This is a genomic window from Floridaenema fluviatile BLCC-F154 (assembly GCF_041929135.1).
Taxonomy (GTDB): Bacteria; Cyanobacteriota; Cyanobacteriia; order Cyanobacteriales; family Aerosakkonemataceae; genus Floridanema; species Floridanema fluviatile.
On record NZ_JBHFNS010000055.1, the window covers coordinates 57672 to 112326 of the forward strand.

Sequence of the window (54655 nt, forward strand, 5' to 3'; positions counted from 1 at the left end):
AAAGCTTTAGAAGATCAAGGTGAAGAAGTAATGAGACAGATTGATAAAGTTGCTGATGACGTTGAATATAGACATCACCGAACGATTCTAGCTCAGGCTTACGGGAAATTTGTTGAAGCAGTTAATTGGCTTCGAGATACAGTGAATTTAACTCATACACATACTAAAACTGCTTCTTTTGTTGGTATACAGGGAAAGCTGGTTGACGCTCTAGCAGATTATAAAAATCCTAAAATTTACCAACATAATAGTGCCGTTGGAAGACTACGCAGGCTGGAATGTTCTTGGGCAATTTACCAAACCATTACAACGATATATCAACTGCAAGGTGAGTCTGATATAGTAAGCGATCGCCTTTCTAGCCTCCAACGCCAAATTCGTGAAGAACTTGTCCATTTAATTAACCTTTGCGAATCTCAAGAAGAGTTAGATTTTATATTTCCAGAAATCGCCCGAATTCATAATCATGATTTAGCAGCTTTAAAACTTTGGCAAGAGCAAGTTGATTTGATGCGAAGCTTGTCTCCTGAAGATTTAAAAGAATTAGAAAACGCTTGCTCTGAAAAATTACTAACTGCTAACAACCAAAAACAAGAAATAACAGCTTTAGCAGAACCTCCCGAACTATTACTCTACAATGAATTACGGGAAAAATCTCATTTCCTATCTCTACGCGATCAACTTCGCTTCGTAATTCAACCAGAATCAAGAAAAGAGCATGAATCTTACATTAGCCAACAAGCTAAAAACTCTAATTATCAAGGTTTAGCTCCTTCAAATTGGCAGGAAGTAACAGATTTAACTGTTGCTAATCTCTACTGGTACTTCAAAAAACCTAAACCATCTTTTACGTAAAAATTTTCCTATTACTTAACCCAATCTACAATTCTTTTGCTAGTCGGATTTATCCAGACTTTAGCTATTAGCCTGGGAATTGATTCCCCGGCGGGTTTTTAACTGCGATCCAACCTAAAATCTCGATTCGCCCGACAAATTTCCAAAAATTGTTCATCAGTTAGCTGCGCCACTGGCGGAATATTCAAAATTACAGCATTCATTAGCTAACAATCCTTAAATTGCTAAACTTATGGCTTTGATTACTTTCTGCCTTTCACTTTCTCCAAAACCCTCTAAACTGTCACCTTTAACACCGAAGTTTCATCCAAAACTTGCTTACCTTCACTAACTAAATACTCAAAAAATGTTCGCGCCACAACTGACAATTGTTTCCCCGATGGATACACCACATACCAATGTCTTTCAATCGGAAAATTCTGGACATCCAAAATAGTTAATTGACTAGTTCCCCCCTCTAAAGCTAAAGTATGACTTGATAAAACAGATATACCCAAACCGCCTGCTATAGCTTGTTTAATCGCCTCATTACTTCCCAGTTCTAACTTAACTTTTAAACCCAAACCTTCCTTTTCAAACATTTTTTGCACAGCTTGGCGCGTACCAGAACCAGGTTCTCGCATAATAAAAGGTTCATTAGCGATCGCTTCCAAGCTAATATTCTTCTCATTAGCTAAATGATGATTTCTCGGTGCCAAAACCACCAAAGGATTTTCCAAAAACGGTTGCACCTTCATATCCAAATTATCCGGTACTTGGCTCAGAATATACAAATCATCTTGATTCTGAGAAAACCTTTCCATGAGAATTTCATGATTAGTCACTTGCAGCGACACCTCAATCCCCGGATAACGCTGGCAAAAAGGGCCCAACAAACGAGGTACAACATACTTAGCAGTTGTCACCACCGCTAACCGTAACAGACCTTGTTTTACCCCCTTCAAGTCTGCCACCGTCATTTCAAATTGGGCAATGCGATCGAAAATTTCCCGACAAGTCGCCAGTAACTCTCTTCCCGCCTCCGTCAAATACAAACGTTTACCCACCTGCTCAAACAGCGGTAAACCAACCGACTTAGACAGCTGTTTTACCTGCATAGAAACAGTAGGTTGAGTTAAAAACAACTCTTCAGCGGCGCGAGTAAAACTGCCATGACGAGCCGCCGCTTCAAATACTTTCAGCTGATGAAGTGTGGTATGCTTCAATGACCACTCTCCTAAAAAAAGGCAAACTATAGATTATAGTCTATCATAATTATCAGTGACAATGACTTTTCATTATGTAAAGTTCCAGTTATGATGAATTCACCGGCAAGAGCGTAAGACATCTTCCACAAGGCGTTGCACAACATGGACATGAAACTCTGCGGGCTGCCTGAACTTATAATCCCAAGTGCTTGGCTTACACCAAACACGGATAAGTTTTCCCACAAGAATCATGCTTCAGATGTGCATCGCTTTTATTTCTTGCCTCATTCGATTTCTTCCTGGACGGGAATAGGTAATTTAGCTAAATCAGGTAATTGCAGCAACTCTTTCTCTGTCTCTTTAACGGCTACAGGTAACATTACAGGTTGAGGTTGTTCGATCCAGCAGCTTGCTACAGGCAAAGTTTGTTCCAAATCATCCAAAGGTCGCGGAATCACCATCACAGCATTTAATTCGCCGATCCGTTCCGCCTCGTACATTCCAGCTTCCACAGCCATAGCTACGTTAGCCACTGTACCCCGGATGATTGCCGTACACAACCCTGCACCTATTTTCTCATAAGATGCCAATTGAACATCAGCAGCTTTGAGCATGGCATCACAAGCACCTACCATCGCCGGAAAACCTCTAGTTTCCAGTAAACCGATCGCCTGATTACTCAAACGGCTGTAACCGTTAGCTTCCGAAAGCTGGGATAAACGATGACCGATCGGCAGCACCACCTCTAAATTAGGTAAAGGTCTAGGAATTACCAATTTAGAGAGAAACTGACCAAACTTTTCGGCAGTCTCAGCCCCAGCCTCCACAGCCAAACGGACATCAGAAATCCTACCTCGGACGATCGCAGTACAATGACCACTACCAATCTTCTCGTAACCTACTAAAGCTACCCCGGCAGACTTCAGCATCATATCCGCGCAGCCCACAATAGCAGGAAAACTGCCCGTTGATACCAGCCCTAAAGCCATATCTCGGAAATCCTCTGGTCCGTTCGCTCCCTGAAATCGCATTTTTACCTCCCTCTAGTTGCTAGTCGCCAGCCGTTAATCGTGAGAAATTCAAAGACCAACACCTAAAAACTAACAACTATTCAGCCTTCCCGTCCTGATTTGGTGGCTTCAATGATTGATTATGGGGAAAAAGTGTCAACAGTAGCCGATTCAGATGAAGTTGTCCGTAAACTTGCACTGAGGCATTAGTTGGGACTTCCACTTCCAGCTGAGTTGGTTGCGGTTGCGGTTCGCTAGTAGTTTCAGAAACCTGAGATCGATCGTCAGTTTTTTCCGGTTCTAGCGGTTCACTTTCTACACTTAAGTCGTGATTTTCTGGAGTAGGCTTAGGCGTAACAGATGGTTCAGGTTGAGGCGGGATTTTAACCTCTGGCGTAACTTCTTTTGAAGCCACTGCTACCGAAGCAGTCACATCCAGAATTGGGCGACTTTTATCCCCAATTAAAGAATTAGGAGAGATCGCCTGCTTAGGCTCGATCGAACTATACAAAACAGTCGTACCTGAGCCCACACAAGCATTTGCCCCAATCTTACCCGCACCAACGACCAACACACCCGCACCTAAAACGGCTCCCGACTCAACTTCTAAACTGCCCTCTCGAGCGTGAATAATCGTCCCCATCCCGATACAAACACCAGCAGCAATCACAATCCGGCTATTTGGTTCTGCTGCTAGTAAAACCCCAGGTCCGATAACTGCACTCTCGTCGATCGTTACATCGCCACTAACGTAAGATTGCGGATTACAGAGCGGTTGCAGTGGCGGCGAATACATTAGAAATTAAACCTCTTCAGCTTATATAAGGCAGAGGAGCAGAGGTGCAAGGGGGCAGAGGTGCAGGGGAGAATTAATTATCTCCTAGTCCCCAGTCCCCAGTCCCCAGTCCCCAGTCCCCAAATTACGGCTTTTGGATAATTTGTTCCAACACGCGCCGCTTCGCCTTAGAATCAATGCCAATCAACCGCACGTATTCGCCTTGATGTTCGCTGAGGCAAGCTTCTATTGCTGCGAGTACTTCCCGTTCGCTACCTGATTGAATGGGAGCACAACTTTGCCAAGAAGTAGTGCGGAAACGTCGCTGATCGGCATATTCCATCCCGATCCGATTTCCTTGTGCCAGCAGATTTCTCACTTGTTCCACCACATCCCGATCTAAGTGAGAACTTGTCACCGTGCTAGCTGTAGCAGTTGTGCCGTTCGAGTAGTTGCTTCTACTCGCTACAGCTTTTGATGTTTGAGCAGGTGCCTTGCCATTGGGACGTTGAATAATCATTTCCAATACGCGCCGCTTCGCTTTTGGATCGATACCGATTAAGCGCACGTATTCTCCCGCGTGACTCTCGATACAGCCTTCTAATGCTGAGACTACTTCCGCTTCTCTGTTACTGTCGATCGGAGAGCAACTATGCCAAGAACTAGTACGGAAGCGTCGTTCATCTGCGTGTTCCGTACCAATCCGGTATCCTTGAGCTAACAGATTACGGACGCGATCGACCACTTCAGTCCCCAACTGAGAACTAGAAGCCGTTCCATAGCTACTGCTGGACGCAGTTGAAGATCTAAACGAAGTAGACTTACTTACTTGGGGCGCTTTGCCATTAGGACGTTGAATAATTGTTTCTACTACCCGTCGCTTCGCCTTCGGGTCAATCCCAATTAAGCGAACATATTCCCCAGCATACTCATCTAAAGTTGATTCTAAAGCCGAAATTACTTCCGATTCCCGATTCGCTGGAATCGAAGCACCGCTAGTCCAAGAACTGGTACGGAAACGCCGTTCATCTGCGTGTTCCGTACCAATGCGATAGCCTTGAGCTAGCATTTGGCGCACTTGTTCGTGGACATCTGAACTTAAACGCATACTATTCACCTGACCGTTGCCGTTACTAGATCCATTACTTGCTTGTGAGTCAACTTGTTCGTTCCGCAGATTAGCCATACAAGCTATATCTGCCGCACAGCGATATGCCGTCCGCAAAGCTTCGTTGATTCCGACCACATGATGAGCAAATTCCATGTCTGATGCTTGCACGTCGGGTAAGCGATCGGCCTGTTGTTGATTAGTAATCACCGCCCCCGAAGGAATATATTTCCCTGGTGGAACTTCCACATCCTGAATCAAAGCGTGCATCATCACAATGCAGCCATGCCCCACCCTAGCGTTAAACACCGTGGAGCGAAAGCCAATAAAACAATCATCTCCCACATAAGCCGGGCCGTGAATCAAAGCCATGTGAGCAATGGAACAGTTCTTCCCAATCCATACCGAGTAGCTTTTTTGGTCATCTCCAACTACTCGACCTTGCTCTAAACCATGAATTACCACCCCATCCTGAATATTGGTACTATCTCCAATGTAAAAAGGAGTACCTTCATCTGCCCGGATCGAAGTGTGGGGAGCAATTAAAACATTGGCACCAATATGTACATCTCCAATAATGTTAGAAAATGAATGTACATAAGCCGTTTCATGTATTTTTGGCTCAGCCAAGCTTCGCGACCAAGGAGTTGGTGGGGCAGCAACGCTGCGGACTACCATAATGGGAATACCTCTGAACTGAAGAACGAACATCATCCGTTAGTCGTTAGTTGTTAGTTATTTTTCTCACTAACCCCTAACCACTAACCAATGACAAATGTTTAATGAAAGATAGTTAACCAATCACCGAACTAACGGTCTTGGTCTTTTTTGCTGTAAACCAGGCGATTGTCCATACTTACAGTGTCAATAATCGCCACTACCAAAGCATCTATTGGGCGAGCCTCATTACCCGAAGCGATGCGGGCAGCACTACCTCGGCTCACAAGTACCCACTCATCCAGCCCAGCCCCCACAATATCTGCTCCTACCTCGTAGCCCGGAAGTAGCTTTCCTTCCTCATCTACAAACTGCAATAAGAGTAACTTGGCTCCCCGCAGAGAAGGGTCTTTTTGGGTACTGACAACTGTGCCACGAACTTTGGCTATTTGCATTTTCTATGGTCTGTTATATGGGCGAATGCCGCTCACGCTTTCCCGGAACTGTTCTACTGCTTCGGTGTAACGAATCGGTAATACATATTCTAAGTTTTCATGGGGACGAGCAATGATGTGAGTCGATAAAACTTGACCGCCATTTACCCGCTTGACGGAATCTACACCCGCCGCAACGGAAGCTTGGACTTCCGAAACGTCACCTCGGACGATTACTGTTACCCGACCACTACCGATCTTTTCATAACCTACTAAAGTCACACGGGCGGCTTTAACCATTGCGTCTGCTGCTTCCACAACGGCGGGAAAACCCAGTGTTTCAATCATTCCTACTGCAATTGCCATTGGTTTATTCCTTAAGTTAAATAATCTTTACTTGCAAACAATCTGAAGTGAAATTTGAAATCAGTTAGTGCAGCACGGCAGAAATCACTATGTGAGTTGAACAGGTGTGAAAAAAGTTCGATCGACTTTTTTCCTTCTCCCTTCTACCCTCTGCCTTCTGCCTTCTGCTTTCTAAGAACACTAAGTTCGGAACTGTTCTACTGCTTCGGTGTAACGAATCGGTAAAACATATTCCAAGTTTTCGTGAGGACGAGCAATGATGTGAGTGGAAACTACTTCACCTCCATTCACCCGTTTTGCTGCTTCTATCCCAGCTGAGACGGAGGCTTGCACTTCCGAAACGTCACCACGCACGATTACTGTCACTCTGGCGCTACCGATTTTTTCATAACCCACTAATGTAACACGGGCGGCTTTAACCATAGCGTCTGCTGCTTCCACGACAGCTGGAAAGCCTTTCGTTTCAATCATTCCCACAGCAATTGGCATTTCTATCTCCTACCGGATGAGCGTAAGTACTCCTGTGATGGCAGTACTGAATAATTTTTTCACGGGAATTGCTATTCTTTCCCTAGCTAAAGTAAATCTTTTCTTTAGCATTTCCAATATTAAGAATAGAGAAGTATGGTACCCTTGACAATATTAATTAAAATGATATTTATTAATCGGTTATATTAAAAAAGCTTAACATTTATCTCAGGGATGGGAACTAGTCAACCTAAATTCAAGGCATAAATGCCTTTTCATCCATATCAGGAAAAACTACTTGTGTCAATCATAACTACATAAATGGTTTTGTTTCATTTAAATAAGTTTTTGCGATACCAGGGATAAATATTATTTTTAGGACTCAGGCTAGTGGTTTTGCTAGATTTCAGCTTGAGTAAAACCTACTTTAGGCTGGTGAGAGCCATAACTTTAATGGATAATATTAAAAAAATTTAAAGGACTATTTTCAGATGACTCAGTTTCTCCTAGAAACAAGTTGGTGGGTGCCGATATATGGACTAATCGGGTCGGTATTGACTATACCTTGGTCAACTGGGATGGTTCGACGCACGGGCCCTCGACCAGCTGCTTACTTTAATTTACTGATGACTGTGCTGGCTTTTGTGCATGGTTCGGTGGTCTTTCGGCTAACTTGGAACCGGGAACCAATGACGATCGTACTTCATTGGTTTCAAGCCGCAGATTTGGATTTATCCCTCGCCTTAGAAATTTCTTCGGTGACTGTTGGGGCAATGGAGTTAATCACGGGTTTGAGTTTCCTAGCACAGTTGTTTGCTTTGGGATATTTGGAAAAAGACTGGGCAATGGGGCGTTTCTTTGCGCTGATGGGCTTTTTTGAAGCGGCAATGAGTGGGTTAGCCATTAGTAATTCCCTGTTTCTCAGTTATGCTTTGTTGGAAATTCTCACTCTTTCTACCTATTTGCTGGTGGGTTTTTGGTATGCCCAGCCTTTGGTAGTGACAGCAGCCAGAGATGCTTTTTTGACTAAGCGGGTGGGCGATGTGCTGCTGCTAATGGGTGTGGTGGCATTGGCAACGATGGCTGGAAGTTTAGATTTTCCTGATTTGTATGACTGGGCGGAAACGGTAAATTTAAATCCGGTGGTGGCTAGTTTACTCGGTTTAGCTTTGATTGCTGGCCCTACAGGTAAGTGTGCTCAGTTCCCGCTGCATTTGTGGTTGGATGAGGCGATGGAAGGGCCAAATCCAGCTTCGATTTTGCGAAATTCGGTGGTGGTGGCTTGTGGGGCTTATGTTTTGATTAAGCTTCAGCCGATTTTGAATGTTTCGCCTGTGGCTTTAGATGCTTTGATTGTGATTGGGGCGGTAACTGCGGTAGGCGCTTCTTTGGTGGCAATGGCGCAAATTGATATTAAGCGGGCTTTGTCTCATTCGACTAGTGCTTATTTGGGTTTGGTTTTTGTGGCTGTGGGCACGCAGTGGACTGGTTTTGCTTTGATGTTGTTGTTTGCTCATGCGATCGCCAAGGCTTTATTATTCATGAGCATTGGTGCAATTATTGTCACTACGAATAATCAAAATCTCTTGGAAATGGGAGGTTTGGGGCCGAAAATGCCCGCTACAACTACTGCTTTTGTAGTAGGTACTGCGGGTTTAGTGGGACTATTACCTTTAGGTGGTTTTTGGGCTTTGCGTTTGGGAATGGACGATCTGTGGACAGAAAGACCATTTTTAGTCATAGTTTTGTTGTTAGTTAATTGCTTAAGTGCTGTTAATTTAACTCGGGTTTTTCGTTTAGTATTTTTAGGCAAAACTCAAGCAAAAACTCGCCGGGCTCCAGAGGTTCCTTGGCAAATGGCAGTGCCAATGGTTTCTTTGAGTATTGTGACTTTGTTAGTTCCCGTGATGATGCAGCGGTTGTCTCTGCTACCTGGTTGGGAATATTTGAATCAAACTGCTTTGTTACTTTTGTGTTTGTCGGGGTTAGTTGGTATTGTTTTGGGAGGAGTTATTAACCTGCAAAGAACTTGGTCTAGATCGACTAAATCTTCTTTACGATTTGTCCAAGATTTGTTTGCTTACGATTTTTATGTAGACAAACTTTATCGCTTGACTGTGGTATTTGCTGTTAGCCAACTTTCGCGGTTGAGTAATGCGATCGATCGCTATGTAATTGATGGTTTGGTTAACTTGGTTGGTTTAGCCACAGTTTTTAGCGGGGAAAGTCTGAAATACAGTATTTCTGGGAAATCCCAATTTTACTTGCTCACTATCTTAGTTGGAGTTAGCTTTTTCGGTTTCTTAATGATTTGGCTGTTCGATCAGGCAACATTTAGAGAAATCTTAGAAAAAGTAATGCTGGCGTTAAATGGATAAATTTAGTCATGGGTCATTTATCATTGGAAATTGAATTTACTCATCGAATTACTTTTTCAGCTACTAATGACTAATGACCAATGACAAATAATAAACCAAGGAGAAAAACAGGATAAATGCTTAGTGCCTTAATTTGGGTGCCAGTATTAGGTGCCGCTATCATCGCTTTTCTGCCGGGAAATATCGCAGCAAAACTTACACGCCAAGTTAGTTTGGCAATCAGTTTGGCAGCTTTTATTTGGTCATTAGTAATAGCAGTTCAGTTTAGTCCAGAAAATAATGCTCGGCAGTTTATCGAGTTTTTACCTTGGATTGATAGCTTAGGACTTACCTATAGTTTAGGTGTTGATGGGTTGTCTTTGCCTTTGCTAGTTCTAAATGGTTTATTGACTTGTATTGCTATTTATAGCACTGATGAAAAAATTACCAGACCGAGATTTTATTACTCTTTGGTGTTGTTGTTAAGTGCTGGGGTAAGTGGGGCTTTCTTAGCTCAAGATTTGCTGCTATTTTTCTTGTTCTATGAAATAGAATTAGTTCCTCTTTATTTCTTAATTGCGATTTGGGGAGGGGCGCGAAGAGGTTATGCAGCAATTAAGTTTTTGCTTTATACAACTGTTTCAGGAATTTTACTATTAGCGGCGTTTTTGGGTGTAGTTTGGTTTAGTGGTTCTACGAGTTTTGCTTATGAACCTTTACTGACTCATGATTTACCTTTAGGAACTCAACTGTTACTTTTGGGGGCGATTTTAGTCGCTTTTGGCATTAAGATTCCTCTGGTTCCTTTGCATACTTGGCTACCTGATGCTCACGTAGAAGCTTCGACTCCTATTTCTGTTTTATTAGCAGGTGTATTGTTGAAGTTGGGAACTTATGGTTTGCTAAGGTTTGGGTTAGGTTTGTTCCCAGAAGCTTGGCAAAGTTTAGCGCCGAGTTTGGCGATTTGGGCGGTAGTTAGCGTGCTTTATGGGGCGTTTACGGCGATCGCGCAAACTGATATGAAAAAGATGGTAGCTTATAGTTCGATCGCACACATGGGCTATATTCTTTTAGCTAGCGCCGCTGCTACACCTTTAAGTTTGTTGGGTTGTTTATACCAAATGATTAGTCACGGTTTAATCTCGGCTTTGCTATTTCTTGTTGTCGGTGTAGTTTACAAGAAAGCGGGAACTCGTGATATTAATTTGCTTTGTGGTTTATTGAATCCAGAAAGAGGTTTACCGATCGTTGGTAGCTTAATGATTCTTGGGGTAATGGCGAGTGCGGGGATTCCGGGAATGTTAGGTTTTATTTCAGAGTTTTTGATTTTTCGTGGTAGTTTTGAGTCATTTCCAATTGAAACTTTGCTTTCGATGATTGGGACGGGTTTAACTTCGGTTTATTTCTTACTTTTGGTGAACCGAGTATTTTTTGGTCGCCTTTCGGAAAAGGTTTTAGACTTACCTCAAGTACAATGGTCTGAGAGAATACCTGCTGCTATTTTGGCAGGAATTATTATTCTGTTTGGAATTGTACCAAGTTGGTTAGGTCGTTGGACAGAAGCCAGTACTACGGCGATGATTAGTCCGCAACCTGCGATCGCAAAAGTTATTCCTTCTGTCAGTTTTTCAAAAAGCAAACTTCCTTAAAAATGAAGGAAGTAAGAGAGAGAAGTCAGAAGGCTTATTTCGGCTTTCTCTCCTTTGTTTGTTTAATAAAAATATCTTTTAAATATTCAGGAGTTAAACATGAAAACTACCAGTGTAAAAACTAAAATCCATCCATTAACAGCCTACATAGATCGGTTGAAATCGGGTGATGCTTTATTGGTAGATACACCGGAAAATGTATTGGAAGTTGTCGGGATTCTCAAGAGTTATGGTGTAGTGTTAGATGCTTATCAAAAAAATCTTATTTACATTGCAGAAAATCAATTTTTAGTACTTTTTCCCTTTTTTAAATACTTCGATGGCGACATCAATTTCAGTAAATTATTGCGGCATTGGTGGCATGACAGAATAAATTTTGAATATGCCGAATATTGTATGAAAACGATGATGTGGCATGGTGGAGGAGGGTTAGATAAATATTTAGATACTCCCGAATTTGAAGAAAGGGCAAGAAGGGCAATAGAAGCAAAGATTAAAACTAATTTGCCGATTCGATTAGTCGATCGCTTATTCCCCGAATTCTTACTAGAACAAGTGCGCCAACAAGCTTATTACAGCGCCTTGGGGCAATTTTGGTACGTAATGGCAGAGATTTTTCTCACCATGTCCGATCTTTACGATCGAGGTAAAATTACCAGCATTCCCGAAGTAGTAGATCACATTTTAAAAGGTTTAGTAGCCTCAGCAAATAAACCAATTACCTACGCAGTTACTATTGACAAACAAGTATACGAAATTATTCCGAAATCGGTAGGTTTAACCTTCTTGATGGATACAGCAGTTCCTTATGTAGAAGCCGTTTTCTTTCGGGGAACACCTTTTCCGGGAACTGTTTCTTATAATGCCCAAGCTTATCAAATTTCCCCAGATCAAAGTAGATTTGAATATGGGGCTTTATATGCCGATCCTTTACCCATTGGCGGCGCAGGAATACCGCCAACTTTGTTAATGCAAGATATGCGGCATTTTCTCCCAGATTACTTGCATGAAGTTTACCAAAAAACCAAGCGGAAAGAAGACGATCTGCGAGTACAAATTTGTATCACTTTCCAAAAATCAATGTTTTGTGTCACCACAGCAGCAATTTTAGGTTTGGCACCTTATCCTCTAGATACAACCGATATCACAGAACAAAAAGCGAATCAAAAATATTTAGAAAGTTGGATGGATCGATTTTTAACCTCTCGTTTAATGGTGGCTAATAGCGATCCAAAAGCCTCTTTATACAACCCGAAATAATCTAGTCCGTTGTAAACACTTCAGTGTTTCAATGTTTCAATTAAAAGTAGGGTTATCCCTTTCTAATTCTTGGAAATATTTAACTGTTTTCACCTTCAATTCCAAAGTTGCATCTTCATCACAAACAATGATGCTGCGAGGGTGTAATTGTAATGCGGAAACAGTCCAAAAATGATTTACGCCTTGTTCGATCGCGTGGTGAAGGGCGATCGCTTTATGATAACCTTGAACTAAAATCATCACTTCAAAAGCGTCTAAAATCGTCCCTACACCCACCGTCAAAGCAGATTTCGGTACTTGGTTGATATCTTGACCAAAAAATCGCGCATTTGCCAACAAAGTGCTGTAAGTCAAAGTTTTTAAACGAGTGCGAGATTCTAAAGAAGAACCAGGTTCATTAAAAGCAATATGTCCATCTTCACCCATTCCCCCAATAAATAATTCAATCCCACCAAATGCTTTAATATTATCCTCATAACTTTGACATTCTGCGGGAATATCTTCAGCATTTCCGTTAAGAATATGAATGTTTCCTCTAGGAATATCAATATGATTAAAAAAGTTTTGATACATATAATAGTGGTAACTTTGGGGATGATCTTCCGGTAAACCAACATATTCGTCCATGTTAAAAGTCACCACATTTTGAAAACTCAAATCCCCTTGGCGGTGAAATTCAATTAACTTTTGGTACATTTTTAAAGGTGTACTTCCTGTAGGTAAACCAAGGACAAAAGGTTTATCTGCTGTAGGTTGAAATTTATTGATGCGTTGTTTTACATAATTTGCTGACCAATTAGCCACACCTTCGGGAGATTCACAAATAATTAATTGCATTGTTAATTACCTAATTACATCTGTGTTTATCTACCCAGATCCCCGACTTCTTCAAGAAGTAAGGGATCTAGATTCAGCTTAATTAATTTTCTTTCTTTCTTTCTTGACTGGGTTTTTCTTCTGTTGCTGGAGGTGTTTCTTTTTTCGATTCTTCTTTTGATGTTTCAGGTGTGGGAGTTGGTTGAATTTCTGGTTGTTTCCATTCGGATAATGGACGATTTACCGCACTTTGAAAGTTGATTGGTACTAACAGGATATCTAAGGGTTTTGTTAATTGTGTGGGTGGATCGGATAAGGCGTACAAAGCTGTATTGTTATAGTTGAGATTACCCAAGATTAGTTGATGTTTTTTACCGTTATTTAAACTGATTTCTACAGTTGCTAAGGGTTTATCTAAACCATCTTCTATGCGAGGATCGGCGATTATACGATCGCCTTTTCCCGTAGCTAATTCATTGAGTAAAAAGGCGACGTAAGCCTCATTTGCTGGAGTTTCAGTTAATAATTTTAGTCCACCTTTTGCATCAGGCATTAATTCCCAAAAAGCTAAGGCTAAATCTTCGGGAAGTTCAGTTTGTTGGCGAGATCTTCTCCTTCTCGGTGTTTCTGATGATTCCGATGTTTTCGTTTCTGTATCTTTGGTTTCTGATGATTCTGGTGTTTTAGTTTCCGCTATTTGATACTTTTCTAGTAATTTTACTGTCCACTTAGGCGAGTTAGAATTACTACTTGCTTGCGGTTTTACTCGATCGAACTGTAGTTTATATTCTTTGGTTTTTAAAACTACACTTTGGACATCTTTTTCTTCAAAAGAAAAGACGCGATTTTCCCGGAGTTTTGCTGCTTCTCTTCTGGGTTTACCTTCGACTTCCCAAATATAAACTATTCCGCCAAACATTAAGGCAATTAACATCAAAATTAAAGTAGATTTTTGAAATTTCATTCTACATTCTATCTCCTGATTTTTGACTGCATTCAAGTTATTTGATTAAGCCAAATTCCCTAAAACTAACGTCGCCGCCACCAGAGAAAACCAGCTGTTACTAAACCCAGAAATGGCACAATAATTATGGACAACCAAGCTAATAAACTGGCTTGTAAAACTGTCATGTTAATCCGGCGATTTTTTTGTTCTTTGGGACTAATGGAAAGTAGTCGATCGTCCTGTTGACTCAACCAACTAATTGAGTTTACAAATACATCTCCGTTGATTTGCTGGGAGAACAAACCATTAGTGGCAAAATCAGTATTTCCTAATACCACCATGCGAGTTTCTTGAGTTTGTTTATCTGATTTATTTTCTTGATTTGGAGTTGGAGATGCTTGAGGTGTTGTTGTTTCTATTGGTCGAGTTAAAGCAATTCCTAAAATTAATGGTCCTTGTCGATCGCTTTCGGCATTAAATTCTATTTGATCTGGGTTACTTTCGGCCCAAGTTTGTTCGGAAGTTAACAGTAAAGGTGTTGTTTTTACATTTTCGATAACTTTGACTACATCGATCGCTCTAGCCGAGGGATAAAATGAATAACGATTTTGAAAATCTTGGGTAATTGGGTGATTACCATAACTACTAACTAAAACAGCTGTTGGTCCCAAACCTCTAACTTGAAACTCGGAAGCATTAACGACTATGCGATCGTCAATGCCAATTCCCCAATCTTGTAAAATTGGTTCTAAACCCTTAATATCACTTTTTTGGTCAACCGTTATTAGTAAATTTCCGCCGCGTTTTTGATACTCTTTTATAGCCGTTACTTCTTCCTCAAAAAGTGCTTGTTGCGGCGCAGCTATTACCACTAAATTAGCATCTTTGGGAATTTCTTTAGTTTCGGCTAACTTTAAAGGTTCAACTTGAAAACTTTTATCTTTTAAAGTTTGTGCCGCCTCCGATAAACCACCTTCAGTAGTTTCTAAAGACCTTTCTCCATGACCTTGTAAAAAGTATGCTTTGGCAGTGCGATCGCTGGTAAATTGTTGAATAGCATCACTGATTGTTTGTTCGGAAAGCGGTTCAGTTTCTCTGACTTTTTGTAAAAACTTTCGTCGATCGCCAAATTCTAAATAAACCTCACCTAACTCTTGAGCACCAAACTTTTTCGCCAGTCCTGGGTTAGTATTCGGATCGACATATTCAAAATTAAAATTACCTCCTTGACGGCGATAATTTTCCAACAATTCTTTATCTTGAGGATACTGAATTCTGTCAAAAATCCACACCTTAAGAGGTTTATTCAAATTTCTGACTAATTGTTGGCTTGCTGGTGATAAAGTAAATAAATTATTTTCTGTTAAATCTAACCGATAATCGTAGCGAGTTCCCAAAAAGTTAATTAACCCCAAAATTACCACAAATGCTAACATAGCAAATGCCGCATTAGTTCCGGCTTGGGTGGAACGTTTACCCCAAAATGCTTGGGTTGGCGAAGTTAAATCGTTGCCTCCTTGCAATATTAACCAAATGCCAATCAGCACAATTCCAGTAATTATTAATCCTAAACTTATGGGTTCCCAATTGCCAATTACTGCCATTGCCGACAAACCCATAAATAGCAGGAATAACCCCACCAGCAAAAGGTATTTGGTATATTTCTTACTAAATTTGAAGGTTTTCATTTGCTGCTAATTTTGGTAAATTGGATAATTTTTTAGGATCTTTGGAAACGGAATGTATCTACTGACTGAGCAGTTAAGAATATTCCTAATATGATGTAACTAGCAAATAAAATTAAGCTACTACTATCAAAAATTCCTTGCACTAAAATACTAAAATGTTTCAACAAAGATAAATGAGTTAAAGCTGCACCAACTGGCCCACTGATACTTTTACCAATTAAGTCTAAAATCCACAATGACATAATCAAGACAAAGGTAAAAACTGCGGCTAATAAAGTACTATCTGTCAGGGAAGAAATGAACATTCCCAAGGATAAAACGCTGGCAGCAAGTAAAATTAATGCCAAAAATCCCATGAATGGTACAATTGGTTGAACTGGGGGAGTGGCGCTGCTAAAAGCGATCGCCTCATACAACCACAAAGGCGAAATCATAAAAATAAAAAATGTCAGTGCTCCTAACAATTTTCCCACCGCTACCGACCAATTAGTAATTGGCGAAGTTGCCAACAATTCCAAAGTTCCCCGTTTGCGTTCTTCCGCATAAAGACCCATCGAAAGCATCGGTAACACAAACAAAGCTAGGGAACTCATAACATTCCCCAAAAATAACTGTTGAAAAGTGTAAGTTATATCCACAGGCGGCGCATTTGCTGCCAATTGTTGATCGCGAAAAGCAACTTGAGCAATTAAACCTTGTTGGGGATCGAGGAGAATATAAACAAAGAATAGCCCAGAAATAATCCAGAACACACAGGCGATCGCGTATGCCAAAGGAGAAGCAAAATAACTTTGCAATTCTCGGCGATAAATAGCCATAATATTCGCAAAAATCACCTGCATTTTAAGCTTCCTCCTCCTCTTTTTCCGCCTCTTCCCTCACCATTTCTGAATCAGCAACTTCGGTTTTTTCCAACTCTAATTCATTGACTTGATTTGATGGAGCAAAATCAGCAACCTCTGCCTGATTTTCTGACTCTAATTCACTAACTAAAGATGGCTCATCTACTGGATTTTCCAACTCTGGATTTTCTCCGATTTCGCTTTCAACTTCCGTGCTACTAATTTTCTCAGTAGTCGTTAATTTCAAGAAAACTTCTTCCAAACTGGCACGAGTTCGACGCATTTCATACAAACCCAAACCAGACCCAACTAAAGCCGCTGCAATTTCCTTGCCAATTTCCTCTCCTGGTTCTGAAACTACGCGATAAAGACCGTGATTTTCTGGTAAAAACATTCCGCTACTTACTGGCAAAGATTCTACCAAACTTACTCCCGAAAGCAAGCGCAACCTTTGTAAAACTTCTTCAGAATCTCCGGCAATTTCCAACTCGTAACCCGTACCGCCAACTAAATTCGCCTCTAAATTTTCCGGTGTATTAGTAGCGACAATTTGACCGCGATTAATAATAGTGACTCGGCTGCAAGTCATACTCACTTCCGGCAAAATGTGAGTAGAAAGAATAATCGTGTGACTACCAGCCAAACTTTTAATTAAATTCCGCATTTCGATAATTTGTCGCGGATCTAAACCCACAGTTGGTTCATCTAAAATTAAAGCAGGTGGGTCATGAACGATCGCTTGAGCAATCCCCACTCGCTGGCGAAAACCCTTAGAAAGCTTGCGAATTAAAACCTTACGTTTTTCCTCAATATTGCACCGTTTCAGGGCTGAATTTACTTTATCAGCGCGATCGCCCGCCGGAACACCCTTAATCCGCGACACAAAATAAAGAAACCCCTCCACCGTCATATCAGGATACAGCGGCGGCAACTCCGGCAAATAACCAATCCTTTGCCGCACCGCCATCGAATCCTCATGAACATCATACCCAGCAATCCTTGCCGTCCCACTCGTCGCAGGTAAATATCCCGCCAAAATCCGCATTGTAGTGGTTTTTCCGGCTCCATTTGGCCCCAAAAACCCCACAATTTCTCCCGGTTCTACCGCAAAAGAGACATCCTGGATAGCTGGGGATGAGCCATAGATTTTGGTCAAATTCTCCACTTCAATCATTTAACCTTACTCCAGGAAGTTGCCAATCCCGTTTACACTAACTATCGTTTGCACAAACCAAATTAAACTAAAAACGGCTTGAGCATTGTACAACGATCGCATATCCTCCTTGACAAACTTTAAGGCGATTCTGTGGCAGGCAAATGGCAATTATATGTCAATTACTTGACATTGTTGCCACTGAAACTTAAAACAGTTATCACCTTAATCAAAAGAAGGAACCACCGAAAAACCTATTCTACAAGATTAGGCTGGATACTTTAGGGTGCAACTGATTCTCAACCCCGATTCATTTTTTAACCAAACCTAACTAATAGCTAATGAGCGAACAAGGCAAAAGCTCTATAAGAATTAACAATGACGCAGCAGCAAGAGTAGCAGCTTGGCTGTTAGCTAACTACTATTTTGACTTAAGGGGCTACGAACCCTGTGAGCTAGTGGAAAGCTGGCTGAACCATTACCCAGGTAATTGGTTACGTCTAGCGGTAATTGAAGCACTTTACCAAGGACGCTACAAAGCGGTTTCTGTGGAGCAAATATTAAATATTTGGCACAGGCGCAACCAAGCCCTTTATCATTTCAACTATGAATTTGAAAGCTTAATTTGCAGCAAATTGCCCTCAGAACTGACACAAATGTTTTCGTCGGGTGTCAGCAACACCGCTGCTTCTGTGACATCATCCCCGGAACCTCAATCTACCAATTCTGATTCCGACTTGGAAACAACAGAAAAATCTGCCCCTATTTCCCATCCTTTTCAGGCTTTTGCCCAATCTTCCTCATCTTCAGGAACACTAAATCTCTCGCCCCCAGAAACCCAGGAAGATCAACTTGATTTACCTACGACTGCGACTGAACCCCCGCAGACAAGTGATTTGGACGAACAGTACCAAACCACAACCGAAGCTACTTCTACTAGTCAAGAATTTACTGATGATGATTCTAGTTATAGCGATCGCACCACCCAAACCTACCCCTTCCCCGACTTATTCACCAAACTCAAAGCCCTAGCCCTCCAGCACCAAGCACTCATTAACCAGCAACACCCAGAAATATGAGCAGAGGGGCAGGGGGGCAGGGGGGCAGAGGAGCAAGAAAACTTATTAACTCAAAACTCAAAACTAAAACTCAAAACTTCCCCAGTCCCCAGTCCCCCAGTCCCCCAGTCCCCCAGTCCCCCAGTCCCCCAGTCCCCCTGTTAACTCTTCGCTTCCGCTGCATTAGCAGCAGCGGGGGCACTTGTACCGCCTAAGCGAATTTCCGAGCAAAAAGAAGCCATGCTGAAGCCGCCGAAGCGTTTTAAAATGCTAGTGCGAAGGCGTAAGTTAGGGCTAGCAAACCAAATACGTTCTTCAGAATACATAGTTTCATACTCGGTAATCAGCGTCATTGCGCCATCACTACCCATAACGTAGCGCCCAGCAACTCCGGCTTTTTCCGCATAACCGACATCGCGCAATAATTTGCCCTCACCTGGTTTATCGGGGTCGGGAATTGGTACTAACACAGAGGAACCAGCGTGTTTTTCTTCATCCCACTCCATTGTGCCGTCCCAACTGACTCTCGCACCACCCCAAGTTAAATTAGGGTCGATTTCATACTGTTTGCAAAGTTCGAGCACTTCTGGATCGTCCGCTGGTAGCATTTCAATTCTGATGTCTGATTTGCCACTTTCTGATTGTTTGAATGCCAAATGGTGACTGGTGCGCTGAGAAAACCACTTACCCGCACTCATTTCAAAGAATTCTTTAATGTCCATGAATCAAATTAACTTGCGCTTTTTTACCTGGTAATGTTAATCTTAAGCGATTTGTTGGGCGAAAATTTCACAGAAAACAGGGAATAGGGGACTGGGGACTGGGGACTGGGGACTGGGGACTGGGGAAGTTTTGAGTTTTAGTTTTGATTTAAAGAGTTCTCTTGCACCCCTACCCCTCTACCCCTCTGCCTTTCTAGGCTAACTGTTGCAAAGAAAGAGTTGCAGCTTGAGAAACTTGGGAGTTAGGGTCTTTTTCCAGATATTTTAGTGCGGGAATACTCTTAGGATGGGGAAGATGACCTAATGCTTCGGCTAATCTTTGCCTTACCAGCCAATCTGGAGATTGAGCAAATTCCAAGATTTGTTCGACTGCTTGTGTGGCTTTGATTTCTCCTAAAGCTGCGATCGCTGCCTGTTGCAATACCACTTCTTCAGATTCTAGTGCCTGAACTAAAATTTCGTAAGCCCGCGGATCTTTCAGGTTTCCCAGCGAAACTGCGGCACTAAAACGCACTAACCAATCTGTGTCTTCGTAAAAAGCACGGGAAAGCGGTTCAAATGCTCTTAGGTCTTCTAAATAACCTAACGCACCCGCGGCATCGGCACGAATTCCGTAGTCGGGATCGGTTTCCAGTAATTTTACTAGGATCGGATAACATTCTTCAGTTTGCTTTATGCCTAGTGCAAATACTGCCATTGAGCGAATTTGCAGATTTTCATCGTCCAAAACTTTTTTAATTAAGGGTACGGCTTCGATCGCTGGTATATCCCGCAAAGACGCTAAAGCCAGCATTCGATCGCGGGAAGAATCACTATCAAGCTGAGCCGAAATTTCTTCTAGTCTAGAATTACTCATGTTTCTGAAATTCTTCTTTACATTTTGTAATATAACTTATTTATCACATGACTTATGCTATGAACCAACAGAGAGTTAGCAGTGAGAAACTGAGAAATGGCGATCTTAGTTTTACCGATCGGGCAATTTCAGCAAAAATAAGGATCATTTCAGGTTCAAGACGTTAAATTTAGCAATACAGTTTTGAATTAGCCAAAATCCTTAATTTAGCTTTTCAGATCGCCTAAATCTATTTCCTAATTAAAATAAACATAAGGAGTAAGAGTAGCAACCAGCCTTTAGTGTTTTTCAGGGAAACTACGATTGACAATTGTAAAGTCAGTGCCTGGTGAATAGACGTAAAGAGGGAAATGTTAATATTTCTAATATTGTTAGGTCTATTCTGATTTGATGGCACTCCTTAGATGAGGATAATCTAAGTCAGAGGACAAAGTATTTAGATATGGAATCAGAAGGAATTAATAGCTTATATGAACATCGCTTCGATCGACCAGTAGATCAAGCACAAGCAACCTTACCCATTCTATGGGCGGAACAAATGCAGCCCCAAGCAGAAATGGATCTTAACTTCCGTGCCTCACTACTAACTCATATCAATTGTGCCATTATTGCTACAAATTCTGCTGGTAGCATTACCTATTGGAACCGCTATGCAGAAATCTTATATCAATGGACAGCCTTAGAAGCCAAGGGGAAAAACTTATATGAATTGATGTTAGCAGAAGGAGTGGAGCAGCAAGCACAAGAAATAATCGAACAATTATTAAGAGTTGGTTGTTGGAAAGGGGAACTTTTTGCCAAAAAACAAGATGGTAGTAAATTTTGGGTAGAGGTAACTATTTCCCCAATTAAGGATCAAAAAGGCGAAGTTAAAGGCTTTGTGGGAGTTTTCAGTGATGCCACAGAACGTCATCAAGTAAAAGAGGCATTGCGACAAAGTGAAACTACTACCGAAATTCTATTTCATGCGATCCCTGATGCCATGTTTTGTATTCACAAAGATGGCACAATTTTAGATTTTAAAACTGCTAAAAAGGTGGCGGAAGAATTGTCTGCAAGCGGTATAGTAGGCAAAAATATCTCCGAAATTCTGCCAGAGAAATTTTATAAACAGGCGATATATAACATTAAAGAAGCTCTGGCTACAGGAGAAATTAAATTATTTGAATATGCGCTGGTTAGAAAAGGCAATAATTGCGATTTTGAGGCGCGAATTATTAAAAGTAGAGATGATGAAGTTTTGGCAATTATTCGGGATATTACAGAACGCAAAGCTGCTAATGAACAGTTAGCAAAAAGTGAGGATCGTTACCGCATTGTCTCTGAGTTAATTTCCGATTTCGCTTACGCTGCGAAGATAGATAGGTACAGTAATTTTAAAATTGATTGGATGACAGGGGCAGTGAGTCGGATTACAGGATATAGTTGTCAGGAAATGGCAAATCAGGGAGGATGGCAAAGTTTTATTCATCCCGAAGATTTGCCCAGGTATGTAGCAAAGATTCAAAATTTGCTGTGTTGGCAATCAGATATCAGTGAATATCGAATTATTACTAAAGAAGCGGAAATTCGTTGGTTGCGCGATTATAGACAACCAGTTTATTGTGATGATGAAGCGCGATCGCTAGTGATTTACGGTGCAGCCCAAGATATTACCGAACGGAAACAAGCAGAGGAAGCATTACGCCAACAAACAGAAAGAGAAAGACTGCTGGGAATGATTCATGAGAGAATTCGCCAGTCTTTGAAAATAGATGAAATTTTAGGGCAAGCAGTAGGGGAAGTTCGCAGCTTTTTGCAAGTAGAAAGAGTCACTATTTACCAGGTGGATGCCAATGGAGATGGGCAATTTGTTGTAGAATCAGCTGGCGAAAATTGTTCATCAATAATCGGTTTACCCTTCAAAGATGAATGTTTTAAAACGAAGTATGCGGAGAAATATCGTCAAGGATATGTCTCGGCTACTGATGATGTTTACCAAGCGAATCTTTCTCCTTGCCACATAAAAATGTTAGAGGAGTTAAATATTCGTGCTAATTTAATTGTCCCGATCGTATTTAACAATAAATTATGGGGCTTGTTATGCGCTCATCATTGTACAGAAGCTAGACATTGGCAACCATTTGAAATCGAATCTTTGCAACAGTTGGCGGTGAAAATCGCGATCGCGATCGAACAATCAGAACTCTATCAACAAATCAAAACCCTGAACGAAGAACTAGAATTACAAGTCCAAGAACGCACCGCCGAATTACAAAAAGCTTTAGAAATTGAAGCGTCTTTAAAGCGAATTACGGATAAAGTTCGCGATAGCTTAGATGAAAATCAAATCTTACAAACAGCAGTCAGAGAATTAGCGATTGGACTGGGCATGAATTCCTGCAATGCTTCTGTATATGATTTAGAAAAGGGCACATCTACCATTTGTTTTGAGCACGTAATTTGTGGCCCACAATACAAAGGAAGAGTAGCACAAATGGCTAATTTTCCTGAATTATACCACAATCAGTTATTGCAAAAACAGTACTTCCAATTTTGTTCAATTCCGATCAATCCTGAGAGAGGACGAGTGGCAATGTTAGCTTGTCCAATAGTAGATAATCAAGGAGTATTGGGAGATTTATGGTTAGTTAATCACCATGATTATGGTTTTAGCGACTTAGAAATACGCTTGGTACAACAAGTAGCAAATCAATGTGCGATCGCCATTCGCCAAGCCAGACTTTACCAAGCAGCCCAAAGCCAAGTCGAAGAATTAGCCAAACTAAATCAACTCAAAGACGACTTTTTAAGCACAGTTTCCCATGAATTGCGAACCCCAATGGCGAACATGAAAATGGCAATTCAAATGCTGAAAATTGCCCCACCAGGCGATCGCCAACAACGTTACTTACAAATTTTGCAATCAGAATGTAACCGGGAAACCGAACTAATTAATGATTTATTAGACTTGCAAAGATTAGAAGCCGCATCCTATCCAATTTCCTTAGAAGAAGCGATTAATATTCCCGAATGGCTACCAGGAATTGTCGAACCATTTATGAGTCGTACCCAGGAAAGAGGTCAAATTTTGCAAACAAAAATGGCATCTGACTTACCGCCATTAATTACCGATCGCGCAGGCTTAGCCAGAATAGTCGCCGAACTCCTAAATAACGCTTGCAAATACACAACTTCTGGCGGCAAAATCCTCCTAAATATTGAGCAAGAACAGGTAAATATTAATTTAACAACAGAATCAGAAACCGACCAAGAATGTATAGAATTTCCCATAACTGAAACTTCTGTTACAGAAATTATTTCCTTTACTGTAACCAACCAAGCAGAAATTCCCGCCGAAGAATTACCCAACGTCTTTAAAAAGTTTTATCGAGTACCAAAAACCGATCTTTGGAAACAAGGCGGAACGGGATTAGGACTTGCTTTAGTGAAAAAATTAGTAGAACAAATGGATGGAAATATTGACGTAGAAAGTAAAGCAGGATGGACGACTTTCTACGTCAAACTACCAATTAGATAGTTCGTAGTAGAGTATTGTGAAAACGATTAAACTCGATACAACGAACCGAAATTTTAATCTCTATTCCCTAACTTTCTCTCTCTAAGTTTCAGCAAAATTTCAGCATGAACTTCGCGAGTAATTGGGTAAAAATAAGTTAAAATTAACCCAAAAATTAAAGCGATCGTAGGTAAAGGACCGATCGCAAATCGAATCGCAAACAAAACTGAATCCGGTTGAATGGGTGGAGGATTATTAGCTATTGGTTTGAGATATCCCGCCCAATCTAAACTTTTTAAAACTAAGAAAACTGCGATCGCCAAACAAACCTTTTGCAACAACACCACAAAACTATAATAAATTCCCTCTCGACGTTGCCCAGTTTTTAATTCATCCAATTCAATCACATCAGGTAACATAGACCAAGGAATTAAATAAGCAGTAGAAACCCCAAAACCAGCCATTACTGCTAACACAAACATTAAAGTTACTTGATCGGGTTGGAGGAAAAATAAACCAGCTTGGGCAATAATCCATAAACCCATGCCCATAAAATAAACGCCTCTTTTCCCGACTCGTTTACTAACAGCACTCCACACATATAACATTGCCAAAGCAGTTCCTTGAACAGCGAGAATTACTTGGGCGGTAACAGCATCAGGCAACCGCATCCAAGAAACTACAAAATAAGGAATAATTGCCGCTGTTAATTGCACACCTAACCAAGAACAAAGATAAATACCAATTACATATAAAAACGGTACATTAGTTAAAACTACTTTTAATTGTTGCCACAAAGGTACAGTAACAGCTTCTTCAACTTCTGGATGTTGGGAAGCTACAGCAAAAACCCGATCGCGAACTCCCCAAACACACAAATAAATTGGGATTACCGAAATGATGGCACAAACCAAACCAACAATTAAAAATTGCTGAACGCGATCGTTAGGAAATAACGCCGCAATAATTGCCACAATAATAACTGAAACAATACTGCCCCCGATCGAAAAACCAAAGCGAAAACTATTTAACTGAGTGCGTTCATCATAATCCAAAGTTAACTCAGGAGTTAACGCTGTATAAGGTAGATTAACTACTGTATAAAACGCATTAAACACAATCGAAACTATTACGTAATACCAAAACAGCGCCCACTGATTCCCACCATTATTCCAACCAAAAGGCACAATCCACTGTAAAAAGAACCCAATCCCAAACGGAATTGCCCCATAAATCATCCAAGGCAAACGCCTACCCCATCTTGACTGAGTTCTATCACTAAGTACCCCCACAATTGGATCGTTAATCGCATCCCAAATTTTACCAACTAACAACACCCAACCCGCCAAACCAGGATTTAAACCAGCCACATCAGTTAAAAAATAGGCAGTATAAAATACCCCAATATTAGCCGTAATCGCCGCACCCATATCACCCGCACCAAAAGCAAGCTTAGTACTGAGATTTAGCTTTTCATTATCAGGCGTATCATTGGTAAAATTATCAGATGGGTTGTGCATCACTTAATGGCTCTAAACAGCTAAACTTTGGCAGATTTAAAAGTATGGCAAAAAGCGATTCAATTCGTCAAGTCAAGCACACTTAAGTTATTTGTATTATTGTAGATTGTAGGGTACGTTACCTTCCCGCTAACAGACCATCCCTAATATTTATCGTTATTGCTGAAAATGCTGAAAAAAGGTAGATTATTGCGCTTCAGAGTTAATATTTTACTATCTCAAACAATACCGAATGCAGAATAATTGTTAACTTAAAAATAAATTTTTAGGTATGTTATCCCGATTTGGACAATCGCTAATTTGAATTATGGATTTTGAGGTATGTCATTGCCATTAGATTATAACTCTAGGGTCGTTCAACCCAGTCAATTGCGGATGCTTTTGGAAACTGCGCTGGATGCGATCGCACTCATTGACGATCGAGGATACTATCTAGATGTCAACTCTGCGGCTTGTGAATTATTTGGACTAAACAGAGATAAACTGCTGGAACGCTGTATTTCTGAGTTTGTCGAATCGGGATTTGATTTCCCAACAACAAGGCAAGAATTGCAACAACAGGAAAAAGTGCGGGGTGAGTTCCACTTGCTGCGGAGTGATGGAGAAATTCGGGTAGTGGAATATGCAGCAACAGCAAACTTTTTGCCTCAATGCCATCTCTTCGTAATGCGAGACATGACATCATGTAAACAAGCAGAAGCACAAATCGAGCAACTTTCCCGCCAACTCGCACAAGCCCAAGCTCAACTACAAGAGGCAGGAATTGAGCCTGTAAGCGTAGCTACCCCCGCAGAAAGTCATCGCCTAGAGCAAATTGCCCGCCACATTCCCGGAGTTATTTATCAGTTTCGGATGCGTCCCGATGGGACAACCTATTTTTCCTACGCCAGTGAGGGCTTGCGAACGATTTATGGCTTTAGCCCAGAAGAATTGCAGGAGGATGCCTCGAAGATTTTTACAGTTGTTCATCCTGAAGATTTAGATCGCGTCACTCAATCTATTCTTGAATCTGCCAAAAACCTCACCCCTTGGTATTGCGAACATCGAGTTTCTTTCCCCGATGGGCGGATGCTGTGGTTAATTGGTCATTCTACACCCCAGCGACAACCCGATGGTAGTACCCTTTGGCATGGCTATATTCGCGATATCACAGACCGTAAGCGTACTGAAGCTTACAATCAACGTCTGCTTGCCATTCTAGAAAGCACGTCAGATTTGATCGGAATTGCTGATTTGACAGGTAAAACTGTTTATCTTAATCGAGCTTGGCGGAATTTGCTTAATATTAATGATGCAGCGATCGCCAATTTGGAAGTATTTAACCTTCATCCCAAGTCCGCTTTAGATATTATATTAAATCAGGGTTTGCCCGAAGCGGCACATTCTGGAAGTTGGCAGGGCGAGACAGCAATCCTCACTCCCACAGGAGATGAAATCCCTGTTTCTCAAGTAATAGTAGCTCACAAATCAACAGATGGAGAAGTGGAATACTTCTCTACAATTATCCGCGATATTACAGAGAGCAAAGCCACAGAAATTGCACTGCGAAATTCGCTCAAAGAATTATCGGATATTAAATTTGCTTTAGATCAAGCTGCGATCGTAGCCATCACTGATGAGCAAGGAATTATTAAATATGCCAACAATAACTTTTGCCAAATCTCTAAATATTCTAGGGAAGAACTTATTGGTCAAGATCATCGCCTGATCAAATCCAATTATCATCCTCCAGAGTTCTTTCAAAATCTTTGGCAAACAATTTCATCCGGCAAAGTCTGGCAAGGAGAAATCAAGAATAAAGCTAAGGATGGCAGCTGTTATTGGGTAAATACAACCATCGTGCCTTTGCTCAATGAACATGATAAACCAACTCAGTATTTAGCAATTAGATTTGATATCACATCACAGAAAGAAGCAGAAGCTAAGTTAATTGAAACTACCCAATTACAAGAAGCAATTTTAAATGGCACTAACTACACTATGATTTCGACCGATCCTAATGGTATTATCAAAACGATTAATGCTGCTGGTCAAGAAGTTTTGGGATATTCATCAGCAGAATTAGTAGACAAAGTTACACCAGCAATTATTCATGATTTAGAAGAAGTTAAACAACGTGCGATCGAACTAAGCGCCGAACTCGGTAAACCAATTGAACCAGGATTTGAAGTATTTGTGGCTAAGGCACGTTTGGGAATAATTGATGAAAATGAATGGTCTTACATTCGCAAAGATGGTTCTCGCTTTCCCGTGCAACTTTCTGTCACTGCTTTACGAGATCCAGAAGGAACAATTACCGGATTTTTAGGGATAGGAAATGATATTACCCAGCGCCAACAAGCCGAAGCTCAATTGAAAGAAATATCTCAGCGTTTATCATTAGCACTCAAGTCTGGGAAAATTGGCTGTTGGGAATGGAATTTCGTAGATAATACGCTGGTTTGGGACGATCGAATGTATGAGTTATATGGCGTAAGCAAAAAGTCTGAAACCAGATTAGCTTATGATATTTGGGCAACAGGGTTACATCCTGAAGATCGCGAAACTTCAGAAAAATTAATTCAGCAGGCAGCTTTGGGAAAAGCAGAATTTAATGTAGAATTTCGTGTCGTTCATCCTGATGATAGTATTCATTATATTAAAGCATTCGGTTTAGTTCAGCGGGATGCAGAAGGCAATGCTGAAAAGATGATTGGAGTTAACTTTGATATTACCGATCGCAAACGTCAAGAACAAGCTCTCCGCTTAATTGTTGAAGGTACAGCCGCAAAAACAGGCGAAGGATTCTTTAAAAGTTGCGTTCAATATATCGCCCAAGTATTAGATGTACGTTATGCTTTTATTGCCGAATTTGTTAAAGGAGAAAAATTGCTTGCTAAAACTTTAGCATTTTGGGCAGGAGACGACATTGGCGATAATTTTACTTACAATTTAGTCGGAGCTCCCTGTGAAAATATTTATGTTCAAGGTGACTTGTGCTTATATCCGAATTCTGTGCGATCGCTATTTCCCAAAGATCTAGATTTAGTCACTTTACAAGCCGAAAGTTATGCTGGTTTACCCATTATAGACGCTGCTGGTAATCGGTTAGGATTGCTAGCAGTTTTAGACAATAAACCGATGGTACAAGACATCACAATGCAGTCAGCTATATTGAAGATTTTCGCCACTCGTGCAGGTGCAGAATTAGAACGCATTAAAGCCGAAGAAGCTCTCCGACAAAAAACCGCAGAATTAGAAACAACTTTGAACAAATTGCAAACTACCCAAACCCGATTAATTCAAGCCGAAAAAATGTCAAGTTTGGGGGAATTAGTAGCTGGAATTGCCCATGAAATTAATAACCCCGTGAGTTTTATTTATAGCAATATTCAACCTGCTACTGATTATTCCAATAACTTAATTGAGCTAATTCAACTTTACCAAGAATATTATCCTAGCCCACCGCCAGCAATTTCTAGTTTTATTGAAGACATCGAGTTTGATTATCTAGTTAGTGACTTTTCTAAATTACTAATGTCGATGAAATCTGGAGCTACACGCATTAGAGACATTGTGAAATCTCTACGGACATTTTCCCGTCTTGATGAAGCTGATTTCAAAGAAATCGATATTCATGAAAATATTGAAAGTACCTTAGTAATTTTACAAAATAAATTGAACGGTCGAGCCGGAAATCCAGAAATTATTATTAATAAAAATTATGGTAAATTACCTTTGGTTGAATGTTTTGGAGGCTTATTAAATCAGGTATTTATGAATTTGTTGATGAATGCGATCGATGCGATCGAACAACAACGACAAAGCCTATCACCTAAAGAAAAATTAGATTATATTGGTATAATTACAATTACAACTTCTATTACTCCTAAAAATCAAGTGCTAATCTCCATTCATGATAATGGTTGCGGCATGAACTCCCAAGTCAAAGAAAAGATATTTAATCCCTTTTTTACCACTAAACCTGTCGGTAAAGGCACAGGAATGGGTTTAGCAATTAGCTATCAAATTGTCACAGAGAATCATCAAGGTCATTTGCGATGTTTTTCCACAGTTGGAAAGGGAACTGAGTTTCAGATTGAATTGCCAATTCGGGAACAGCGATAATGTTTAGAGCTACTAAATTAACCCTCTTTATGCCAAATCCGGTTTAAATACTCCCGCTATTCTTTAGTCCGCGTAGGCGGACTTTGTTTGTGTAGTAGCGTTCGCGTAGCGTGTGCGTAGCACGTATTTCAATCGCCCAATCATAAAGGTAATAGCTGACCCAAATTAGCATAACTGGTAAGGTGCGTTAGAATGACTAAAAAACTATCGCAACTTTACAGGCAAACTCGGATTTGCTGGATTTAGGTTTTCTACAAGTTTGCGAAGGAGAAAACGCGAATGGGATTAATTAGTTTTTTGCGAAATCTTGCTAGTCAGCTTGGGGAATTTTTGGGGAATAATCAAGCGGGAAATGGCGATAATTCAGAAATTGGAGAAAGGGAAGATTATCTCAAGTTTATTCTGGAATTATTGCAAGCAGAAGAAGAAAGCAATAGCGATGTAGCGGTAATTTACCCGATGTTAGCGCAACGGCAACATCTCCTCAATGCGCGGTTTGCCGAAATTTTACCGCAAGTAGCTGAAAGTTTAATTGCTGACAAAAATCCAAAACGAATAAACTCAATACTCGGAAATATTGAAAATTTAAGTATTGATATTCAAAACTTCCCTTTGGGGCAGAGAGCGAATAATATTGAAATTGCTATTACAGGTTATCAAATAGTTTTAAGTCACCGAGAACCGAGAAGCGAAGAATGGGCACAGACGCAAAATAATCTGGCAACTGCTTACTTTGACAGAATCAGGGGAGACAGGGCAGAAAATCTGGAGAGTGCGATCGAATTTTACACCAATGCCCTCACAGTCTACACCCGTGAAGCTTTTCCCCAAGATTGGGCAATGACGCAAAATAATCTGGCAAATGCTTACTCTGACAGAATCAGGGGAGACAGGGCAGATAATCTGGAGAATGCGATCGAATTTTACACCAATGCCCTCACAGTCTACACCCCTGAAGCTTTTCCCCAAGAATGGGCATTAACTCAAGAAAATCTTGCCTACGCTTACATTGACCTTAAAAATAACATTGCAGCAATTGAACATTTTAAATCTGCTTTAGAAGTTTTGACTCCAGGCACATTTCCTTTAAGCTGTCTCAAAGCAGGAGAAAACCTTGGCAACCTCGCTTTTGAACTCCAAGACTGGGAAAACGCCATTTACGGATATGAAAACGCCATATCTGCCGTCGAACAAAGTCGGGAGTGGGCGACATCCCAACGCCGCAAACGAGAAATCCTCGAAAACGCCCTGAACATTTACGAAAAAATGGTGCAAAGCTGCATCAATGCCCAACGCTACGAAACCGCCCTCCTCACCATCGAACGCAGCAAATCTCGCACCCTAATCGAACTCCTCGACAACGCCAACCTTTACCCCCAAAACGCCACCGACAACCAAAAACAACGCCTCGACCAACTCCGCCGCCAAATCTTCCGAGTTCAACAAGAACTAGACAGCAACGAATCTCCAACAGAAACCGAAACAGACACCAACAGCAAAACTCAGGGACGAAATATTTCCCCCACAGCATCTTCCCCATCACCCATTTCTAACCTAGAAACCCAACTAAAAACCCTGCAACAGCAACTCTCAGAACTAGTAACAGAAATCAACGACCCCACTTTCACCGACACCCAAAAAGTCATCCCCCAACTACCCGACTTTACCCAACTACTCGACCCCCAAACCGCCCTCATCCAGTGGTACCTTCCCCCAAATCCCAAACCACCACTTAGTACCGTACCGATTATTTGGATGCTTCTTCAAGAATACAATTGCATGGCTGGTATCCTATTTTTACGCCCTAAATCCGGCTTTTATACCTTTATAGTTACCACCTCAGCAGAAGATCCCCCTAAATCCCCCTTAACAAGGGGGACTTTGAAAAATCCTGTCCCCCCCTTATTAAGGGGGGTTAGGGGGGATCAAACCCAAATCGAACCAGCAGAAGATCCCCCTAAATCCCCCTTAACAAGGGGGACTTTGAAAGATCCTGTCCCCCCCTTATTAAGGGGGGTTAGGGGGGATCAAACCCAAATCCAACCCCTTTACTTTCCCCCCGAAAACCGCCAACAACTCGACACCGACATCGCCACCTACCTCAGCGACTACCGCCAAAAAACCTGGGGCGACACCCTCAGCAGTCGCCTCATCACCCTCGCCACCTCACTCCACCTCAACGAAATCCTCGACAAAATCCCCGAAACAATCGAAAAACTAATCCTCATTCCCCACTGCGACTTACACCTCTTACCACTTCACGCATTAAAAGGCAAAAGACAGAAAGCAGACAACACAGAAAAAACCGGATATCTCATCGATTTATTTACCAACGGCATACAATACGCCCCCAGTTGCCAAATTTTGCAACGCCTCCACCAACGCCAACGCCAATCTCCCCCAAAAACACCCCTGTTCGCCATCCAAAACCCCACCGAAGACCTACGTTACACAGAAATCGAAGTCGAAACAATTTCCCGCAAGTTCAACCCCGACACCCACATCCTCAGAAATGAACAAGCAACCAAAAACGCCTTTAACTCCCCAAAAAACTTAGCCCAACTAAGTACAGCTTACTACGCCCACTTCTCCTGTCACGGCAGTTTCAACCCCCAAAATCCTCTCAACTCTGCCCTAATTTTAGCCAGAGAAATCGCCACCCCAAACTTACCCGAAAACCGAGAAACCACCGAAGATCAACACAGATATATTACCATCCGCGATGGTCGTCGCTTTGATACCATCACCCAAGGATTAACCCTAAAAGAAATCTTCGCCAATCTCAAATTACCAATTTGTCGCCTCGTCACCCTTTCCGCCTGCGAAACGGGATTAGTAAATCGACTTTCCACCGATGAATATATCGGATTACCCAGTGGTTTTCTCTATGCAGGCGCAATAAACGTCGTCAGCAGTTTATGGTCAGTCGGCGATTTTTCCACCGCATTTTTAATGGTTCGTTTCTATCAAGAATTAGATAAAATCTCTAACGTCACCATTGCTTTACAAGCTGCCCAAAAATGGCTAAAAAGCGTTTCCCGCCAAGACTTCTTAATCTGGTTGGAAAATGAAGTTAAAATGGATCGAGATCAAGTGACTAACTTGAAAAATTTCATCCGTTACTCTTTCCCCAACCCTGAACCCTTTGCCGAACCGCAATACTGGGCTGCTTTTTGTGCCATTGGTCTATAAATTATGACTTTTTCAACAACACAAATCCCGACCGATACCTGGGTTAACGCTAGTTGGTCTGACTATCTCCAAACCATTAACCATCCCGACTATCAAACCGCAAAAACTTACTATTATAAAAGCCGATACAGAATCGAAATGTCTCCTGTCACCAACGAACACGCCAGCGATCATAGTATTATCATTTTCGCCGTTTGTCTCTATGCCACTTTAACAGGAATTCCCCTAAATGGCAAAGATAACTGCACCTATCGCCACCCAGAACTTCAAGAAGCCCAACCGGATTTTTCCTGCTACATTGGTGACAATGCCCAAGCAATTAGTTGGGGAACGGGTATCATTAATTTAGCCGATTTTCCCCCGCCAGATTTAGTGATTGAAATTGCCCGCAGTTCTATTTCTGATGACAAAGGCGAAAAACGCCTGCTGTATGAAGATTTACAAGTTAAGGAATACTGGATAGTTGATGTCAATACTACCCAAATTTTAGCTTTTGCAATTCATCAACAAGGTAGCGAAAGGATTAAGGAATCCCAAGTTTTACCAGGTTTAAAATTTTCTGTATTAGAATCAGCATTAAGCCAAAGTCGCACCAAAACCCAAACCGAAGTTTGCGCTTGGCTATTAACTCAATTTCAAGGTTAAATAAGGTGCGTCAAAAGTAAAATTTAATGGTGATAGTCGGAAGTTTTTGTTTGACGCACCCTACTAATAATTTCAATAGTGAGAAGTTAGAAAAATGGAAACTTTTTTTGAGTCATCGCAAATAGTTCTCGATTTCTGTACTTTATTAAAAGTCGAACAAGCAAAGGAAAACAGCGAGTTATTTGATGCAACAGTGTGGCAAGCTTTAACTAAGTTAGATCAACTTTTAGATACTGTCAGCAAACCTCCTGAAATTGCCGATGTAATTCTAGATTGGTGCGAAGAATATCCGAACATTAATCAAGTATTCAAAAATACAGATTGGGCTAAAGTTCGTTGTGATATGGATGATGAATGTGAGACAGATGATCAAGCAAATACAGACAACCCGCCTGTAGATATTCTGGAAAATAAATACGAAATCCAAAGGATAATTAAGGATAATCAACCTAATAACCCAGCAAACAATTCGCCATCTTAACCACAATGTCCGATCAAGCTGATCCAGTTTATTACGCCCTAAATGTTAATTTCTTCGCCTTCACTCTGCAATCTGGCACAGATTTAGATTCGTCAACCGCAATTAACGAACCACCGCAAAACTTTAAAGATAAATATGAAAAGTTACTCAAAAATAACTATGACCAAATATTTGACTTTGATCGTAACCCATTCCCAGAATTTCGGCAAAAGTTCCCCGATTCAAATAAATATGAATTGCTAAATGCCAAGAAATCAGGTAAGCAATCTTTCAGTTTTTCCAGTCAAGAAAAAAACCAAAATCCTCTCAATCCTAAACCTTTATATCGTCTTTTGCTATATCCCCAAAAGATTAGCGATAGCTATGCTTTGTTAATTAACATTTTCCGTCCTGAAGATCCCGGTTTTGATACTGTAAACTTAAATGAAATTCCCTTATTTAATCCCAATAAATGCCTAACTTTAGCAGATGACAAAAATTTTATCGGTCAAACTTTCTTCATTACTGCTTATTTGAGTATCGCCAAACCCGATAAACCGGAAAAATTAAGATCTCATGCTGAAAAGTTGCTGAAACAGTTACTCGGTGACACTTATCCTGATTTTTATGAAGCTGATGAATTTTTGGATGGTTACATTTTAGAGTTTAGTAGACCAAGAAGTTTGCAAACTCGCGTTCTGGTGCTGTTCTATTTTAGTAATACGACCTCAGAACAACTACGAAAAATCTATTTTGATTTACCAGAACTGTTTTTATATTATCATAAAATCACTCATGTTTTCCAAATGAGTCGGCAATATTACCAGAAACTTGATGATTTAATTCAATCACAAATTACTAGCAAGTCGCAATTACCAGATTCGCTTGATTTAGAGCTTTTAAAAACCAATTTAAAAGAACTCTTGAAAACTGCGCCGCAATATACTTTGCAATTTCGCACGCTAGAGAATGCGGGAAATACGATTAGTATTCATCGGCAAAACTATCAGCGGACTTGGCAACGTTTACAAGGGGAAGTTAATAATGATTTGGCAGTGTTCGATCGCTTTTTACAAAGGGAAAGCCAAATTTTTGAATTGCAAATTCAAGCGGATTTAAATTATTCTAAACCTGGTGCTCAGTTGTTAGACCAAGCTATTGCTAGTATACGCGGTTTGGTGGAGATTGAGCAGGCAGAGCGCGATCGTACTTTGCAAAACACCATCCAATCAGTAGGCTTTGGCATCGGTGTAGCCGGAGTTGTCGCCAGTAGCGCCCCTTATTTAATCCCCCAAGAACCTCGTTCTGTAAACACTTTCTTCCTAGTTGTTTTCCTCTGCCTTTTAGCAGGCTTAACCGTCTGGGGAATCATGAACTGGAAAAACTTAATAACAAGAATTTCATCAATTAGCAATCAGAAAAATCAAGCTACCTTACCGACTTCTCAAAATCAACCAGTGCAAATGATTTCCTCACAAAAAGAACCACAACAAAAATGAATCAATTTTCGCCATTATCCAGCTGCTTGAGTGATTCTACAAAGCTTTTCCGACCCACCATTGACGACTGACTCAGCGCCGTTTCACCTGCTTCACCTAAAGCCATATCTTCCAATTTTGTCAGCCGTTCCATCAACTGCTTATAGGTATCGAAGGACATGATCACATAGCTAGGTTGCGATTGTTTGGTAAGTAAAACTGGCTCTAAAGTAGCTTGATCCAATACTTCCTCTTGTTGATTACGGGCTTCTGTCAGAGAATAACTACGCATAATGAACAGTTAATTTTGGCTTTTTGGTATATTATCTCTATTTTAGGCATAATTGATGGAAAGGTAAAATATAATTTTACTATTGGCGATCGCACAAAAAAACGATTAAAGTCGATGGGTTTCTCAGCCGCGAAGAAATTTATGAAGATTAATCATGAGGTGAGATACAACCGAGTTTTATTCATACTAAATTATTAATCCTTATTTAAACGAAAAGTGTCGTATCATTCTTTATGTCCGATCTTTACGTTTCCTGGTCAGATTACAACACGAATATCGAAAAGTTGGCTGTAAAAATCGTGGTATAAATGCCGTTGGGCAGACGGTGTTAGAAAATGCTTGTTGACTCGTTCTGACGGGGATTGGCGTTAGCTAGTCTAGTTAAGTGGGGATGAAACAAGAATCTCCCGTTACATTCGTAGGATTAACGGCGAGAGTGTCAAAGTAAGCAAAAAAATTATTGAATCAGAGTCTAAAAGCTAGATGAAAAAATCATCTTCCCCTCTCAATGCCATTTGGCTGTTCCTAATTGTTTCCGCGACCGTGGTAGCAGCATATAACGGTAATATGGGGGCGTTAACAGAAGCGTCATTTAAAGCAGCTGAAAGTGCGGTAACACTCGCCATAGGATTAATTGGAGCAATGGCCTTGTGGTTAGGCATTATGAAAGTAGCTGAATCCGCAGGTATGATGCGATTTATTGCCCGCTTGATTCGTCCAGTGATGAGCCGACTGTTTCCCGAAATTCCCGTCAATCACCCTGCTATGTCCGCTATGGTGATGAATATGGCAGCAAACGCCCTGGGACTGGGAAATGCTGCTACACCAATGGGTTTAAAAGCAATGGCAGAACTAAATAAACTCAATCCCAATCCGGGAACGGCTACAACTGCCATGTGTTTATTTTTAGCCATTAATACCTCATCGGTGACACTGTTACCCCTGGGTGTAATTACTGTACGAGCCAGTGCTGGGGCTAGCAATCCAGCAGCCATTATCTTACCCTCAATTCTTGCTACTATTGCCTCTACAGCAGTTGCCATTATTGCCAGTAAACTGCTAGCCAGAAAAGAATCTTCTCACCTAACTCAGTTGAAATATGAATCAGACCATACCAATTTAGATACCGAAACTGCATCTGATGAAGTTCCAGAATCAGAGTTAATCCCTCCCGGTCTGATTGGTAATATCATATTCAGCGGTTTAATTGTGGCATTTTTAGCAGCTATCTTTTACCGCCTAACAATTAGAGGATTTCCTTATCTGTTTAGCATGACTTTTTTAAGTAATCTTTCTAATTGGTTGCTACCGATTTTGATTTGTTTGTTTCTGTTATTTGGTTACTTTCGGGGTGTGAAGGTTTACGAAGTTCTCACAGAAGGAGCAAAAGAAGGCTTTGAAATTGCTATTCGGATTATTCCATTTTTAGTGGCAATTTTTGTGGCTATTGGGATGTTTCGTGCTAGTGGTGCCCTGGATATCTTAACAACAATTCTCGCCCCTATTACCTCACTTATTACCTTGCCACCGGAAGCTCTACCAATGGCATTAATTCGTCCCTTATCCGGTAGTGGTTCATTTGGGTTGATGTCAGAAATTGTTAAAAATGACCCAGACAGTTTTCTGTCTTTCCTAGTTTCGACAATGCAAGGATCAACGGAAACCACTTTTTATATCATGGCAGTTTACTTTGGCAGTATCGGCATTGTGCGTACAGGTTTCACCCTTACAGCGGCTCTTTGTGCTGATGCGGCTGGGATGTTGGCATCTTTAGCTATTTGTCGGCTGATGTTTTAAAACAGGGAAAAGGGAGAGAGCAGTAAGAATAAAGTCTCCAACTGCCTTTCTTAATATGTTTCAAGAAGGATTTAAGAGGATGTTTTAAAAGTCCTATCCTTGGTAGCAAAACCTTTTTTTTACTCCCCCTAAATCATCCTTAAAAAGGGGTAATTTAAGAACTTTTACCCCTGCTTTTTCAATATACAATCATCAAATCATCAAAAGTAAGTGCCTTAGCCACAGGTGCAGATATTCTCTATTCTGATGAAAACAGAATTTATTCGTTAGTAACGAAAGATGTCGTATCATTCTCTAATATCCAGACATCACCTCTACTATGTCCGATCTTTACGTTTCCTGGTCAGATTACAACACTAATATCGAACAGTTGGCTGTAAAAATCTATCAGTCTAACTGGAAATTTAACCAAATAGTCTGTCTTGCTAGGGGTGGATTGCGAATTGGGGATACTCTTTCGCGTATTTATCGTTTACCCCTAGCGATTTTAGCGGCTTCTTCTTATGGTGGCGAAGATAATCGAGTGCGTGGTGCTTTAACTTTTTCTAATCACATTACGATGACTACTTCAGAATTAGGTAGTCATATTTTGTTAGTTGATGATTTGGTTGATTCTGGAGTGACTTTAGAACAGAGTGTGATTTGGCTGAAGGAAAATTTTAGCGAGCAAGTTAAAGAAGTTCGCACGGCTGTACTTTGGTATAAGGATTGCTCTGTGATTGCACCCGATTATTATGTGGCTTATTTGCCAGATAATCCTTGGATACATCAGCCATTTGAGCGTTACGAAAATATCGATTTGGCTCAGTTAGCTGCTAATTATGATGCTGATTCAAGTTCCAAAGAGCCAGAGCCACAAAGGTAAGGTAAAGAAAAGTCCTGTTGAGCCAACTGCGATTCCGGTTACGGCTAGTTCGCGATCGAGATTGTAAGCTTCAGCTAAAATCAAAGTGGCAAAAGCTGGGGGCATGGACATTTGTAACACCAAAACAAGCCGGGGAGAGCCAGTCATCCCCAGCATTGTGAGACCGATGCCCAAAACTAGAGGGACTAACAGCATTTTAATGCACAAACTAACAGAAATTTGTGCCAATCCTTGCAAAGAAGTTAGTTGACTTAACCGCATCCCGATGAGTACCAAGGACGAACCTACCACTGTCCAAGCAATGTTTTGTAGACTGATTTCTACAACATCGGGTAGCGGTACTTTTTGGAAAGCAAGTCCCAATCCTAAACTCCACAAAGCGGGATTTTTTATTAAGGTAATTGTCACTTGTTTGTAACTAGTAACTCCCATGCCAAAACGCGCAGCTAAGGCGACACCAAAGCCGTAAGTTCCTAGCGTGCTGCCTAAAAGGTCGTAAAATAATGCCCAACCAAAGTATTGTTGTCCTATTAAAGTCAGCGTGACCGGATAACCTAAATAACCTGTATTTCCTACCATTGATGCTAAGATAAAGCTGCCTTGGTTTGGTTTATTTTCGACATTTTCCGGCAATTTTCCTTGTAGTTGATTAATTTTTAACCAAGTCCAAGCAAGCCCTGCTCCTAGCAAAATTGCTGTCCATGATACTAATGGCGCAATCCAGATTGGCCCAGATAAATTGGCACGGCGCAAAAAGCCTAAAATACCCAGTGGTACGCCAATCCAAAACAGAAATTTTCCTAAATAAATGGGTGATTTTTTCGGAAGTATGCGTCCGAGAAGCCATCCTAATAACACTCCTCCTGAAAGGGGAATATATAGTTCCAAAAGTTTAATTCCTGGGTCGATCATCTTGAGTTGCCAGTTAACTACCTCCAGATTTTAAAATTGAATATTAATGATGAGTGCTAGGAATTGTTTCTCTGGGTCTGTGGCTGTTTTGTTAATTACTTTTTGCATAAATAAATTAATTAATATGGCGATCGATAAACTAATATTGCTTAACTTGGTAATTGTCATAAATTAAGGTTTATCAATACGATAAAATTTATCTATTAATTGTGTCATAATTTACAGTTATGTTATTTTTAGATGTAGTTTTGTTTAACAATGCCAGAACTAAGGTGATTTAGGTTTAAAAATCGTACATTAACTAGTTTAAGGTAAGTTTAATGACAAAAACCATTCTAATTGCAGATGATGAATTGCCATTAAGATTGTTAGTACGCACTACCTTAGAAGATGAGAATTATAAAATTTATGAAGCAGAAGATGGCAAAGAAGCACTAGAACTTGCAGAAAGAGTTAATCCTGACTTATTTTTGCTAGATAATATGATGCCAGAAATTGATGGAATTACGGTTTGTAAAGAACTGAGAGCTAATCCCAAATTTAGCGATCGCCCGATTATTATGTTAACCGCCAGAACCCAGCAGCGGGATATCGAAATCGGTAAAGCAGCTGGAGTAAACCATTATTTGACCAAGCCATTTAGTCCCCTGGAATTAATTAATTTAGTTGAGGAAATCCTCTTATGAACGACTTTTTACAATCGACCATTCATCAGGTGCTAAAACCGTGTAATGGAATTAAAAGACAACTAACGGCGGCTAATTCTCAATTAATTAAATATGCTCAAGACTTAAACATTTTGCATAAATCAGAAAAAGAAAATATGCAAAAGTTAGGAGCAACCAACTTACAATTACAAGCTTACGCTAAAGATTTAAAAATTGCTTTAACCACCAGTAAACAAACAGCAGAGCAATTGGAGAATGCTTATTGTGACATGGTGTTTCGCTTAGGTCTTGCTTCTAAATATAAAGATGAAGAAACCGGAAATCATATTCAACGTCTTAGCCGTTACTCTCAATTAATGGCGATAAATTTGGGGTGGAAAAAAGCAGATGCAGAAATGCTAGCCAAAGCTGCAACTATGCACGACATTGGTAAAATTGGCATACCTGATGCAATTTTGTTAAAACCTGGATCGTTAAATGCTGAAGAAAGGGAAGTGATGATGCTTCATCCTAAAATTGGTGCTAGCCTGTTAGAAGGTTCTGATTCCATTTTATTAAAAATGGGTAAAGATATTGCCCTAAATCATCATGAAAGATGGGACGGAACTGGTTATCCGCAAGGATTAAAAGCGGAAGAGATCCCGTTAGTTGGTAGAATTGTGATGGTGGCTGATGTGTATGACGCACTACGCAGTAAACGTCCTTATAAACCTGCTTTCGATCATGAAAAAACTTTAAATATCATGCTTAAAGGTGATGGACGCACTCAACCAGAACATTTCGATCCACAGCTTTTGGAGTTATTCGGCGATCTGCATCAGAAATTTGCGGCAATTTGCGATCGCTTTTCTGATGAATAAACAACCAAATTAACTAATCAATCCTGACTCATAATACTACAAATCATCCTTAAGATAGATCCAAACTTAACCTACTAATTGTTCTCCTAAAATTAGGCACAATATTACCTGAATATTTGCCGAAAACTGGCAAAAATATATTTATTAAAACAGTGTTTCAACATCTTTCTTACTTTTGGTACAACAAACGATTACCTTATAAAGGTGCTGCGGTAATTTCGATTCCAGTAGCCTGTTTAGTCACATCATTAATGGTTTTTGCTTATGTACAACAGCAGGTTAATGAAGCACAATACTGGGTAGAGCAGACTTACGAAGTTCGCAAAAAAACTGATACAATTTTCCGCTTATTATTGAACTCTGAAACTGCTGTTCGTGGTTACGCTTTAACTAGACAACAAAAATTTTTAGAACCATACAAAAAGTCTCTTCCCCAAATTTCCGGTGCAGTTGAGGAATTAGGAAAATTAGTGAATGGTAATCCTAGTCAAGTAAAAAGATATCAGCTGTTAAAAAACCTAATTAATCAGAGAAAAGCTGTTTTGAATAATAATTTAAAATTGTTAACAAGTACAGTCAAAGCTGAGAATTCCGCAGTCGTATTAACAAGTTTTACTCGCGGAAAATACCTGATGGATACTATCCGCGAAGAGTTAGCTAAATTCAATGCGGTAGAAGAAAAACTACTGTTAGAACGACAAGAAAAATTAGACAATTTACAACACTTAGCAACAATGGTAATTTGGGTTGCTGGGATTATTGGTGTAGCTGGTGGATTAACGGCAAATTACCTCTATAGTTTGGGAATTGTTAATCGAGTTAAGCAATTACAAGACAATGCCAAACGGCTAGCAGAAGAAGAACCATTGATTGCTTTTATCCCTGGTAAAGATGAGATTAGCCAACTAGATAAAGCGTTGCATTCTACAGCAGAACAAATTGCCCAAAGAGAAACTCTATTGCGGGAAGCTAATCTGTTAGTTGCGGAAGCTGCTAAGAGAGAAAAAGCCTTGATTGAAAATTCTTTAGATGTGATTTGCTCAGTGAATTCTCAGGGTGAATTTGTCGAAGTTAGCCCTGCTTGTAGTAAATTATGGGGATATAAATCAGACGAATTAATTGGTCGTAATTTTAGTCAATTACTAGCACCAGAATATCAAGAAAAAACTCAAGAAACTTTGATTGAAGTCATTTCTGGTAAAGAAGCTATAGGTTTAGAAAATTGTTGTCAACGCCAAGATGGTACCCTTATAGATATGGTTTGGTCTGCTGTTTGGTCAGACACAGAACAACTAATTTTTTGTGTGGGTCGCGATAATACAGAAAGGAAAGAAATTGAACGCTTAAAAGATGAGTTTATTTCCACGGTTAATCATGAATTGCGAACACCTTTAACTAGTTTACGTGGGTTTAGCGAATTATTATTAAAACGAGAGTACCCAGTAGAAAAACAACGACAATATTTGAAAATTATTTATGATGAAAGTAAACGATTAAATAACTTAATTGATGATTTTTTAGATATTCAACGCATGGAATCAGGGAAGCAAAATTACTTCTTTGAACCTTTGAATATTACGAGTTTAATTAAAGAAACTGTAGCTTTATTTTCTCATAATACTAATCAACACAAGCTGAATATTTCCGCACCTTTGTTTGTAACTCCTGTGAAGGGAGATAGCGATCGCATTCGTCAAGTTCTCTCCAACCTAATTTCTAACGCTATCAAGTACTCTCCCAATGGTGGAGAAGTAAATATTTCAGTTACAGAACAAGATACCGAAGTAATTGTTAGTGTAGCCGATCGAGGTATGGGCATACCTCCAGAAGCCCAAGAAAAATTATTTACTAAATTTTACCGTGTGGATAATGCTAGTACAAGAAAAATTGGCGGTACAGGATTAGGATTAGCAATTGTTAAAGAAATTGTTGAGACTCACGGAGGACTGATTTGGTTAGAAAGTGAAGTAAGTGAAGGTAGCAAATTTTACTTTTCCTTACCAAAAGCCGTACAAAAATCCATCAGTCTTGATTCGGAAGAAAAAACGATAATTGACGTTTTGATCTTAGAAGATGATACCGCATTTTCTCAACTATTGAAAGACAGCTTAGAAGAAATCAATTTTAGTGTTGTATCATCCGCATTTGCCGAACAGGGATTGCAGATCTTACGAGAAAATTTACCTCGCTTAATATTTTTAGATATTCTTTTACCTGGGAAAATGGATGGCTGGGATTTTTTAATTGCCATTAAAAGCAGTCGCCATTTAATCTCTGTACCTGTATGGATTCTGACGATTACTGAGCCAAATATTAGAGGATTAGCTTTAAGAGGGGCTGATTATTTATCTAAACCGATCGCACCAGATTTGTTATTGCAAATGGTAAGATTTCACTTACCGCAACCAGCTGGTAAAAGTATTTTAATCGTTGATGATGAAGATAATTCTCGTCAACAAATTAAGGAATACCTCAGTACAATACCTCAGCTTAGTGTTGGCGAAGCGACAAATGGCAAAGAAGCTTTAGAGAAAATCAAACAAAAGATGCCAGATTTATTAATTTTAGATTTGCTGATGCCAGAAGTTGATGGTTTTGAGGTAATTAGACAGCTAAGAACAGATAAACAGGCATTAAATTTACCAGTTTTAGTAGTTACTGGAGCGCAATTATCGCCGGAAGAAAAAGCTTACATTCAACGGAGAATGGCTACGTTAGTAGAAAAACAAGATACCACTTTAGCAGAATTAACTAAGATAGTTGAGGAAACTCTCTCTTCTGATTCCTAATCCCTGTTCCCTGTTCCCTCGTCGGAAAAAAAAGCTTTCCTACGCTTGTCTAAACTAGCGGACAAATGTTACCAGTAGAAAAGCAGTCTTTCTAAACCGCTCAATTAGGTTGTTGACAAATGTTTGAAGGATTTTGGGAGAATATCTCTCGTTACCCCCGTTATTTTGTAACCATCATTCTAGGCGTATTCGTGAATACCTTTGGGTGGTTAGCGCCATTATTCAAGCGTCCAGTCACCGTAATCGCTCTAGTTGGCTTTTTTGTGGCAGCTTTTACGTTTGTCACTTTAACCTTGAGAGCGATGCTAGGCTTGAGTTCGGTTTAGTTAGGATTGTAAAGCATTGCTCATCCTGTCTTGAAGACAGCAGATTACTATGGCTACCAGTCGTCGGGTTTCCCGCGTGGGCGCATTAATTAAACGGGAAGTCAGCCAAATGCTGTTAAACGGCATTAAAGACGATCGCGTGGGTGCAGGAATGGTCAGCGTTACCGATGTTGATGTTTCTGGCGACCTCCAACACGCGAAAATCTTTGTCAGCATCTACGGTTCGGAAGAAGCGAAAGCTGAAACAATGGCTGGACTAAAAGCTGCAACTGGTTATGTTCGCAGCGAGTTGGGTCAAAGAGTGCGTCTGCGTCGGACTCCAGAAGTGTTATTTGTCGAGGATCGCTCTTTGGAACGTGGCGATCGTATTTTGTCCTTGATCAATCAGATCAGCCAAGATCGACATGAGTCAGATTTCTCTGACTCAGAAAATGAAGATAATTACGAAGATTATGTAGTTTCGGCAGAGGAAGAGGAAGAGGAAACTTGAAATCTTCTGTTTTGCCCGAAATTGATACTCTTTCTTTACCAGAACAGGTAGCCCAAACGATCGTAGTCCGAGCTTCCGGCTATCTGTTCGACCATGAAATTAAGTATCCCCAATGGGAACCTCCCGCCGCCAAACTCCAACATTTAATTGCTGATTTGGGTGTTGGCGGTGTTATTTTGCTAGGGGGAAGTGCGACGGAGTTGAGTTTGCGATCGCAACAATTACAAAGCTGGGCGAAAATTCCCCTCCTCGTCGCCGCAGATATTGAAGAAGGCGTAGGTCAACGTTTTTCCAGCGCCACTTGGTTCCCACCTCCAATGGCATTAAGCGCCGTTGCTCAAAAAAACCTCGATCGAGCTTTACTCTACGCCGCACAAATGGGCGCAATTATCGCTCAGGAAGCTTTAGCCGTTGGGATTAATTGGATACTCGCCCCTGTGGTAGATGTGAATAATAATCCTGATAACCCAGTGATTAATATTCGGGCTTTTGGCGAAACTCCAGAACTTGTCAGTCAACTAAGTGCGGCTTTTATTAAAGGTGCTAAAAATTACCCTGCTTTAACGGTAGCTAAGCATTTTCCCGGTCATGGCGATACAGCTGTAGATTCCCATCTGGAATTGCCAATGATTCCCCACAATGAAGCAAGGTTAGCGGAAATTGAATTAGCACCTTTTGTGAGTGCGATCGCCACAGGCGTAGATGCCGTAATGAGCGCCCACCTGTTAATCCCCGCTTGGGATGAAAAACTCCCAGCTACCTTATCCCGCAAAATTTTAACTGAGCAATTACGCCACAAACTAGGATTTACAGGTTTAATTGTCACCGATGCCTTAGTCATGGGAGCGATTACTAGCCGCTACGGTGCGGAAGAAACAGCGGTATTAGCCGTAGAAGCTGGCGCAGACATTTTGTTAATGCCCCTAGATACTGAATCCGCCATTTCAGCAATCTGCGATGCCGTCACCTCTGGACGCATCCCCCAGGAGAGGATTCGCGCCTCTGTGGAGCGCATTTGGCAAGCGAAGGAGAAGGTACTGGGGAGATGGGGAGATGAGGAGGGGGAGAAAAGCTCTCTCTCCCTATCCCCCTACCCCCCTACCTCTGATTCCCAATCCCCAGTCCCCAGTCCCCTTTACCAAATTGCTCAGCCTGCTGCTTTTGAGACAGTGGATAATATTTTGCGGGACTCTACTCAAGTCTTTGGATCTCTGCCTTTAAAAACAGAAAATCTGATTAATTTACGAAACTTAATCCTGGTGGACGATCTTTTGGACTGTAAATATCTTTCTCGCCAAGCTCCGGCGGTGACGATACCTCAGCAGTTGGGTTATCGGACGCAATTGGCTGATTCTCGGAGTAATTCGCCTGTAATTCGCAGTAATACAGGTTTACAACCGACTTTGTTGCAAATCTTTCTTCGTGGTAATCCTTTTCGCGGTAGTGCGGGTCTAACACAGGCAGTTGAAGACTGGTTTAACACTTTGTTAAATAATGGTGAACTGCAAGCTTTGGTAATCTATGGCAGTCCCTATTTGAAAAATCAGTTCTTACCTTTTCTACCTTCGGAAATACCTTGTGTTTGTTCCTTTGGGCAGATTCCAGCTGCTCAAGCGATCGCATTGAAATTACTATTTACCAACGATCCGGCAATCAAATAGTAGTCTTAACTACGAAAACTGAGGCGGCAAGCCGGATTTTTCGGTTGCTTTACCTCAGTCGATCGCTTAACTTTCTGATTATCTGAAGCTTACTATCTGCTAATCCCCTAGATATAGTCTGGGAAAGGAAGGTTAATGGGCAAAACTGCTGAACTTAGAGAATCATAAATGTCAAGGTTTGATGACTTTTTTTACATCTATTAATATATTAAGATAGCAGTTAGCGTAAAAATGAAAATCGTTTAGTATAGCGAACTACAAACTATCTGCTTCTTTAACCGATTTATTTCTAGTCCTCCTAGCCGAAGAGTGAATAACAATGAGCGTGAATATAGTCTCTCCCACACCAGTTCAGTATTCTTTAGACGTGATTAAAGAAGAAGCACGTCGTCTTGTACTCAAGGGTGTGATTAGCCGCCAACAGCCGATTTATACTCTGTGTCAGTATATTCCTGCCCGTGAGTGGGCGTGGGTAGAAAGTGAGTTAGAAAAGAGTAATTTTTTATTGCGCGATCGCATCGGAGATTTAATGGGACAAGAAGAATGGGAAAACGACTAAAACTAATCTTAGTTGCACCAATTTTTCTCAACTTTTAGTAATTTCTTTTTAGCCCTCAAGTCTGTCTCTTTCCATTACCAGGAAAATTAGCAATAAAAAGCTAACTGAAAATTTTTAGATTTGGGTTTCAGCTACCTATTTTTCTGAAAAAACCAACTCAAAATCTAAAATTTTAGGATCGATGATTTTCCGTTCGCAGCTTTTCGAGTTCTGCACGCAAAGCAGCAACTTGGGCTGTGAGTTCTTGTAACTCTTGCTGGACGTTAGGAGAAGCTACCGGGTTATCTGTTGTGGTAGTTGCAGATGTTCCCGGTGCATCACTTGACGTTTGATTATTTGGTTGACTTTGTTGACTTTGTTGATTTTGTTGATGCCAAAGAGAATCGACAAATTCTCTAGCTTCCTGCTCCGTAATTTCGCCTTTTTTCGTCAATTCTGCCGCTACTTCGCTAAATTCAGATCTGTTCAATTTAGCCAGAATTTCTTCTCGCTTTTGAGAGTCTTGTAAGCTTTCAATCAAAGCAGCTGTTGCGCCCACAGAGAGGCGAAACCCATTTTGCAGGAATTGGATCAGTGAATCAGAGTCCATTGGCAAAAGCGATCGGTGCCCTCGAACAAGTGAGCCGATCTTACAATACTTTGAGCATAATTTAACCAAATTGCTCTAAATACTGGTTAACATCTTCGATCACGCGAGTTAGTTCCGCCTCAGTAGAAAGGCGAATTCGCTCATCTCGTAAGGTGATTAACACTTTAGCGGCAAAGGGAGTTGCCCAAATATTGGGGTTGCAAAAGATTTCCAGAAATACTTCACCAGTGTATTGATATTCCATTGCCTCTTGGGGGCTGGCTTTGCCACCACCACTGGCAACTTTAGCACTAGCGGCTTTCATCCGTTCGGTGAGTTCGTGGAGTGCTGTCTTTAAATTGTTTGCTGCTGCGGGAGTAAAGCTGAAGCAAACAGAACCTTCAATTAGGTTGAATGTAATTGGTGAGGATGACATGGGCAATTATTCTTAACATCTTGACTATTAATGCTAAAAGATTTGGTTACTCTAAGAAAGCATTATGGTGACAAACTCAGCAATCTGGGCTGTAATTATTTGAAATCAATCTCAACTAGTAGTTAATTTAAGTCTGGCTAAAAGCAATTAAAATGCTGAATTGACAAAAGGTTAAGTAATTTTACTCAAATTTTAGTTCTAGACTAGATATAGAGAATTCACTGCTTTGAGCAGGAGAATTATGATTAAAGATAATCGCGCTCAAGTGCGACGAGTGTTATTAATTACACTGTTGTTAAATTTGTTTGTCATGTCCTTGAAAGCAGCAGTGGGATGGTCAACAAATTCTCTGAGTTTGCTAGCAGATGCGCTACATAGTGTGGTTGATAGTTCGAGTAATTTGTTGGGATTATTTATTAGTCGTTTTGCTTCGCCAATACCCGATCGCAATCATCCCTACGGACATTTAAAGTATGATGCAGTGGGAGCCTTAGCGATCGCCGCTTTTCTGTTGGTAGCTGGTGTGGAAATTTTGCAAGCGGCGATCGAAAGATTGCTCATCGGAAGTAGACCAGTGCAAATGTCAGCTTCAGTATTGTGGTTAATGCTAATCGTATTAGCAGTGAATATTTTCGTCACGATTTACGAACGCACGGTGGGCAAAAAAATTGGTAGCAGCATTTTAGTAGCAGATGCCCAACATACATTAGGAGATATTTGGATTACTGTATTAGTGATTGCTGGGTTAGTTGGAGTCTGGATGGGTTGGCAATGGCTAGATATTGCTTTAACTTTTCCCGTGACACTATTAGTATTTTGGAGTGGTTGGGAGGTATTAAAAGAAAATTTACCTTGGTTAGTTGATGAAATGGCGATCGCACCAGAGACAATTTATGCGATCGCAATGGAAGTACCAGGAGTAATCAACTGTCATGAAATCGCCTCCCGTGGAATAGTCGGTAGACAAGTGTTTGTGGAAATGCACCTAATAGTTGAAGTTCCCGATGTGGAAACCGCCCACCGGATTACAGAAGAAGTAGAATCCCGCTTGCAAGCCAGATTTGCGCCAGTCAGAGTGTTGATTCATGTAGAACCACCTGCTTATAAGAGCGATCGAATTACATACGACACCCCCGAAAATCAAAGCAGTTTTCCACAGATTTAGTTACTTTTCCACAGATATTTTCTAAGTTTTCCACAAAAAGTTAAGAAAACATCATCTTTTTACATTCTCTGTAATCAGTCTCCTCACACTTGACCGAGCCCGATCGATCTACAACTGAACCAGACTCCTTACCCAACTTAACCTTAGTTCAAACACCCAGATTTATCTGCTCCCCTCAACTACTCAATCTAAAATCACAGACACACTTCCACTTGCTGAAAAGAGCAATTTTACTCATAACACTCCTGAAAAACCTGTAAAAATTTATTTAGCATAAGCTGTACATTAGACATAAAATATCGCACAATATTAATTACTTGCGATTACTTTATTTTGCTAAGGATGAGCCCGATCCAAAAGTAATACTAGCCTTTCTTTGTCTCCCTTAATCCTCAGCAGTTTTGCCAAATCTATTTAATTAACTGCAAATTAAAATATTCTTGGATTAATTTGGGTAATCTAAATACACATCATAAAAATTGGGATTTCTAGTTCGCCTAGTATCTAAGTAAGTATTAGCGGACTCATCTCTTATCTGCAAACAAAGTTTTACTTAATTTAGAAAAAAATGAGTATTACACTTCCAGGGTATGAAATTATTGAATCCATTCACGAAGGATGGAATACCGTTATTTATCGAGCCAAGTATTTAGCCACAGCAAATCCAGTAATTATTAAAACTCTAAAAGCCGAATATCCCACCTTAGAAGATATCTCCCGCTTACGCCATGAATATAAAATTTTGCAACCCTTAAACCTAGAAGAAGTAATTAAACCAATAGCACTAGAAAACTACCAAAATGGTTTAGCACTCATTCTAGAAGACTTCGGTCAACCCTCCTTAAAAGGGTTTATTACTCACAATTCTGTTAACATCACAGAATTTCTTCAGATAGCAATTCAAGTTGTTGCCGCCTTAGAAAAACTTCACCAAAATAAGATTGTTCACAAAGACATTAAACCACATAACATCTTAGTTTCCTCTCAACTAAAGGAAATCAAAATTATCGACTTTAGTATTGCCACCCGTCTAACCAGAGAAAACGCAGCTTATAGTAGTTTAAACTTATTAGAAGGAACCCTAGCCTACATTTCACCAGAACAAACTGGTCGCATGAATCGATACATTGACTATCGTACAGACTTTTATTCATTAGGAGTTACCTTATACGAAATATTAACAGGACAATTACCATTTGTAACTGAAGACCCAATGGAATTGGTACATTGCCACATTGCCAAACAACCAATTGCTCCCCATCAATTAAAACCAGAAATTCCTCTGACAGTTTCATCAATAATCATGAAATTGTTAGCCAAAAACGCCGAAGACAGATATCAAAGTGCCGTCGGAATTAAAGTAGATTTAGAAGATTGTTTAACCCAACTAAAAACCACCGGAAAAATTGCAGATTTCCCGCCCGGACAAAGAGACAATTCCGGTCAATTTTTGATTCCGCAAAAACTTTATGGTCGGGAAACAGAAGTAGAAAAATTAATGGTAGCCTTTGAGCGAGTCAGCAGCGGAACTAGCGAAATGATGTTAGTTTCTGGTTACTCTGGCATTGGTAAATCCGCCTTAGTCAATGAAGTTCACAAACCGATTGTAGGCAAAAAAGGTTATTTCATTGCCGGAAAATTTGATCAATTTAAAAGAAACATTCCCTACGCAGCATTAATACAAGCTTTTTCCCAATTAATTAGGCAACTATTAACAGAAAGCCCAACGCAAATAGCCACTTGGAAAGAGAAATTATTAAACGCTTTAGGAGAAAACGGACAAATTATTATCGATGTAATTCCCCAAGTCGAATTAATCATTGGTTCCCAACCCGAAGCACCACAATTAGACCCAACAGAATCCCAAAATCGATTCAACAGAGTATTTCAACAATTCATTCATGTCTTTGCTCAAAAATCCCATCCTTTAGTTCTATTCTTAGACGATTTACAATGGGCTGACTCCGCCTCCTTAAAACTAATTCAATTGCTCACAACTGTTACAGACAGCCAATACTTACTAATGATTGGAGCTTACAGAGATAATGAAACTAGCCCAACTCATCCCTTAATACTAACTTTAGATGAAATTACCAAAACCGGAGCAACTGTTAATAACATCATTCTGCAACCTTTAGCATTGAACACAGTTAACCAACTAGTAGCTGAGACATTAGGTGAAGGTGAAAGATCTAAAATATTAGCGCAATTACTCTTTAATAAAACTCAGGGTAATCCTTTTTTCTTAACCCAGTTATTACAAACATTGTATGCTGAAAAACTTCTACAATTTGACTTTACCGAAGGACGTTGGCTTTGGGACTTAGAACAAATTCAAGCTATTGGAATTACAGATTACAACGTTGTTGAACTAATTGCTAGAAACATTCAAAAATTATCTAATGATACCCAGCAAGTAATAAAATTAGCTGCCTGTATTGGCAATCAATTTAACTTAGAAGTTTTGGCAATTGTTAGTGAAAAAAGCCTGCTAACTACAGCGGATGATTTGTGGGACACGCTGCAAGCTGGGTTAATTTTGCCATTAAGTAATGCCTACAAAATCCCCTTGTTTTTTGATGATGACGAACAGGGAAATTTGCATTTAGATGAGTATAAAGTCAGCTACAAGTTTTTGCATGACAGAGTGCAACAAGCAGCTTATTCACTCATCCCAGAAGCACAGAAAAAAGCTACTCATCTTAAAATTGGGCAACTACTATTACAAAAAACCGCCAAATACGCTTTAGAAGAACACATATTCGATATTGTAAACCAGCTGAATATAGGTAAAGAATTAATCACTGAACCATCAGAAAATTATGAATTAGCCAAATTAAATCTCATTGCTGGTAAGAAAGCGAAAATTGCGACAGCTTATGAAGCAGCAGTAAAATATTTCGCAGTTTTCTTAGAACTGTTAGCTGAAAATGATTGGCAAACGGACTATGATTTAATGCTGGAATTATATGTGGAAGCAGCAGAAGCAGAATATTTAAACATTAACTTCCACCAAGCAGCTACGCTCACAAAAATTGCTCAAGAAAAAGCCAAAACTTTACTAGACGAAGTAAAGGTTTATGAGTTGCAAATGCAAATTTATATCGCTCAACTGGAAATGCTCAAAGCTATAGATATAGGTTTGCAAGTTTTAGATAAATTGGGCGTTGCCTTGTTTATAATTAAAGGCGAGGAAAGCTTTAATTTGGCGTTACCTCAACTTGAAGAACTGGATAATATGCCAGAAATGACAGATGTTTATAAACTGTCAGCAATGCGGATTTTAAAAATTCTCTGTGCTCCTGCTTTTCAGGCAAAACCAGAGATTTTTCCGCAGTTAATATTAACAATGATTAACCTCTGTATTGAATATGGAAATTCTGCTTTATCTGCTTTTGCTTATGGTTTTTATGGCTTATTAATGTCGGGAACTGGAAAGCTAGATGCTGGCTATCAAGCGGGGTTAATTGCTATAAAAATCTTGGAAAAATTCGATGCTAAAGAACTGAAAGCGAAAGTTTATAACCTGTTCAACTCTAATATTAGAACCTGGAAAGAACACGCTATAAATAGTGTTGCGCCACTCCAAGAAGGGGTGCAAAGTGGATTAGAAACAGGTGATATAGAATGGGGCGGATATTGTGCGGCGAATTTTTGTGCTTACTCATTTTTTACAGAAGATAATTTAGAAAATGCGATACAAAAACAAGCTACATATCTTGATTTAGCAATAAAAATCAAGCAAGAAATTCCTATTCATTTCTCTTCTGTTTGGCGACAATTAGGGTTAAACTTCCAAAGTTTAACGGATAATAACTGTTTACTAATTGGAGAAAGTTTTGATGAGTCGGAAATGCTACCTCGATTAATTGAGGCTAAAACTGGAACTGTATTGTTTGTGTTTTATGTTGCCAAAACTATCCTTTGTTACCAGTTTAAAAAACCCGAACAAGCTTTGGAGTATGCTGCTTTAGCGACTGAACAAGCTGGCTCTGCATTTGGTTTTATGCAGGTAGCAATCTTGAATTTTTACCATTCATTAGCTTTGTTATCTAATTATCAGCAAGTTGGTGCGGAAGAACAAAGAAAATATTTAGCATTGGTAGGAACAAATCAAGAACAAATGAAGTTTTGGGCTGTTCACGCTCCCATGAATTATCAACACAAGTATCTTTTAGTAGAAGCAGAAAAAGCACGAGTATTAGGGGAAGTTTTAGCAGCAATGGAACTTTATGATGCTGCGATTCAAGAGGCGAAAGAACAAGGATATAAGCAAGAAGAAGCTATTGCTAATGAGCTAGCAGCAGAGTTTTATCTGGCTCTTGGTAGAGACAAAATCGCTAAAACTTATATGACAGAGGCTTATTATGTTTATATTGCTTGGGGAGCAATTAGTAAGGTCAAAGATTTAGAGAGGAAATATGCACGTTTGATTTCTCGGACAATTAAACAAGAGGTGACTGATATTGCAGCAACTCGGACTTCAAATTCAACTACGGGAAGCGTTACAGCAGTAATGGATTTAGGGATGGTTATTGAAGCTTCTCAAGCAATTTCTGGGGAAATTGTTTTCAGCGGTTTGTTGGATAAGTTGATCAAGATTGTTATAGAAAATGCAGGAGCTCAGAGAGGAATTTTATTGCTTAAGCAAGGTGAGCAATGGGTAGTAGAAGCTAAAGGTATTGTTACTGATGAAGATATTACTGTGTCTCAGCATGGCTACGATTATTCAGAGGAGAATTTACCAACTACAGTAATTAATTATGTGGAAATTACCCAAAAAACTTTGGTTTTGGAAGATGCAACTGTAGCCACAATTTTTGCTAATGATACTTATATATTAGAGAATAAACCAAAGTCGGTTTTGTGTACTCCTGTAATTTACAAGGGTAATTTAATGGGGATGATTCTTTTAGAAAATTACCTTAGTTCGGGAGTTTTTAATGCTCAAAGAGTAGAGATTATTAAAGCATTGTCGGCGCAAATTGCTGTTTCAATTGAAAATGCTCGGATTTATCAGAAAGAACAGGAAAAAAGTCAGTTGTTAGAACAATCTCTCAGTAAGCTACAAACAACTCAAAATCATCTTTTTCAAGTTGAAAAGATATCTAGTTTAGGGCAGATGGTTGCTGGGGTTGTTCATGAGATTAATAATTATGTGAGTTTTATTGCTGGGAATCTTTATCATACGAATGAGTATGTTCAAGATTTGCTAAATTTAGTTGGGCTTTATCAACAGGAATATTCTCATCCTAGCTTAATAATTCAAGATGAAATTGAAGCTATGGAATTGGATTATATAGTTACTGATTTGCCGAAAATCCTCACTTCTATGCAGTTGGGTACTGAAAGGATTAGAGAGGTAACGCAGACTTTACGGAATTTTTCGCGAGTTGATGAGACAGAGAAAAAGTTAGTTGATATTCATGGGGGAATAGATAATACGCTGATTATTTTAGATCAACGTTTGAAGGCTAAGCCAGAACGTCCAGCAATTCAGGTAATTAAAGAGTATGGTGATTTACCTTTGGTGGAGTGTTACACTGGACAGTTAAATCAGGTGTTTATGAATATTTTGTCTAATGCTATTGATGCAATGGAGCAAGAAAATGTTGGGCGAACATTTGCGGAGATTCAGCGAAATCCGAATGAGATTGTTGTGCGGACAGAGTTGTTAAATAGTCAGTGGGTTTCTATCAGTATTAAAGATAATGGGATGGGGATGCCGGAAGCTGTACGAAAACGGTTGTTTGAACCTTTTTTTACTACTAAACCTGTGGGTAAAGGTACTGGTTTGGGTTTGTCAATTAGTCATCAAATTGTGGTGGAAAAACATGGTGGTAGTTTCCAGTGTGTTTCTACTCTTGGGGAGGGTACTGAGTTTATTGTGCGGCTTCCGATTAGGCTGGGAAAAGGTTAAAAAAGAAGGGTTCGCTAACTGCTCCTAAAATTTTACCTAAACCTTTCTAGACCTACTCAAAAGATGTGCTAAACTGCCATTATGAGTAAGCTAACCATATCAGAAGCAGCAAAAATCAAAGGGGTGTCAGTTTCCACGTTGAGAAGGTGGGAAGCCGAAGGAAAACTTACACCCGAACGCACATTGAATGGTCACAGGCGTTATAACTTGGCTCAATTATTAGGAATCAAGTCAGATAA

At 40.2% G+C, this 54655-nt stretch carries 43 protein-coding genes (1 of these 43 running past the window's edge); 23 read left to right on the top strand and 20 right to left on the bottom strand.

What is annotated here, in order from left to right; genetic code table 11:
- Positions 1-855, top strand: partial view of a hypothetical protein gene (locus ACE1B6_RS13185; protein WP_413257697.1) — the 3' portion only. 336 nt of this gene lie to the left of the window's left edge; the window shows 855 of its 1191 coding nt (coding positions 337-1191); the start codon falls outside the window, past its left edge; the stop codon is at positions 853-855.
- A gap of 275 nt (positions 856-1130) precedes the next feature.
- Here the strand turns inward: ACE1B6_RS13185 and ACE1B6_RS13190 are convergent, their stop codons facing one another.
- The 7 genes from ACE1B6_RS13190 to ACE1B6_RS13220 form a co-directional block, all read right to left on the bottom strand.
- The gene (locus tag ACE1B6_RS13190; protein ID WP_413257698.1) at positions 1131-2060 is read right to left on the bottom strand and encodes a LysR family transcriptional regulator; all 930 of its coding nucleotides are present in this window, start codon (positions 2058-2060) and stop codon (positions 1131-1133) included.
- 266 nt (positions 2061-2326) lie between these two features.
- Positions 2327-3073, bottom strand: coding sequence for a carbon dioxide-concentrating mechanism protein CcmK (locus ACE1B6_RS13195; protein WP_413257699.1), 747 nt, complete (start codon positions 3071-3073; stop codon positions 2327-2329).
- Positions 3074-3149: 76 nt separating this feature from the next.
- Positions 3150-3848, bottom strand: a complete 699-nt coding sequence (locus ACE1B6_RS13200) for a carbon dioxide concentrating mechanism protein (protein ID WP_413257700.1) — start codon at positions 3846-3848, stop codon at positions 3150-3152.
- 124 nt (positions 3849-3972) lie between these two features.
- On the bottom strand, positions 3973-5613 hold the full coding sequence (locus ACE1B6_RS13205; RefSeq protein ID WP_413257738.1) for a ribulose bisphosphate carboxylase small subunit: 1641 nt from the start codon (positions 5611-5613) through the stop codon (positions 3973-3975).
- A 131-nt stretch (positions 5614-5744) separates the two neighbouring features.
- On the bottom strand, positions 5745-6047 hold the full coding sequence (locus ACE1B6_RS13210) for a EutN/CcmL family microcompartment protein (RefSeq protein WP_413257701.1): 303 nt from the start codon (positions 6045-6047) through the stop codon (positions 5745-5747).
- A gap of 3 nt (positions 6048-6050) precedes the next feature.
- Positions 6051-6392: a carbon dioxide-concentrating mechanism protein CcmK gene (locus ACE1B6_RS13215; protein ID WP_413257702.1), complete on the bottom strand. Its 342-nt coding sequence runs from the start codon at positions 6390-6392 to the stop codon at positions 6051-6053.
- Between the two features lie 180 nt (positions 6393-6572).
- A complete protein-coding gene (locus ACE1B6_RS13220) occupies positions 6573-6881 on the bottom strand; it encodes a carbon dioxide-concentrating mechanism protein CcmK (RefSeq protein ID WP_073591589.1) in 309 nt (102 codons plus the stop codon).
- 470 nt (positions 6882-7351) lie between these two features.
- On the opposite strand from ACE1B6_RS13220, the gene ACE1B6_RS13225 reads away from it, so the two are divergent.
- From ACE1B6_RS13225 to ACE1B6_RS13235, 3 genes are all read left to right on the top strand, one after another.
- Positions 7352-9238 carry an NAD(P)H-quinone oxidoreductase subunit F gene (locus tag ACE1B6_RS13225; protein ID WP_413257703.1) on the top strand — a complete coding sequence of 629 codons (1887 nt, stop codon included), beginning with the start codon at positions 7352-7354 and terminating at the stop codon, positions 9236-9238.
- A 116-nt stretch (positions 9239-9354) separates the two neighbouring features.
- Entirely contained in the window at positions 9355-10866 is a 1512-nt protein-coding gene (locus tag ACE1B6_RS13230; RefSeq protein WP_413257704.1) for an NADH-quinone oxidoreductase subunit M, read from the top strand.
- A 99-nt stretch (positions 10867-10965) separates the two neighbouring features.
- Positions 10966-12126 carry a CO2 hydration protein gene (locus ACE1B6_RS13235; protein WP_413257705.1) on the top strand — a complete coding sequence of 387 codons (1161 nt, stop codon included), beginning with the start codon at positions 10966-10968 and terminating at the stop codon, positions 12124-12126.
- 36 nt (positions 12127-12162) lie between these two features.
- Here the strand turns inward: ACE1B6_RS13235 and nagB are convergent, their stop codons facing one another.
- From nagB to ACE1B6_RS13260, 5 genes are all read right to left on the bottom strand, one after another.
- Positions 12163-12963, bottom strand: coding sequence for a glucosamine-6-phosphate deaminase (nagB, locus tag ACE1B6_RS13240; RefSeq protein ID WP_413257706.1), 801 nt, complete (start codon positions 12961-12963; stop codon positions 12163-12165).
- Positions 12964-13045: 82 nt separating this feature from the next.
- Complete coding sequence (locus tag ACE1B6_RS13245) at positions 13046-13906, bottom strand: hypothetical protein (RefSeq protein ID WP_413257707.1); 861 nt, start codon at positions 13904-13906, stop codon at positions 13046-13048.
- Positions 13907-13971: 65 nt separating this feature from the next.
- Positions 13972-15576, bottom strand: coding sequence for a GldG family protein (locus ACE1B6_RS13250; protein WP_413257708.1), 1605 nt, complete (start codon positions 15574-15576; stop codon positions 13972-13974).
- Between the two features lie 32 nt (positions 15577-15608).
- Entirely contained in the window at positions 15609-16418 is an 810-nt protein-coding gene (locus ACE1B6_RS13255) for an ABC transporter permease (protein ID WP_413257709.1), read from the bottom strand.
- Between the two features lies 1 nt (position 16419).
- Complete coding sequence (locus tag ACE1B6_RS13260; protein WP_413257710.1) at positions 16420-17592, bottom strand: ABC transporter ATP-binding protein; 1173 nt, start codon at positions 17590-17592, stop codon at positions 16420-16422.
- 320 nt (positions 17593-17912) lie between these two features.
- Here ACE1B6_RS13260 and ACE1B6_RS13265 point away from each other — a divergent pair, with 320 nt between their 5' ends.
- Positions 17913-18650: a hypothetical protein gene (locus ACE1B6_RS13265; RefSeq protein ID WP_413257711.1), complete on the top strand. Its 738-nt coding sequence runs from the start codon at positions 17913-17915 to the stop codon at positions 18648-18650.
- Between the two features lie 140 nt (positions 18651-18790).
- Here the strand turns inward: ACE1B6_RS13265 and ACE1B6_RS13270 are convergent, their stop codons facing one another.
- The gene (locus ACE1B6_RS13270; RefSeq protein ID WP_413257712.1) at positions 18791-19351 is read right to left on the bottom strand and encodes a phycobiliprotein lyase; all 561 of its coding nucleotides are present in this window, start codon (positions 19349-19351) and stop codon (positions 18791-18793) included.
- 193 nt (positions 19352-19544) lie between these two features.
- Positions 19545-20207 (bottom strand): HEAT repeat domain-containing protein, encoded by a 663-nt coding sequence (locus ACE1B6_RS13275; RefSeq protein WP_413257713.1) that lies wholly within the window; start codon positions 20205-20207, stop codon positions 19545-19547.
- A gap of 442 nt (positions 20208-20649) precedes the next feature.
- Here ACE1B6_RS13275 and ACE1B6_RS13280 point away from each other — a divergent pair, with 442 nt between their 5' ends.
- On the top strand, positions 20650-23727 hold the full coding sequence (locus ACE1B6_RS13280) for a sensor histidine kinase (protein WP_413257714.1): 3078 nt from the start codon (positions 20650-20652) through the stop codon (positions 23725-23727).
- 53 nt (positions 23728-23780) lie between these two features.
- Here ACE1B6_RS13280 and ACE1B6_RS13285 read toward each other — a convergent pair whose 3' ends face one another.
- Entirely contained in the window at positions 23781-25226 is a 1446-nt protein-coding gene (locus tag ACE1B6_RS13285; RefSeq protein ID WP_413257715.1) for an MFS transporter, read from the bottom strand.
- Positions 25227-25547: 321 nt separating this feature from the next.
- Between ACE1B6_RS13285 and ACE1B6_RS13290 the strand changes: the two genes are divergently transcribed.
- From ACE1B6_RS13290 to ACE1B6_RS13310, 5 genes are all read left to right on the top strand, one after another.
- Complete coding sequence (locus ACE1B6_RS13290; RefSeq protein WP_413257716.1) at positions 25548-29333, top strand: PAS domain S-box protein; 3786 nt, start codon at positions 25548-25550, stop codon at positions 29331-29333.
- A 279-nt stretch (positions 29334-29612) separates the two neighbouring features.
- On the top strand, positions 29613-32525 hold the full coding sequence (locus tag ACE1B6_RS13295) for a CHAT domain-containing protein (RefSeq protein WP_413257717.1): 2913 nt from the start codon (positions 29613-29615) through the stop codon (positions 32523-32525).
- 3 nt (positions 32526-32528) lie between these two features.
- A complete protein-coding gene (locus ACE1B6_RS13300) occupies positions 32529-33170 on the top strand; it encodes a Uma2 family endonuclease (protein ID WP_413257718.1) in 642 nt (213 codons plus the stop codon).
- Positions 33171-33264: 94 nt separating this feature from the next.
- Positions 33265-33651: a hypothetical protein gene (locus tag ACE1B6_RS13305; protein ID WP_413257719.1), complete on the top strand. Its 387-nt coding sequence runs from the start codon at positions 33265-33267 to the stop codon at positions 33649-33651.
- 5 nt (positions 33652-33656) lie between these two features.
- On the top strand, positions 33657-35129 hold the full coding sequence (locus ACE1B6_RS13310; protein ID WP_413257720.1) for a YdgA family protein: 1473 nt from the start codon (positions 33657-33659) through the stop codon (positions 35127-35129).
- A gap of 1 nt (position 35130) precedes the next feature.
- On the opposite strand, the gene ACE1B6_RS13315 is transcribed toward ACE1B6_RS13310, so the two are convergent.
- Entirely contained in the window at positions 35131-35400 is a 270-nt protein-coding gene (locus ACE1B6_RS13315) for a type II toxin-antitoxin system Phd/YefM family antitoxin (protein WP_413257721.1), read from the bottom strand.
- A 483-nt stretch (positions 35401-35883) separates the two neighbouring features.
- Between ACE1B6_RS13315 and ACE1B6_RS13320 the strand changes: the two genes are divergently transcribed.
- Positions 35884-37197, top strand: coding sequence for a nucleoside recognition domain-containing protein (locus ACE1B6_RS13320; RefSeq protein ID WP_413257722.1), 1314 nt, complete (start codon positions 35884-35886; stop codon positions 37195-37197).
- Between the two features lie 319 nt (positions 37198-37516).
- The gene (locus ACE1B6_RS13325) at positions 37517-38062 is read left to right on the top strand and encodes a phosphoribosyltransferase (RefSeq protein WP_413257723.1); all 546 of its coding nucleotides are present in this window, start codon (positions 37517-37519) and stop codon (positions 38060-38062) included.
- Here the strand turns inward: ACE1B6_RS13325 and ACE1B6_RS13330 are convergent.
- Positions 38030-38974 (bottom strand): AEC family transporter, encoded by a 945-nt coding sequence (locus tag ACE1B6_RS13330; protein ID WP_413257724.1) that lies wholly within the window; start codon positions 38972-38974, stop codon positions 38030-38032. The two genes, ACE1B6_RS13325 and ACE1B6_RS13330, sit on opposite strands and share 33 nt — an antisense overlap.
- A gap of 30 nt (positions 38975-39004) precedes the next feature.
- Positions 39005-39142, bottom strand: coding sequence for a hypothetical protein (locus tag ACE1B6_RS13335; protein ID WP_413257725.1), 138 nt, complete (start codon positions 39140-39142; stop codon positions 39005-39007).
- Positions 39143-39294: 152 nt separating this feature from the next.
- On the opposite strand from ACE1B6_RS13335, the gene ACE1B6_RS13340 reads away from it, so the two are divergent.
- The 7 genes from ACE1B6_RS13340 to ACE1B6_RS13370 all read left to right on the top strand — a co-directional run bounded on the left by ACE1B6_RS13340 (position 39295) and on the right by ACE1B6_RS13370 (position 46327).
- Positions 39295-39660: a response regulator gene (locus ACE1B6_RS13340; RefSeq protein WP_413257726.1), complete on the top strand. Its 366-nt coding sequence runs from the start codon at positions 39295-39297 to the stop codon at positions 39658-39660.
- Complete coding sequence (locus ACE1B6_RS13345; RefSeq protein WP_413257727.1) at positions 39657-40502, top strand: HD-GYP domain-containing protein; 846 nt, start codon at positions 39657-39659, stop codon at positions 40500-40502. Before ACE1B6_RS13340 ends, ACE1B6_RS13345 begins: the two co-directional genes overlap by 4 nt.
- A 152-nt stretch (positions 40503-40654) precedes the next feature.
- The gene (locus ACE1B6_RS13350; RefSeq protein ID WP_413257728.1) at positions 40655-43291 is read left to right on the top strand and encodes a response regulator; all 2637 of its coding nucleotides are present in this window, start codon (positions 40655-40657) and stop codon (positions 43289-43291) included.
- A gap of 119 nt (positions 43292-43410) precedes the next feature.
- Positions 43411-43617, top strand: a complete 207-nt coding sequence (locus tag ACE1B6_RS13355; RefSeq protein WP_413257729.1) for a DUF751 family protein — start codon at positions 43411-43413, stop codon at positions 43615-43617.
- Between the two features lie 49 nt (positions 43618-43666).
- The gene (gene rbfA / locus ACE1B6_RS13360) at positions 43667-44107 is read left to right on the top strand and encodes a 30S ribosome-binding factor RbfA (protein WP_413257730.1); all 441 of its coding nucleotides are present in this window, start codon (positions 43667-43669) and stop codon (positions 44105-44107) included.
- Entirely contained in the window at positions 44104-45768 is a 1665-nt protein-coding gene (locus ACE1B6_RS13365) for a glycoside hydrolase family 3 N-terminal domain-containing protein (protein WP_413257731.1), read from the top strand. Before rbfA ends, ACE1B6_RS13365 begins: the two co-directional genes overlap by 4 nt.
- A gap of 319 nt (positions 45769-46087) precedes the next feature.
- Positions 46088-46327 carry a DUF4327 family protein gene (locus tag ACE1B6_RS13370; protein WP_413257732.1) on the top strand — a complete coding sequence of 80 codons (240 nt, stop codon included), beginning with the start codon at positions 46088-46090 and terminating at the stop codon, positions 46325-46327.
- Between the two features lie 172 nt (positions 46328-46499).
- On the opposite strand, the gene ACE1B6_RS13375 is transcribed toward ACE1B6_RS13370, so the two are convergent.
- Positions 46500-46916, bottom strand: coding sequence for a hypothetical protein (locus ACE1B6_RS13375; protein WP_413257733.1), 417 nt, complete (start codon positions 46914-46916; stop codon positions 46500-46502).
- A gap of 61 nt (positions 46917-46977) precedes the next feature.
- Positions 46978-47331 (bottom strand): hypothetical protein, encoded by a 354-nt coding sequence (locus tag ACE1B6_RS13380; RefSeq protein ID WP_413257734.1) that lies wholly within the window; start codon positions 47329-47331, stop codon positions 46978-46980.
- Positions 47332-47572: 241 nt separating this feature from the next.
- On the opposite strand from ACE1B6_RS13380, the gene cdf31 reads away from it, so the two are divergent.
- From cdf31 to ACE1B6_RS13395, 3 genes are all read left to right on the top strand, one after another.
- Positions 47573-48496, top strand: coding sequence for a CDF family zinc efflux transporter Cdf31 (gene cdf31, locus ACE1B6_RS13385; protein ID WP_413257735.1), 924 nt, complete (start codon positions 47573-47575; stop codon positions 48494-48496).
- 568 nt (positions 48497-49064) lie between these two features.
- The gene (locus ACE1B6_RS13390; RefSeq protein WP_413257736.1) at positions 49065-54416 is read left to right on the top strand and encodes a trifunctional serine/threonine-protein kinase/ATP-binding protein/sensor histidine kinase; all 5352 of its coding nucleotides are present in this window, start codon (positions 49065-49067) and stop codon (positions 54414-54416) included.
- An 81-nt stretch (positions 54417-54497) separates the two neighbouring features.
- A partial coding sequence (locus ACE1B6_RS13395) for a MerR family DNA-binding transcriptional regulator (RefSeq protein WP_413257739.1) occupies positions 54498-54655 on the top strand: 158 nt, incomplete at its 3' end.

Excerpts from the sequence above, each read along its gene's own strand:
- ACE1B6_RS13295 (WP_413257717.1), top strand. The coding sequence starts at position 29,613 with ATGGGATTAATTAGTTTTTTGCGAAATCTTGCTAGTCAGCTTGGGGAA.
- ACE1B6_RS13210 (WP_413257701.1), bottom strand. The coding sequence starts at position 6,047 with ATGCAAATAGCCAAAGTTCGTGGCACAGTTGTCAGTACCCAAAAAGAC.
- ACE1B6_RS13260 (WP_413257710.1), bottom strand. The coding sequence starts at position 17,592 with ATGATTGAAGTGGAGAATTTGACCAAAATCTATGGCTCATCCCCAGCT.
- ACE1B6_RS13250 (WP_413257708.1), bottom strand. The coding sequence starts at position 15,576 with ATGAAAACCTTCAAATTTAGTAAGAAATATACCAAATACCTTTTGCTG.
- ACE1B6_RS13205 (WP_413257738.1), bottom strand. The coding sequence starts at position 5,613 with ATGGTAGTCCGCAGCGTTGCTGCCCCACCAACTCCTTGGTCGCGAAGC.
- ACE1B6_RS13310 (WP_413257720.1), top strand. The coding sequence starts at position 33,657 with ATGTCCGATCAAGCTGATCCAGTTTATTACGCCCTAAATGTTAATTTC.
- cdf31 (WP_413257735.1), top strand. The coding sequence starts at position 47,573 with ATGATTAAAGATAATCGCGCTCAAGTGCGACGAGTGTTATTAATTACA.
- ACE1B6_RS13320 (WP_413257722.1), top strand. The coding sequence starts at position 35,884 with ATGAAAAAATCATCTTCCCCTCTCAATGCCATTTGGCTGTTCCTAATT.
- ACE1B6_RS13390 (WP_413257736.1), top strand. The coding sequence starts at position 49,065 with ATGAGTATTACACTTCCAGGGTATGAAATTATTGAATCCATTCACGAA.
- nagB (WP_413257706.1), bottom strand. The coding sequence starts at position 12,963 with ATGCAATTAATTATTTGTGAATCTCCCGAAGGTGTGGCTAATTGGTCA.
- ACE1B6_RS13325 (WP_413257723.1), top strand. The coding sequence starts at position 37,517 with ATGTCCGATCTTTACGTTTCCTGGTCAGATTACAACACTAATATCGAA.
- ACE1B6_RS13340 (WP_413257726.1), top strand. The coding sequence starts at position 39,295 with ATGACAAAAACCATTCTAATTGCAGATGATGAATTGCCATTAAGATTG.
- ACE1B6_RS13335 (WP_413257725.1), bottom strand. The coding sequence starts at position 39,142 with ATGACAATTACCAAGTTAAGCAATATTAGTTTATCGATCGCCATATTA.
- ACE1B6_RS13355 (WP_413257729.1), top strand. The coding sequence starts at position 43,411 with ATGTTTGAAGGATTTTGGGAGAATATCTCTCGTTACCCCCGTTATTTT.
- rbfA (WP_413257730.1), top strand. The coding sequence starts at position 43,667 with ATGGCTACCAGTCGTCGGGTTTCCCGCGTGGGCGCATTAATTAAACGG.
- ACE1B6_RS13315 (WP_413257721.1), bottom strand. The coding sequence starts at position 35,400 with ATGCGTAGTTATTCTCTGACAGAAGCCCGTAATCAACAAGAGGAAGTA.
- ACE1B6_RS13275 (WP_413257713.1), bottom strand. The coding sequence starts at position 20,207 with ATGAGTAATTCTAGACTAGAAGAAATTTCGGCTCAGCTTGATAGTGAT.
- ACE1B6_RS13265 (WP_413257711.1), top strand. The coding sequence starts at position 17,913 with ATGAGCGAACAAGGCAAAAGCTCTATAAGAATTAACAATGACGCAGCA.
- ACE1B6_RS13280 (WP_413257714.1), top strand. The coding sequence starts at position 20,650 with ATGGAATCAGAAGGAATTAATAGCTTATATGAACATCGCTTCGATCGA.
- ACE1B6_RS13330 (WP_413257724.1), bottom strand. The coding sequence starts at position 38,974 with ATGATCGACCCAGGAATTAAACTTTTGGAACTATATATTCCCCTTTCA.
- ACE1B6_RS13285 (WP_413257715.1), bottom strand. The coding sequence starts at position 25,226 with ATGCACAACCCATCTGATAATTTTACCAATGATACGCCTGATAATGAA.
- ACE1B6_RS13220 (WP_073591589.1), bottom strand. The coding sequence starts at position 6,881 with ATGCCAATTGCTGTGGGAATGATTGAAACGAAAGGCTTTCCAGCTGTC.
- ACE1B6_RS13215 (WP_413257702.1), bottom strand. The coding sequence starts at position 6,392 with ATGGCAATTGCAGTAGGAATGATTGAAACACTGGGTTTTCCCGCCGTT.
- ACE1B6_RS13300 (WP_413257718.1), top strand. The coding sequence starts at position 32,529 with ATGACTTTTTCAACAACACAAATCCCGACCGATACCTGGGTTAACGCT.
- ACE1B6_RS13235 (WP_413257705.1), top strand. The coding sequence starts at position 10,966 with ATGAAAACTACCAGTGTAAAAACTAAAATCCATCCATTAACAGCCTAC.
- ACE1B6_RS13380 (WP_413257734.1), bottom strand. The coding sequence starts at position 47,331 with ATGTCATCCTCACCAATTACATTCAACCTAATTGAAGGTTCTGTTTGC.
- ACE1B6_RS13195 (WP_413257699.1), bottom strand. The coding sequence starts at position 3,073 with ATGCGATTTCAGGGAGCGAACGGACCAGAGGATTTCCGAGATATGGCT.
- ACE1B6_RS13245 (WP_413257707.1), bottom strand. The coding sequence starts at position 13,906 with ATGAAATTTCAAAAATCTACTTTAATTTTGATGTTAATTGCCTTAATG.
- ACE1B6_RS13375 (WP_413257733.1), bottom strand. The coding sequence starts at position 46,916 with ATGGACTCTGATTCACTGATCCAATTCCTGCAAAATGGGTTTCGCCTC.
- ACE1B6_RS13370 (WP_413257732.1), top strand. The coding sequence starts at position 46,088 with ATGAGCGTGAATATAGTCTCTCCCACACCAGTTCAGTATTCTTTAGAC.
- ACE1B6_RS13270 (WP_413257712.1), bottom strand. The coding sequence starts at position 19,351 with ATGGACATTAAAGAATTCTTTGAAATGAGTGCGGGTAAGTGGTTTTCT.
- ACE1B6_RS13290 (WP_413257716.1), top strand. The coding sequence starts at position 25,548 with ATGTCATTGCCATTAGATTATAACTCTAGGGTCGTTCAACCCAGTCAA.
- ACE1B6_RS13255 (WP_413257709.1), bottom strand. The coding sequence starts at position 16,418 with ATGCAGGTGATTTTTGCGAATATTATGGCTATTTATCGCCGAGAATTG.
- ACE1B6_RS13230 (WP_413257704.1), top strand. The coding sequence starts at position 9,355 with ATGCTTAGTGCCTTAATTTGGGTGCCAGTATTAGGTGCCGCTATCATC.
- ACE1B6_RS13345 (WP_413257727.1), top strand. The coding sequence starts at position 39,657 with ATGAACGACTTTTTACAATCGACCATTCATCAGGTGCTAAAACCGTGT.
- ACE1B6_RS13200 (WP_413257700.1), bottom strand. The coding sequence starts at position 3,848 with ATGTATTCGCCGCCACTGCAACCGCTCTGTAATCCGCAATCTTACGTT.
- ACE1B6_RS13305 (WP_413257719.1), top strand. The coding sequence starts at position 33,265 with ATGGAAACTTTTTTTGAGTCATCGCAAATAGTTCTCGATTTCTGTACT.
- ACE1B6_RS13225 (WP_413257703.1), top strand. The coding sequence starts at position 7,352 with ATGACTCAGTTTCTCCTAGAAACAAGTTGGTGGGTGCCGATATATGGA.